Origin of the sequence: Paenibacillus sp. FSL H8-0079, assembly GCF_037991315.1 — a bacterium.
Classification (GTDB): Bacteria; Bacillota; Bacilli; order Paenibacillales; family Paenibacillaceae; genus Paenibacillus.
Genome location: NZ_CP150300.1, coordinates 2882329 through 2939999 on the forward strand (window position 1 = coordinate 2882329; position 57671 = coordinate 2939999).

A 57671-nucleotide genomic window follows, 5' to 3' on the forward strand; every position below is an offset into this window, starting at 1 on the left:
CAAGGTGTCGAACGTACCGATCAGTTCAGCGGATGTAACATCGAAGATTGAACTGCTGGGGAGACCTTTTAGCAAAACACCCTATGCCAATAACGTCTGGGACATGCAACTGTATAATGGCAAAATATATTTGGGTCACGGGAACAGCAGTAATCTGGGCGTAGCGCCGAATTCAGGTCCTATTCCAGTCATTTATTATGATACAGCGAATGCCAAATTCAAGACCCAGTCGGTGACCAACAGCAATCCGGGCATTATGCCATCGACGAAGATGTATGTGGATGAGGAACAGATTGATATCTACCGAGTGCTGAACGACAAGTTATATATTCCTGGCAACGATTCAGATAGTGAGAATTGGGCTTTGGGCAACTTCTATCGTCTGGATGGAGAGGAATGGACCAAATATCGCAATCTTCCGCTCGGTGTACACGTATATGATTTGGCATCCTATCAGGGCAAGATGTTTGCCGCGCTGGGTACGGACTCCAAACCAACCATATTAATCTCTCATAATGAAGGTGAAACTTGGCAGAAATATGCGACCATTAATACGTTTGGCTTCCGGGCGTATACGATGTTCCATCTTAATGGTAAATTATATGCCTCTGGCATGATGTATCCTGCCAATAAAATATGGAATGACAAAACCAATATCCTGGAGATTAATGAACAGCTTCAGAAACGGGACGTTGTCATCTATGGCAACAAAATGCTGCCTGGGCTGACCTATCAAACGGGCACGATTCCTTATAATAAAATAGGCAAAAATGTTAACTTTAATAATAAGTTGCTCTATATAGCCGGAGGCGTGTTCAATGATGGGCAGCTGCTGCCCAAATCGTTGAATGTCATGACAGACATTAATCAGGCTAGACGAGTTAATCTGCCAGATGCCAAGGCGCTTCCTACGGATGTACTGTTACGGGATGGCAAAGTGTATGTGCTTACGTACACCCGCCAAAGTGCCAATCTCTATATCAACCGGGTCTATCAATCGACTGATCTCACAACGTGGAATGAGATTTTGCGCTTTAACCAGGACACGTACGCCAAATCATTCGAAGAGAATGACGGAGATTTCTACTTCGGTCTAGGTACCGATCCGGATGTATTATCGACTTCGTCAGGTAAATTACTTCGTGTAAATCGCGGTGATATCCCCGTGAATGCTAATTAAATTGGAAGGAAGATTATGGATTATATACTATGCTACATCCACATTATTGGTGACCGGGAAAATACCTGAAGATGTAGTAGAATACGGGGCTGACTGCTGCGACAGTGTGTTCTGAGGGAGGCTGCCACAAGGTAGCTTTCTTTTTTTGTTCATAAAGTTAACATGAATGCCTAACTTCGAAAATTTGAAAATAAAATTAAGAAACTATAAAATGGATAGAGAAATAACCTTAAACCAGTCAACTGGATTAACCTGTTACGATATACAAAAGCAAGTCGCATTTCCCGTGAATGCGGAGTTCCATACTTCCAATTGCAAAGGAGCAATAAAAGATGAACGTACCTTCAGCATTATTCAAACCCTTTACCTCGGACAAGCTAACCTTGTCTAATCGAATTGTTATGGCGCCCATGACACGCGGATTTTCACCAGAGGGCGTATCTGGATCAGAGGTTGTTGAATACTACCGTCGCAGAGCAGCTGGCGGAGTGGGGCTTATCATTACGGAAGGTACAGGCATTAATCATCCGTCTTCGATCAGCGGGGCGAGCATTCCATTGTTCCATGGTGAAGATTCACTGCAAGGATGGGCTAATGTCGTGAAAGCAGTACATGAAGCAGGTGGCAAAATCATGCCACAATTGTGGCATGTGGGTACAGCACGTCGTTCCGGCGATCTACCTAATGCAGAAGCGGAGCCGGTAAGTCCGTCAGGCGTTAGCATGGCTGGTGAACCATCACGTGAACCCTTGACGGAAGAGGAGATTCAAGGTCTTGTTCAAGCATTTGCCCAAGCGGCAGCGGATGCACAGCGAATCGGGTTTGACGGCATTGAACTGCACGGAGCGCATGGATACCTGATTGACCAATTCTTCTGGGAGCAGACGAATCGACGGACCGACAAGTATGGTGGTGATTTGGTACAGCGAACCCAATTTGCAGTTGAAGTGATTGAAGCTTGTCGTGCTGCGGTTGGCCCAGATTTCCCAATTGTGCTCCGATTTTCCCAATGGAAGATGGGGAATTATGATGCACGTCTGGTGGAAACGCCAGAACAATTGGAACAATTCCTGGCACCACTCAGTGCTGCTGGCGTAGATATATTCCATTGCTCTACCCGCCGGTTCTGGTTGCCTGAATTTGAAGGTTCCGAGCTGAATCTCGCGGGTTGGACACAAAAAATAACAGGCAAACCAGCTATTTCAGTTGGATCGGTAGGGCTGGAAGCTGAGTTTGTGGACAGAGCAACCGAGAACCAGGGAACAGGGGATGCCCATCTGGATCTATTGAATGAGAAGCTGGAGAATAATGAATTTGACCTGATCGCCTTGGGCCGCGTTCTGCTGAGTGATCCCGAGTGGCCTGTCAAAGTTCGTGAAGATCGCACATCCGAAATCATTCCTTTTACAACGGAAGTGTTGCAAACACTCCAATAATCGAAGACTAGGAACGTTTGGCAAGGGTGAACCAACCCTGAACGACAACGATTTACAACGAAAAATGAAAAAAAAACGAACAAATAGGCCGCCTTCGGGCGGCTTTTTGATCTACCTATACTAATAATTTCAACATATGAAAAATTCACAATAGAAAAGCATATCCGGCACCGCTCTCGCTATTCATTATCCCCATACATCGCACACGCGCTTAGTCACAACACCATTTGGTTCCACATCTCGGGCCCCAAAGCAATCATTTTTTTCGCTGTAACTATATCTGAACAACGATTCAATCTCCAGCACGACTCATTTTGAAAATCATTCACCTTATGATAAGGTTATGCCTGAACCCATGGGTTGCTGTGACGACATTACATAAGGAGGATGAATATCCTTGTACAACTATAGGTACAACTTGAACAATAAATGGAGAAAACCACTGTATATGATGTGTCTTCTGCTGGGGATCGTTCTGCTTTTATCGGCATGTGGCCAAGCTCAGAAACCTTCCTCCGCAACGGACTCGAACATCGATTCGAACACTGGCTCCAATACAGGGCAATCTTCTTCACCTTCAGAGCAGAATACCACTCCACCACAGGAAGAAGTGCAAGAGGAACCGCAAGAAGAAGCCGACCCGGTGCAGGATCAACTCAGTTCATTGACGTTAGAAGAGAAGATTGGACAGATGATACTCGCTGGTGTTCAGGGTACGACTCTGGATGCTCAAGCCAAACAAATGATTATGGATCAGAAGGTAGGGGGCATTATTTTCTATGCCAATAATGTAACGACGCTTGAGGGAACAGCCAAGTTTGTGCAATCCATCAAGGAAACGAATCAGTCCAATCCGGTACCAATCTTCATGAGTGTGGATCAGGAGGGAGGTAAAGTCAGCCGTATGCCCGAGACCGTGGAATCCATTCCTTCCAACAAAAAGATAGGCCAGACGAACGATAGCGCGCTTGCTGAAACGATGGGCGAATTGCTGGCCAGACAAGTCCAGCTTGTGGGTTTTAATGTGGACTTTGCTCCTGTGCTGGATGTGAACAGTAACCCAAAGAACCCGGTGATCGGAGATCGTTCATTCGGCAGCTCGGCAGAACTGGTGTCACGTATGGGGATTGCGGAGATGAAAGGCTTTCGTAGTGAAGGCATTATTCCGGTAGTGAAGCATTTTCCGGGTCATGGGGATACGTCCGTGGATTCCCATCTCGATCTGCCTGTCGTGAACAAAACGGAAAAACAACTGGCTGAGCTTGAATGGATTCCGTTCCAGGCCGCAGTGAAGGAACAAGTGGAGGCGGTCATGGTTGCACACATTTTGTTCCCGAAGCTTGATCCGGATCATCCAGCCTCCTTATCCGATGTCATTATTGGTGAACATCTGCGCGGCAAATTTAAGTATGACGGTGTGGTCATCACAGATGACCTTAGTATGGGAGCGATCGCGAAGAACTTTAAGCTTGACCAAGCGGCCCTAGCAACGGTTAAAGCAGGAAGTGACGTTCTATTGGTAGCTCATAGTTATGAAAGTGCCAAGACGATTTTTGACACACTAATGGGTGCAGTGAAGTCAGGTGAAATCTCTGAATCCCGAATCGATGAAAGTGTATATCGTATCCTGGCATTGAAGCAACAATACAAGTTATCGGATGACCAGAAAGCCTCCGGAGACCTGAAACAATTGAATGCAGATATTTTGGATTGGCGTAAGCAGATCAATGCTCAATAATCAATCCTGTGATATGATTTTGGCAGAGGTGAGACCCAACCATGTATACCATTATGATTATAGAGGACGACCCCAAGATTGCGGGATTATTGAAATCTCATATTGAGCGTTATGGGGACAAGGCCGTTTTGGCGGAGGATTTTGAGACGATTGTACAACAGTTTGAGCAGGTGCAGCCGCATGTGGTGCTTCTGGATATCAATTTACCCAGCTACGATGGTTTCTATTGGTGCCGCCAGATTCGTACGCTGTCTACATGCCCGATTCTATTTATCTCCGCCCGAAGCGGAAAGATGGATCAGGTCATGGCACTGGAGAACGGAGCGGATGATTATATTACGAAGCCGTTTGAACATGAGATTGTTATAGCCAAAATTCGGAGTCAGCTGCGCCGGGTGTATGGGGACTATGCTACACGTGACGAAGAACGCAAGGTGGAGCTGGACGGTTTGGTCGTGTATCTGGAAAGACAGGAGATTCAGCTCGGTGATCTCAAAGTGCAGCTGACGAAGAAGGAAACGATTCTGCTGGAAACACTGCTCCGTCGCAGTCCAAAGCTTGTGAGCAGGGAGACGATCCTAGAGAAGCTGTGGGACGACTCGTTTGTGGATGACAACACACTCAGTGTTAACGTTACCCGGGTACGTAAGCGATTAGCCGAACTTGGTATTACGGATGCACTGGAAACGGTAAGAGGTTCGGGATACCGACTGAACAATAACTGGAAGGCCTCTTCTCTGTCATGAGGTTGTTTATACGAGAACATCTCGCTTTAACTTGCTGGGTTGTCGCCATCTTGTTCACCGTTGTTGCGGTGTTCTGGTATGACGGCTATAACGATTGGATCACGGCTGCTTATGCCGTAGCGTTGGGATTATTTTTGTACATTGGATATTTGGTGTATCGTTATTATTCACATCGCTCTTTTTATGCCCGGATGACACGATCAATGGATTCACTGAAGGAATTTGTACCATTGAACGAAACAAGTCCTTTGTCACTGGCGCTGGAGAAGCTATTGGATTCACAATACGGACAGTATCATGCTCATCTGCATCGGCTGGAACAGCGGCAACAAGAATATCTGACGTTCATGAACCAGTGGGTACACCAGATGAAGACACCATTATCCGTCATTGAGTTGACCGTGGAAGATCAGGAGGATGACGATCCTCGGCTCATCAGCATTCGAGAGGAAGCAGACCAGATGAGACGGGGATTGGAGACTGTGCTGTATGTGGCGCGTTTGGATACCTTTGAACAGGATTTCAGTGTCGAACCCGTGGTACTGAAGAACGCTGGTGAAGAGGCGATCCATGAGCTGAAACGATTCTTCATCCGTAATCACGTTTATCCAGAGATGCATATCGATTCTTCGCTGGTTGTGCAATCCGATGCCAAGTGGATTCGGTTTGTCTTGGTACAGTTACTGTCGAACGCAATCAAGTACTCTGCGGGCAGCAGGCAAAAGATCTATCTGCGTGCGTATGAAGCGGAACGCTCCATCATACTGGAAGTGCAGGATCAAGGCATCGGGATTCCGAAGTCTGATCTGAACCGGGTATTCCAGCCTTTCTTCACCGGGGAGAATGGGCGGCATTTCAAAGAGTCCACAGGCATGGGACTGTATATTGCCAAAGAAGTGCTGACGCGAATGAATCATCGGATAGATCTTGAATCCGTGTACGGCGAAGGAACGACCGTCCGAATCACATTCAACTCCTGAAGTGACAGGTTGAAGATAAGATTGGGACGTGAGGTCTGTTTGTTGAAAAGTGTGAGTGGAGTATGAATCACAGTTTAAGTGTAAGTATAGACGTCTATTGCCTGGTTGGGGCGAAGACGTCTTTTTGCTTTCCATCATGCAACCTTACAACATTGTCATGTGGATGAAAGGTTAAACCATAGGAGAAAGGCCGAAACTTCGATAGACTGTAGTCAGAAGATCACAGGAAAGGCCATCCGCAATACGCATGCAAACAGCATGAATGTAATTTAAATTTTGAATTCATACATCACTAAGGAGTTGTAACCATGGAGATTTGTTCTGTGAAACAGATCAGTAAAATCTACAAAGGCGTCGTATCTTATGAAGCGTTATCAGGTATTGATCTCAGTATTCAGGAAGGTGAGTTTGTTGGCATCATGGGACCATCGGGCAGTGGTAAAACAACCCTACTGAACATGATCTCAACCATTGATCATCCAACATCAGGCGAACTGCGGATTGCAGGGAAGAATCCGTTTGAATTGAATCAGGACGAACTCGCGCTATTCCGGCGCAAAGAGCTTGGATTCGTTTTTCAATCGTTCAATCTGTTAAATACACTGACAGTCAAGGAAAACATTGTACTGCCACTGACTCTTGACGGCGTTTCGCTAGCAGTGATGAACACACGTGTTGAACAACTGGCAAGCAAGCTGGGGATCGAGAGTATTCTGAACAAGCGGACATATGAGATATCAGGAGGACAAGCACAGCGTACGGCCATTGCCAGAGCCCTGATCCATTCGCCCAAGCTGATTCTGGCCGATGAGCCAACAGGTAATCTGGATTCGAAGGCGGCCAGAGATGTGATGGAGATTCTTGAAACACGCAATCAGGAGGATCAAGCTACAATGCTGTTGGTCACCCATGATGCAGTTGCAGCGAGTTATTGCAGTCGGGTCGTCTTTATCAAGGATGGCAAATTGTATAATGAAATTCACTACGGCGATAATCGCGCAGCCTTTTATCAGAAGATTATTAATGTATTATCCCTAATGGGAGGGTCAGGACATGAATTTTCGCCAGTTCGCCATTAATAACGTTGTTCGCAACAAACGAATTTATCTGGCTCATTTTCTGAGCAGTACATTTTCCGTTATGATCTTTTTCATCTACGCACTGCTCCTGTTCCATCCCGATCTGAAAGAAGGGTTAAAGGGATCAAGTGGTACGGTTACGTTGCTTGCCAACCAGGGGTTTATGATTGCAGAGGTCATTATATTCATCTTTTCATTCCTGTTCCTGCTCTACTCTGTTGGTTCATTTCTGAAGACACGCAAGAAGGAATTTGGTATATTCCTGATCATTGGCATGACACGTAAACAAATGAACCGGCTCTTGTTTATGGAGAACATGTGTATCGGATTAGCTTCAATTATTACCGGTATTGGACTCGGGCTTATTTTCGGCAAATTGATTCTGCTCATCTGCGGCTCCATGCTGGCTGTCGAGAACAGTCTTGGATTCTATTTTCCGCTGAAAGGCATTGCCCTGACGGCTGGTGCATTTCTACTGCTGTTCATTATCATTGCGATGTCCTCATCCTTGCTCATACGGAAAGGTTCGCTTATTGACCTTGTGAAATCAGAGGAAAAACCGAAACCGGAACCCAAAGCATCGCGTCTGCTCGCATTGCTATCCGTATTGTTCATTGGCGGAGGGTATGCAGGGGTATTCACTTTTGTATGGGTAAGCTTCTCGTTTCCGTTATTACTCGCAAGTGTCGTGGTTGTTATTGCAGGTACGTACTTTCTGTTCACGCAGCTCAGTGTATACATCATTCGGGCACTGAAGAGAAATCCAAGATTGTTTTTCCGCAAAACCAATCTGCTCTTCTTATCGGAACTTACGTATCGAATGAAAGATAACGCGATTATGTTTTTCATGGTAAGCATCATCTCGGCATCTTCATTTACGGGAATTGGCACCATGCTCGCGATTGCTGACCCGGGGTTATCGTCCATGTCGAATCCGTACGCATTCAGTTATATGAATTCATGGGATACTCCCCAGTCAGAGCGACATATTCGGCAGATTGAAGAAACGTTGATTGATAATCAAGTTCCCTACGTGAAGGGCAGTTATGCTCCTATAGGTGAAAATAATAATGGGAAGATTATCAAACTGAGTGATTATAACCGTCTTGCGAAGGCACTGGGGTATGAAGAACGTACGTTGAAACAGATCGATGAGTCATTTATGACACCAAGCAATTTGGCGATTCGCAAGGCGTACCGTGAACAGGTTGAACAAGGAGTCTCGGGAGGAAAGGTCAATCTGGAGGTTGATAATCAGCGCGTACCTGTCCAGCTATCGACACCTGGTACCGATATTGTGATTCCTTTTCAATATGAAATTTATCTCTACGTCGTAACCGACGAACTGTTTAATAAGATGAGACCTGCGTACAACGAGGAAGTTGGCATGCCTGAAGGTTTCTATTCGAGTCAAACGATACAATTTATCGTGAAAGATTGGATGGGTACACGCAGCTTCGCTCCTGAATTGATCAAATCCATTCAAGATGATCATTCCGACAAAGGTTATTACGAGGTCAGCGCGCTTGTGGTGGATTGGCTTAATTCCAAGCAGACCAATGGCATCATTCTAATTTTGAGCGGCCTAATCGGCATTGTTTTCTTCACCTTTGCAGCAAGTTTCACGTATTTCAGACTCTACGCAGATCTAGAACGGGATGAAGCACAGTATCGCATGATTGGCAAAATGGGACTGAGTCGTCCCGAACTCCGTAAGATCGTAACAAGGCAGCTATTGCTTATGTTCTTCCTGCCACTCTTGGTGGCGCTCATCCATAGTTCGGTTGCCTTTATAGCGTTACAGCAACTAGTTGATTTCTCGGTCTTCGGATACAGCCTGCGTATTTTCTTGGTGTTTGCTTCCATGCAGATTCTGTATTTTGCACTTGTGCGCTGGCGATATCTGCGTCACATGTATTCCAAATTAGTCTAAAATAGCATGGCCCAACAGACACCGGACTTATGGCTCGGTGTCTGTTGACTTTTCTATCCCAGGCACAGTACTATTTCATTAGATACAGAATGTATCATTACATAGTTTTATTAAGTAGTTGAAGAGATGGATTACAGAAAATAGCAGGCTGACGCCTGAGCGGGAGGACATATATGAGCATCACGATGTCTCGTGGACGAGCTTACATTCAACGTTTGAATGATGAGCGGAATGTATGGCTGGACGGAGAACGTATCCAGGTAACTGGGCATCAGGCCTTTCAGGGAACACTTCAAACGATCGAGAGTTTGTTCAATCTGGTGGATGATCCGGAGACAAGAGAGACTGTGGCCTATTGGGACGAACAGACGGGAAGTTACGTGCACCGATCCTTTCTTGTGCCTCGCTCACTTTCTGACGTGAACAGCAGGGCAGATGCTTTTCGTCTTTGGGCCGATCGGACGTATGGAGTGATGAGCCGATTGTCTGATTATGCTCGATCCCGCCTCACGGGCTGGTATGCAACACGACATGAGATGACAGCACATGATCCTGCATTTGCAGGTAAAATATCTGCCTATTTTGAACAAGCCAAACGAAAAGATGCTTTCCTGACGATTGTCCAGCGCGACCCGCAGATTAATCGTTCCTTGCCTGTCGGGGAAGATGAGGATGCCATGCTGCGGATTGTCAGAAGCAATACGGAGGGCGTGGTCATTCGCGGGGCTAAAATGGTGGCAACAGCAGCGCCTTATGCGGATGATATCATTGCGTATCCCGTTCAACGAATTCCAGGCCATCGGCCAGAGCTGGCCCATATGGTAATTGTAGCCGCGGACAGTCCGGGTTTGCACATGATATGCCGGGAATCTTTTGCCGCAAAAGATTCGGATCACTCACATCCGCTGAGTGCGAAGTACGATGAGATGGATGCTGTTTTATTTTTTGACGATGTATTCGTGCCCTGGGAACGTGTATTACTGCATAATAACCCTGAAGCCGTATGGCAGATTCGCTGCAATACAGCCTCGGTTAGTCTGGCCTATCATCAGAGCGTTATTCGATTGCACTCGAAATTGGAGTTCATCACAGCCGTGACCTCAGCCATTGCCAAGGAGATCGGGGTGGACTCCTTCCTGAATGTGCAGGAACAGCTCGGAGAGCTGATCAGTCAGATGCAGACCATCGAGGGACTGATCATTGCTGCTGAAGCACAATCCAAGCCGGATACATTCGGCAACTGGCTGCCCGAATTCAAATATATTGAAACCGCCCGTAATCTGGGCAATCGCTATTACCCCCGCGCGGTGGAGATTTTGAAGACGATTGCTGCGGGTGGTCTGATTCAGATTCCTTCAGGTGCGTTTGAGATGAATGAAATGATGGGCTCCATGATGGGCAAATACCTTGGTGGAGTAACGATGCAAGCCCCGGAGAAGATTCGTCTCTTTCAACTGGCATGGGAGCTGACCGGAAGTCCACTCGGAGCAAGGCATGACCTGTATGAACGCTTCTACGCGGGTGATCCGGTGCGCAACCGGGCGAGCCAATATGTGCAGTATGACAAGGAACGTTTATCGGCGAAAGTTGAACCGTGGCTTCGTTCGGTTAAGGACTGATCTGATGATCTAATACAAATGGTCCGAATGAAGATTGAAAAGCCTGAATGAAGAACGAAAAGCTTGAATGTAGGCTGAAAACAGCCCTTTTTTAGTTAATGCCTTGGCATGAGCCAGGGCTCTATTTCTATTTATTTAGATTATCTTTAGAAATGATTTAGGTTGAATTAAGAGACGTAGTATATAGTAATAATGTAGAGATAGGCATAGAGTATAGGAAATGAGAGGAATAACATGAGATACACCGTATTAATTGCAGATGACGAACCAGAGATTGTGGAACTGCTTCAGCTCTATCTGGAGAAGGACTATAGCATTAAGACTGCAGTGAATGGAGCCGAGGCGCTGCAAACCATACGTTCAACACAGATTGATCTGGTCATACTGGACATCATGATGCCTGTAATGGACGGATTGCAGTTGATCAAACAGATTCGGGCTACACATCACATGCCTGTTCTGTTCTTATCCGCCAAAAGTCAGGATCACGATAAAATCCTGGGACTCGGACTCGGTGCAGATGATTATATAGCGAAGCCATTCAACCCGCTTGAGATTGTCGCCAGGGTAGAGGCGTTGCTCAGAAGGGTCAATCATTTTGATGCAGCTGAGGTTCCCGTAGCTAAAGAACAGAATCTGGTATTAGGCGATCTGACGCTAGATCGCTCCCAATGTATCCTTTTTCGTTCAGGAAGTCCTGTAACATTGACCTCTACAGAGTATAAAATTATGGAATTGTTGCTTGATCAACCTGGCCGAGTGTTCACCCGTAAAAAAATATACGAAGCGGTCTGGGGCGACTATTATGCGCACGAGGACAGCACCATCATGGTACATATCAGCAACATTCGGGAGAAGATCGAGCGTGACTCCAGACAACCGGAATATCTCAAAACGATAAGGGGACTGGGATACAAAATTGAAGCGCCCATGGAAAGCTAGAGAAAAGCGACTGTTGCAGACATCCCTGACACTGGATTTCTTGCTGTTCAACTTCTTTTTGCTGTTACTGGTACTGATCGTGTACCTTATGGTGTCTCTGGATGTCGTGGACTTCCGCATCTCGGACCAAGTGGTTGATCTGGATTTGAATGTCGAAGCCCATGTGTATGTGGCAGAGCTGGAGAACGAATTATACTCCGGTGGAGGTTCGGTGTCGAAAGACAAAGACACAGAGATTCAACGTCTCAAGGATAGCGGTGGCTGGATTGAGATTCTGGATGTGAATCGCACCGTCATTCATCATGTGGGAGACAAGCAAGATGCGTTCAACCAATACAGTGAAGCCGATCTGTATGCTGGATTGGAGAACCGAAGCGACCAGCCGTACTATTACTCCATCACTCCGTTTTCGACAGAAGGAGCAGCAGCCTATGTGTTGCTGAAGATCCCGCGTGATCTGGTCAGCGTAAGAATTAATGATAATCAGTTGATTACCAATCTGAAGCACCCGTTATCTTTTTACATTATGATTGGCATCGGTTTAGTGTTGTCATTGATCTTCGTATATAGCTATTGGGTCGCACGGAGAATCAAAAAGCCACTCAGTATTCTCTCCTCGGGTCTTACGCAGATGATTCAGGGAAATTATAGTACACGGATGTCAATCTCTGCTGAGAGAGAATTTGTCCAGATTGGTGAGACCTTTAACTACATGGCGGACGTCATTGAGAACACCTCTGCCGAGAAACGTTATGCGGAAGAGAGCAAACAGCGACTGATTGTAGACTTATCGCATGATCTGAAGACACCGATAACATCTATACAAGGATATGCGCAGGCATTGGTGGAAGGACGTGGGGAGGACAAGGACAGACAGCAAAGATATCTGGGCTATATCTACAACAAGTCCGTTCAAGTCGCACGCATGATACAAAATATGCTGGAGCTGCTCAAGGTGGATTCACCCGATTTCCGCATGCAGATTGAGAGAAGAGAAATTGGAGAATTCGTGCGCGAGATTATGGCAGATACTTATGGGGAGATTGAACAAAAACAGTTTGTCCTTCATGTACTTGTTCCTGATCAGGAGATCTACGCGAGGTATGATCCGGAGCTGCTATCCAGAGTCATTCAGAATCTGATTACCAATGCCCTGTCCTATAATCCGCTCGGAACAGAACTGCGTGTGGAACTCATTCCGTTGGATACTCATGTGGTGATTGAAGTGGCAGATACAGGAGTGGGCATACCCCAAGAACTGTGGTCAACGATCTTTGATCCGTTTGTACGAGGGGATGAGGCGAGGACAGCGACCGGAGGTACGGGACTTGGATTGTCCATCGCACGGCGTAATACGGAAAAAATGGGTGGACGGCTGATCCTTTCCCGCCGTGGGCGAGAGACCACCGTGTTTACCGTTCAGATTCCAAATTAAATAAGAGAAGAAATGTCCATGTGGAGGGGAATATTTTGTTCAAAGGAAATACGTTTGTCCGGTTCAGTATTGCACTGGCGCTGATATTGGTTAATATCTATTTATTATCACGTGTGAGCTTCATCTTTCAGCCGCTCGTCACCATGATTACGGTTATTACCGTGCCAATGATGTTGTCCGTGTTCTTTTATTATCTGCTAAGGCCGCTTGTGAATTATATGGAGAAAAAGAAAATAAATCGCACGTTAAGTATTTTGCTAATCTATCTGGTTATTGCTATTCTGGGTGTGTTCTTCATCATTGGGTTATGGCCATCGTTACGTGAGCAACTGATCAACCTGGTCGATAACGCACCAAGTCTAATTAATTCATTAAGTGAACAGCTGAGAGAGCTGGAGCAAAATGGTGCCATACAAGCCTTGTTCCCTGAGGGTTCAACACCTTTCTCTCAGATCACGGAGTATATCAACAAAGGATTTAACTTTGTGACCAACTATGTAAGTGGATTTTTCTCACTCGTGTCCAGTTTTGCGATCATCTTGTTTACACTACCGATCCTTTTGTTCTATATGCTGTTACAAGGTGAGAAATTCGGCCGTAAATTGGCACATATCGCTCCAAAACGTTTCCAAAATGACAGTCGTGAAGTCGTGCTTGAGATCGATCAGGCGCTGAGTGGTTTTATTGTAGGAAGAGTCTTGGTGAATCTGGCGCTGGGTGTACTGATGTATATCGGTTTCCTGATCATTGGACTGCCGTACGCATTACTGCTCACGGTAATCGCGGTCATCATGAACTTTGTTCCGTTTATCGGAGCGATTGTGTCGTCCGTGCCTATTGTGATCATGGGTCTCGTGGTATCGCCATCGGTTGCCATCTGGTCTCTGATTATTATTCTCGTCGCTCAGCAGATTCAGGACAACCTGGTTGCACCCTACGTATTTGGTAAAAAGCTCGATATTCACCCGCTAACGACGATTATTCTGGTCTTGGGTGCAGGGGACCTCGGTGGAATTATTGCCATCCTGATTATTATCCCGGTCTATATGATTGTTAAAATTCTTTTGGTTCGAATCTATAACATGTTCTTCAAGGACAAATGGCAGAATGCATAGAATCTAAATTATTCGAAGGAGTGGAGCACATGTCTGAAATTATTGAAAAACAATACAATGAACCTGAATATATCGCACCTCAATCTGTTCAAATGGGTACCATTCACATCTCGAACGATGTGTTGTCCAAGATCGTGGGGATGGCCGCTCAATCAACGGCTGGCGTATCCTCCATGTCCGTTGGACTGACTGAAGGGATTGCCAAGAGCATCAGCGGCAAAAGTCTGCAAAAAGGGATTGATGTGCACGTCAAAGACGATCAGGCCACCATCCAGCTGCGTATCAACATTCAGTATGGTAACAAGATGCACGAGGTCTGCCGTGAACTTCAACATAATGTTCAACAGGCTGTAGAGCAATTGGCAGGTGTTATGGTGAATGAAATTAAAGTACAAGTCGTTGGTGTATCCATGCCGGAAACGGTATAAACGAATCTATGGAATAACGATTATAGATAAACGATTGGCAAAAACAGCACCTTCCCAATTAACAACTTAACTGGGAGGGTGCTGTTTTATGTTTGCGGTAGTAGGTGGGAGCTTCGCCCATCACTTTTTTGAACATTTTGGAGAAAAGCAATTGATCCGTATAGCCCACAGAACGGGCAATATCACCAATGGTAAGACCCGGATCAAGCGTCAGTTCAGCTGCCCTGCGCATCCGGTAATGAACCAGATACGACTGAATACTGCTTCCCATCTGGTCCTTGAAGAGAGAGCACAGGTAGCTGCGCTGCAACCCGACATGGGCTGCGATGGATTGCACGGTAATGGCATTGGCATAGTTCATTTCAATGAAGTCCATCACTTGCGTCACATACGTTTCCTTCGAATAATCCGGCATGGGTTGAAGGTGCTCTGAATTGGCCTGATCAATTAAAATGGAGAAGAACTGATACAGCAAACCAGTCATGCTAATCTCCCAGCCTTTGTGGGTATTGCGGGAATTGACCATTCGATGCAGACAAGATCGCATCTCGTCATCCTCATTGCCCAGCTCAAAGATCGGATGATGCTCCGACAGACAGGCTTGCTGTAAAAAAGATGAACTATTGCTGCCTTGAAAAGCAACCCAGCTGTATTCCCAAGGATCATCCTGATCTGCTTCGTAATGAACAACAGAATGCGGAACGATTAGAAAACCTTGACCTTTGTGCAGGGTATACGTTTTGCCACCGACTTCGAAGGTGCCTTTGCCATTCAAAATATAATGGATTTTGTAATAGTCTCTCATGGCGGGGCCAAAGTGGTGACCTGGTGTACAGGCTTCCGTGCCATAATGAAGGAGCTGAAGCTCCTGAAAATGATTGTTCTTGAACATATACGTAATCAAGGGTATTCACTCCTGTACGATTTCGTCTCATCTTGCATTTTAACATATTATTTAGTGTGAAAGATGAATGATTTAAGATTAGTTTATATAGATAACAATCATTTTTCCATATGTTCAAAGTGAAATGCCATATCGTTTTGCCAGAAAAATGTCTAAGATGAAAAGGAATTCAACAAACCTTACAGGAAAGTGAGAATAACGATGCCCTATACTGCGAGTGAACAACGATATGATGAGATGAAATATGTACGTTCCGGTAAATCTGGAATCAGACTGCCGCAAATTGCGCTGGGTTTATGGCAGAACTTTGGTGGCAACCGTACTTTGGATATTCAGGAAGAGATGATTTTACGTGCCTTCGACCTCGGAATTAACCATTTCGATCTGGCGAATAACTATGGTCCACCTCCAGGATCAGCGGAAGAGAACTTTGGTGTGATTTACAAGAAACATCTGCGTCCTTACCGGGATGAGCTGCTCATCTCGTCCAAGGCAGGCTACCATATGTGGAGTGGGCCTTACGGCGAGTGGGGCTCCCGCAAAAACCTGATTGCCAGTCTGGATCAAAGTCTTGGTCGGATGGGGCTGGACTATATAGACATTTTCTATCATCACCGTCCAGATCCGGACACACCATTGGAAGAAACGATGACGGCGCTGGATCATATCGTGCGCCAAGGTAAAGCACTGTATGTGGGCTTGTCCAATTACAATGCAGAACAGACGCAAGAAGCGGTAACCATTCTCCGTCGTCTGGGTACGCCATGTCTGGTTCATCAGCCAAACTACTCAATGCTGAATCGCTGGATAGAAGACGGTTTGCAGGACGTACTGGATGAGCAGGGCGTCGGTTCCATAGCGTTCTGTCCACTCGGCCGCGGTCAGTTAACGAATAAATATGTCGACAAGATCAAGGAAGAACGCGCCAATCCAACAGGCAATTTGAAAAAAGAAGCTTACACGGACGAACGGATTGCCAAGTTCGATGCACTTCAGGCAGTTGCCGAGCGAAGAGGACAGACGATCTCTCAACTGGCTCTGAACTGGATCTTGCGTGGTAACCGTGTAACCTCCGCACTGATTGGTGCAAGCCGGGTGTCCCAGATCGAAGAAAACGTAGCTGCGCTCAACGCACCGGATCTGACAACGGAAGAACTCAATGAAATTGAGAGCATTTTGGACGGCATGGGTAATTATCCGTGGTAACAGAAAGATTATAGTTAGGTTTAAACTTTCATGAAATAAGGTTCAAATAAATAAAATGGTGCCTCCCAGATGTCCGGGTTGGTGCCGTTTTTTTATATGTCATTTTCTTTATAGGAAAAGATCTATTATAATAGTTAACATTAATTGACCTATGTTTATTTTTTTCAGAATGAACCTAGTTCATAGCACCTGGTCCTAGGATTTAGGGTATAATATATAGAAGATTTACATTTGAACTATGAAGGAGAGGCTCCATTTGAACTTTGAACAGTGGATTTCGCCTGAAAGCTATAACCTGACATCCGAGATGGAGAATCATCCATCAGACCGGATTGCACTTAGATGGCTCAGCGATCATCGAGAATTGGAAGAGATCACGTATGGTGATCTGTTCAAGCAGGCGAATCGTCTTGCTGGGGGTTTGCGTAAACTTGGACTAGAGAAGGGTGATCGGGTGTTGGTCATGGTACCACGCCGTATAATTGCCTATGTTATTTACATTGCTTGTCTGAAACTGGGGATTGCTGTGATTCCTTCTTCCGAGATGTTACGGGCAAAAGATCTGGAATACCGTCTGCGTCACTCTGAGGCGCGGGCTGTTATTGTATGGTCCGAGACGACCTCGGAAGTGGAAAAGATGGACGCCGATCTGCCATCACTGGCACATCGCATCGTAGCATCACCGAATGGTGAAGTTGGCGTACCTGCTGAAGGTTGGGTTAATGTGCACGAGTTAATGCAAAATCAACCTGACGAGATGGCTGCGGTGGAGACTCATCGGGATGATACGGCTATCCTTGCTTATACTTCGGGCACAACAGGTAATCCCAAAGGAGTTGTACATAGCCACGGTTGGGGATATGCCCACCTGCGAATCGCTTCTTCGTTATGGTTGGATATTCAACCTTCAGATACCGTATGGGCAACAGCTGCACCTGGTTGGCAAAAATGGATCTGGAGCCCGTTCTTGTCGGTACTCGGAAGAGGCGCGACAGGACTGGTCTACAATGGATCATTCCAGCCCAAGCGTTACCTGGAACTGATGCAGGAACATCAAATTAATGTCCTTTGCTGTACACCAACGGAATATCGGTTGATGGCCAAAGCGGATGATCTTGGACATTATGACCTGTCCCATCTGCGCAGTGCCGTGTCAGCGGGTGAACCGCTCAATCAGGAAGTCATTGAAATCTTCCAGCGTCACTTCGACCTGACCATTCGAGACGGATATGGACAGACCGAGAGCACATTGTTAATCGGCAGTCTCAAAGACGCGCCGGTACGCATTGGCTCCATGGGTCAGTCGATTACACCTGGGTTGATTGAAATCATTGACGAAGACGGACAACCTGTTCCTGCCGGTGAAGTAGGAGATATCGCGGTGCACAAAGAGATGCCAGCTTTGTTCCGGTCCTATTATCAGGATGAGGGACGGAAGGAAGCGAGTCAGCGTGGCGATTATTTTGTAACAGGAGACCGTGCACGTAAAGACGAAGAAGGATACTTCTGGTTTGAAGGACGCAGTGACGACATCATTATCAGTTCGGGCTACACGATTGGACCATTCGAGGTGGAAGAAGCACTCATGAAACACGCCAGCGTAAAGGAATGCGCCGTGGTTGCGAGTCCGGACGAGATCCGTGGAAATATTGTCAAAGCATTTGTCGTGCTGAGAGACGATTCACTGGCTTCACCGGAATTAATGCGTGAATTGCAACACCACGTCAAGGAAATCACAGCACCTTATAAATATCCACGTAAGATCGAATTTGTTACGGATCTGCCGAAGACAAACTCAGGCAAAATCCGCCGGATCGAGTTACGTGAACAAGAAAAACGAAATAGTTAGAATTGAGCCTGCGTAGTGAAAGAGAAGGAATCGATTCTGAAGAAGCGATAGCGTTCGTACAATATATGAAACAGGAGTGAACACAATCATGAGTCAATTTGAACAAACCTTTGAAAAGTCATTGGAACAATACGCAGAACTGGTTGTCAAAGTCGGCGTGAATATTCAAAAAGGACAGGATCTGCTCGTAACCGCTCCTATCGAAACGCTTGAATTCACACGTTTGATTGTGCAAAAAGCCTATGCGGCTGGTGCCAATTATGTACAAGTGGACTTCGATGACGACAACATTACCCGCAGTCGTTTTGAGCATGGCTCCAATGACAGCTTCGACTACTATCCAGCCTGGAAAGCGGACATGATGGAGAAGTTTGCAGAAGCAGGCGGCGCTACCCTGACGATCAAAGTTCCAGATCCTGAACTGTATAACGGTATTGACTCCGACAACGTATCCCGGGCTACCAAGGCGGCTGCACATGCACGTCGCGGATATGCCAAATACACACGTAACCATGAAATTAGCTGGTGTCTGATCAAGGCACCGACCAAGGCTTGGGCGAACAAAGTGTTTGCCGACATCAAGGAAGAAGACCGAATCAACGTAATGTGGGAAACGATCTTCAAAATGAACCGTGTCGATGGCGGAGACGCCGTACAAAATTGGAGAGAGCATCTGGAAACCTTGAATAACATGAGTGATCTCCTGAACAAGAAGAACTATAAGAGCTTACATTACCGTGCACCAGGTACAGACCTGAAAATTGAACTGGTCCATAATCATATCTGGGGCGGTGGTGGCGGCGAAAATAAACAAGGTGTATACACGGTTGCTAATATGCCGACTGAAGAAGTATTCACCATGCCGAAGCGCAGCGGAGTGAATGGATATGTTAGCAGCACCATGCCTTTGAACCTGAACGGGCAACTGGTAGATCAGATGAGAATCACATTCAAGGATGGACAGGTTGTAGCGTTTACGGCAGCATCCGGTGAAGAGCATCTGAAGAACCTGTTTGCTACCGATGAAGGAGCACGTTATCTGGGTGAAGTAGCACTTGTACCTAATGATTCCCCAATCTCCAACCTGAATCGTATTTTCTACAATACGGGTATTGACGAGAATGCATCCTGCCATTTGGCTGTGGGCAGCGCTTATCCATTCAATATGAAAGATGGTACAACCATGTCCAACGAAGAGTTGCTCAAGCATGAGTGCAATGTGAGTTTGACTCACGTCGATTTCATGATCGGTTCCGCAGAGCTGGATATCGATGGTGAGTTACAGGATGGTACAATCGAGCCGGTATTCCGTAAAGGCAACTGGGCATTTTAATTTCTAATCTGGCTAGTAATAGTATTTAACGAGAAAGTGACTTCAACCTGAAGTCACTTTTTTCGTTTCGTTGTAACATGAGTTACACAGGTCTTACAGGCTTAATAATGATTCCCTACGATGAAACTCGTAGAATAGGAATAATATGTTGGAAAACTGTTCCAAGAGAAGAAAACGAGAGGGGGAAGATTACGGGTATGGATATCACCTATGCTTTCACGGATGAACGTTTCAGGCAAGTTGTGTTGGATCGTTTTTGTGATCAGCGGGGGTTCATTCAGGAAAGTGACGTTCATGAGGTTGAGATATTACAACTTTCCAATCACAATATTAGCAATCTTGATGGAGTCGAGTATTTCAGGGATCTTCAAGAGTTGGATTGTGCCTGTAATCAATTGACCGGTCTGGATCTCACTCAGAATCACGAGCTGAGGACGCTACGTTGCAGAGAGAATCAACTTCTTACGCTAGACCTAAGTTCCAATTCGGAATTGCAGGTACTTGATTGCAGCTTTAATCGACTTCGCAAATTGGATCTTTCTCATAATTCCAAGCTTGTAACGGTGGAGTGTCATTGGAATATGTTGTCGAAGCTTGCTTCGGAGCCCCTTGAGTGGTTAGAGGAACTCAGTTGCAGCTATAACGCTCTTTTCTCACTTGAACTTAAGCAAAATAAGCAACTGCAGCGACTCGATTGCGCCAACAATTACATGTTGGAACTTGATGTAACCCGTTGTCCCAATTTGCTTGAACTTCGTTGTAACCACAACCATATCAAACAGTTGGATCTTCGTTCGAATTTGGTTTTGGAGAGTGTCCGGTGTTTTAACAACCATATTAGCGAGCTGGATATTCGCCATAACGTGCAGCTACGAGAGCTGTACTGTTCCGAGAACAAGTTGGCCGAGTTGGATTATAGTCTTAATCCCAAACTGGAAAGATTGCAGTATGCCGACAATCTAATATTTAAATCCAATCATGAGGTTCCGGGTATGGGGGTCTTTCAGTATGATGGTTCGATGTCCAACTATCAGATGCGATTACTTGTTCAGGACAATGAGCTTGTAGTCACTGCACAGGTTTCAACGAAGACAGAGATGGAAACTTTATCCCCATACATGGCGGAGACTTGGAAACGGTGGGACATGCTTGGTGAGCAGGCGCTTAAAACCATTGCCGAGGCCCATCCGGACGAGGATATCAACGAACTGGTTTTGGCTGATGCAGAATTTCAGGAAGATCAATATTTCCGATTGGGTTATGATGCGGGGGATACACCGGCAGGCCGACTGTACATATATGCGGAGTTCGACGATGAATTTCAAATGTTGGATACGTTGATCTATGAAACGTATTAAAGCCACGAGATCGTGGCTTTTTTGCTGTGTTATTTTGTATGTTATTCAGCGTGCATTTTGTTGAAGCTAACATATTCGTTAATTGGTTTACGGTAACCGCGTGGACGCTGTTTGGCTTCCGACTTTTTGCCGATGGTGATCATCATAACAGGTACATAATGGTCGGGAATATCCAAACTCCGTTGCAGTTCTTCCGAGTCAAAACCAATCATTGGGCAGGTATCCCAACCACGATCCTGAGCGATCAACATCAATTGCATGGCAGACAGGCTGGCATTGCGAATCGCATCCTCACGTTGGAAGAATCTGCCGCGAGATTCGTAAAATTCAGTGACACTTTGGGATTCCTGCTCGTATTGGAACGGAGTGAGTGCACCCAGGTTCAGCAAGCCTTCGTTAATGGTGCGGATATGATGATGTGCGTTGACATCGCCCAGAACGACGATGACTGCAGAAGCTGTTTTTACTTTATATTGCTGGGAAGCTTCATAGACTTTCTCTATCTGTTCCTCGTCTTTAAGCACAAGATAGTGCGTATGCTGCAGGTTGAAGGCAGAAGGTGCAAATTTGTTCAGGGCAAACATCTCTTGTAGTTCCGAATCCGAAATTTCAATTCCTTCTTCAAAAATAACGGCCGATCTACGGTTTTTGACTAGATTCTCAAACTCACTCATGATGGTTTCCCTCGCTTATGTATGATTTATAAACTGACTATAACACACTTAGTTACTTTATGTAAGTATTATTTTAGAATAAGACAAGGTTTGCCTGCCATACGCTAAAATAAAACACTAGAGGTGATTCATGAGAACATTCATTACAAGGTATAAGGGAGGACATAACCCGCATGAATTTCGGGTATATGTGATCCAATCTTCGACGTTAAAACGTTTTGTAGTTATGGAGATTATTCTGGGCTCAATCGTGTACAATGTCGCACTGTATTTGTTCCATAATGCACTACTTGCTGGCGTAGGCTCCTGGGCTGGAACAGAAAGTCTGAAGAGACTGCCACTGGTCTTTAGAAGAATTGCGGGTATATGATGAGGTGTACAAAGAAAGATTGGAGCATAAGAGGGCCAGTTTCGGCCCCATCTTTTGCTTCAGCTATGCTTTAGTCACGCTTCTTTATCTGATCCGATAATTCGCTAAGCTTTGGGTCCCGAACTTACCTTATTTGGCACGTTCCAAATACTGCTCCAGCGTAAGTTTCTGGTTGGTAATCTCACCAGCAATATACACACCCACATAACGTACATGCCATGGCTCATAAGAGTAGCCGGTTAATTTCTCCTGATCTTTACCATAACGGATAATGAATCCGTACTTGTGGGCATTGGCTTTCAGCCATTTGCCTTCTTTGGTGTTGCCGAAGCTTTGCTGCAAATCATAACCGGCCGAAGCGCTGGAGATATCCATGGCTAGACCAGTCTGATGTTCGCTTTGTCCTGGACGAGCACTTGTTTTATTGGCAACAGCTTCACCTTTGATACTGGCATTACGGTCAAAAATCGATTTTTGGGTCGCATAAGAGCGATAGCCAGATACCGCTTTGATATCAATGCCGTCTTTTTTGGCAGCTGCAAATAATTTTTCAATCGCGGTTGCAGCCACTTTACGCATTTGTTTCTTCGGACTGGAACCTGAGAAGCTGAAAGGAATATTAGGTACGACCAAATCTTGAGGTGCATAAGTCGAAGGCAGATTTCTCTTTTTATTGACAAGCACAACCGTACTAGACACATTGGTCACCGTTGCCACATTTTTGATCGTTTTGATCGTACGACCAGGTGCATTATCATGCAGAAATTGAGTGAAGCTGGAGCTTGCTGCAGATGCAACGGGATTCAGGCTTGAAGTAATAGGTAGTGTAGTAAAAGCAGAACCTGCTACAACAGAGCCTACGAGAATTGTAGATATGATGGATTTACGAGTAAAAGATTTCATGATGTGTGTTCCTCCTCGGATTATATGAATCTATATACCGAGTATACTAGAGGATTATATCCATAGGTTCTCCAATTGTTTCCGAGTTGTAAACAAAGTTTGCTATATACGTTGAACCAAAGATATTTACACTGGACACTACGATGACAGAACAACCTTCCGATCGCTGTTATCCCCAGATTTTACGAATTCCCCTTATAGGGGAAAATCCGGGGATAAAGGCGAACGCTTCGCTTCTTCTAGTTGTTTCTGTCCTCTCCGTTTCGTGTAAATGTTAAGTTCAATTTATATAAAATCTTCTTTTTGCAACTCTCGTAGAGGCAGTATACATAAAAAAGCCGTTGCATTAGAGGCAACGGCTTTTGATGTGAAGAGAGATAATGCTAGATTACTTCAAGTATGCTGGAGACTGTATTACAACATGCAGGCGTCGGATCCACCGGAGCTTCCCGCAGTTACTGCACGGGTGTCACGAACGCGAACATTGGCGCTGAGCACACCAGAATCACTGCTTAATTTGAAAGAAGGATAATTTTCTTCCGTATCCAGCTTCATGTGTTGTTCAAGGTTCAGCTGCTGCTTCGGATCAACATAGAACGGAACCAGGTTGGTTTCAATCTGCGCGTCGAGAGCTGCAAGTTCATCAACAATGATAATCGCGATAACTCCGTTACATCCGCAACCTTCCAAGTCATAGATTACTTTGAAATATCCGGCTTGATCATTCAGGCTTTCGGTCAAGCGTTTTGCAGCCAGATCAGTAATTTGAATATACATATGGGTACACTCCTTTATATGTTGGCATGATTGTACAGGTAAAAGAATTCATTCAGCTTTTATTCACATTATACCACTTTGTCAAAAATCAAAGCATTTATTTTCTTGACTGATCAGTCTGGAAAAGGTATTCTTTACTTAATCGATAGGGAGGTGAAGTCGAAATTGGGAAGAGCTAAGGAGTTTGACACGGAAACCGTTCTACGAAAAGCAACGTCTGTATTCGGAGCTTACGGTTATGAAGGTACTTCATTGAGCTTGCTGCTGAGTGAACTGGGCATTGCGCGGCAAAGCTTGTATGACACCTACGGAACCAAACATGATCTATTTGTCTCTGCGCTTAAATTCTATATTCAGCAGAAGACAGAGGCGGGGATCAGACTGCTAAACGAATGCACAAGTGTGAGGCAAGGCGTGACACAGTTGTTCAACGAAGCAGTTAACGTGTTGACAGACAACGAACGTCGGAATGAATGTTTCATCATTAATAGTGCGGTTGAACAGGCACCACTAAATCACGAAATTGCAGCCTTTATTCAGATGACTAACCGAGAAATGGAAGATGTTTTTCAAGCAGCGCTGTTGCGTGGACAGAAGAGTGGCGAGTTGAAGCATGCCGAGGAAGAATTGCCCGGCCTTGCCCGTTTTCTGAATTATTCCCGCCTCTCATTGACCTTTACGGCCAAGAGTGGTGCAAGCGCAGAAGTGCTCCGAGAGCTTGTACGGACGACATTAAAAGTTATGGACTAATGGCATCTCATGAGCAGGAATTCTTATTGGCTTTTTGAAAATGAACGCTAAGGGCGTTTATTTTTTGAATATTATAGACCAATTGGTCTGGAAAGAGAACACCAAACAAACTGTAGGAGGAAGTAAAGCATGATCAATGATAAAAAGTTAACACTTATTACAGGGGCTAATGGAAAGACAGGAAGCCGTGTTGCGGCCATACTTCAAAAGCATCATTATCCGGTGCGTTTGGCAGGAAGGACTAAGCCATCATCTCATGGCTCTGCCGATAACCATGTCTATTTTGATTGGTATGATACCACGACATTTGCTTCGGCACTGAAAAATGTGGATCACGTGTATCTTGTTGTGCCAGCAATGGATATGACCCCAGAAGACGTCATGATGCCATTCATCAAGGAAGCATTGTGGAGCGGCGTTAAGCGATTCGTTTTACTTGGCAGTGCTTCGATCGATGAAGATGGTCCAATATTTGGCAAAGTACATCAGTATTTAAAAGCCCATGCTCCTGAGTGGGCTGTATTGCAGCCTTCCTATTTTATGGAGAACTTTACGGAGGGACCGCATCGGGAGACGGCGAAACAACTCGGGAAAATATACAGTGCTACGGGTGAAGGGAAAATTGGATTTGTTAGTGCAGATGATATCGCGGCAGTTGCGTTCCATGCTCTGACGGATATTGTTCCTCATAATACGGAGCATATCATTACAGGGCCGGAGACGTTGTCCTATGGGCAGGTTTCCGACATCATTAGTCGTATAGTGGGTCAGTCCATCCAACATGAATCTTTGTCCGATGATGAATTGAGGAACAGCATGATTCGTGCGGGAATGTCAGAAGAATACGCTACTGCTCTCGCAGGACTGGATGTGCCTATCCGGGAGGAGGGGAGAGAAGATCAAACGACGGATACGGTGACAAAAATAACGGGGAATAACCCGATTTCATTCGAGCAATTTATTCAAAATCATATAGAAGTATGGAAATAATGGAAGAAATATATTCATATTCAATGAGAAGACGGTGCCTAGTGCCCGTCTTTTTGCATGTCTACCAGCATGTTGACATGGTTGATTCGAATATAGATCTCTCCCTAACAAGGGACACTACGGAACTGCCGTGATTATACGAACACACTTTTGGGGAAATAGATGAGGATGAATGTTAGGGCGTGTCTGAGACACGCCCTAGATAAAGGGGCGAAGAGTGCGGATGATTCAGTTTGAAAATGTATCTAAACAATATCCTGATGGAACTACGGCTTTGCGTCAGGTTAACCTCAACATTAACAAAGGAGAACTGTTCGTCATGATTGGTCCAAGTGGATGTGGCAAAACCACCATGCTCAAAATGATCAATCGCCTGATTGAACGAACAGATGGAACAGTACGCATCAATGAACGCCCAATCGATGAATACAATATTCACGAATTGCGATGGAATATCGGATATGTGCTGCAACAGATTGCATTGTTCCCGCATATGACGATTGCCGAGAATATTGCGGTTGTTCCTGAACTGCGAAAATGGAAGTCAGATCAAATCAAGAAGCGCGTACATACGTTGCTGGACATGGTTGGATTGCACGGAGACACGTACAGTGAGCGTAAACCTGCCGAGTTATCTGGAGGACAGCAACAGAGAATTGGTGTGTTGCGTGCACTCGCTGCTGATCCCGAGATTGTATTGATGGATGAACCGTTCAGTGCACTCGATCCGATGAGCCGCGAGAAATTGCAGGACGATATTCTGGATATCCAGCGTCAGATGAAGAAAACAATTGTGTTTGTTACCCATGATATTCAGGAAGCGATGAAGCTGGGGGATCGCATCTGCATTATGAAGGATGGACAGGTTCTACAGGTAGGCACTCCGGAAGATCTGATCCGGCAGCCAGTTAATGACTTCGTACGCGAGTTTGTGGGGAGTCCAAGTTCCGATATGAGCGAACAGTCTGCATTTGATCTCGAATCCATCATGTCGCCGCTCTCACCTGGTCATGTGCCAAAATCAGCCAAAACTGCCGTTCCCGTATCCATTACGTTGACGGAGCTAGTTGAGATCATGGCTTCCCATGACCATCTGCTGGTTGAACGTAATCGCCAGATTATTGGCGAGATCAGTCGGGCTGATCTGATGAAATATTGGTCTGGTCAGTTACAGGAGCGAGGTGATGGACATGAGTAGATTCACGGAGGTGTTCAGCGAGCGTAAAGGTCAGTTGTTGTCTGCTCTTATTGAACATATTCAGATCTCATTTATCGCGTTGTTCTTTGCTGTCCTAATTGCTATTCCGCTTGGTATCTACTTGACACGAAAGCCAAGAGTTGCTGAACCGATTATCGGGGTTACGGCTGTATTGCAAACCATTCCTTCTCTGGCGCTTCTCGGATTGCTTATCCCGTTATTCGGCATAGGCACACTGCCTGCAATTATTGCACTGGTGGTGTATGCGCTGCTCCCGGTACTTCGCAACACGTACACAGGCATATCCGAAGTCGATCCTTCCATGGTTGAAGCGGCGAATGCGATGGGCATGAATAGTCGACAACGACTGATTAAAGTGGAGCTGCCGCTGGCGATGCCTGTCATTATGGCCGGAATTCGGACCGCGATGGTCCTGATTGTAGGAACGGCGACACTTGCTGCCTTGATCGGCGCAGGAGGCTTGGGTGCATTAATCTTGCTGGGCATTGATCGGAATGATACGGCACTGATCATCCTAGGAGCTATTCCAGCTGCATTGTTGGCCATTTTGTTTGATGTGCTATTGCGTCAGTTCCAGCGCTTGTCATTCAAGAAAACTTTGGTTACCTTGGGTTCGCTTGCTCTGATCGCGATACTTGTGATCACCATTCCCTTTTTTGCGAGGGGAGGACAGAAGGATCTCGTGATTTCCGGGAAACTGGGGGCGGAACCCGAAATTCTGATTAATATGTACAAATTGCTGATTGAAAAAAATACAGATCTGACCGTGGAACTAAAGCCCGGATTGGGCAAAACGCCATTCCTTTTCAATGCACTCAAGTCGGGTGATATTGACATCTATCCCGAATTCACAGGGACAGCCATTTCCGAATTCATGAAGAAAACGGCTGTAAGTACGGATCGAACAGAGGTCTACGAACAAGCTAGAGACGGAATGCTGAGCCAGTTCAACATGGTGCTTCTGAACCCTATGGATTACAACAATACGTATACCTTGGCGGTCCCGCAGAGTACCGCAGATCAATACAATCTCAAGACCATTTCGGATCTCAAACCGATTGAGCAGCAGATCAAGGCGGGATTCACACTGGAATTCTCGGATCGGGAAGACGGATACCTTGGCATACAGAAAAAGTATGGGATTGAATTCCCGAACGTGGCGACAATGGAACCCAAGCTTCGCTATGGTGCTCTTCAGCGGGGCGATATTAATATCGTAGATGCCTACTCCACAGATAGTGAGTTGAGACAATATGAACTCGTTGTGCTGGAGGATGATCAGGAGTTATTCCCACCGTATCAAGGCGCGCCGATGCTTCGTAAAGAAACGGCAGATCAATATCCACAGCTAGTTGAGGTGCTGAATCAGCTTGCTGGCAAAATTACGGATGACGAGATGCGTCAAATGAACTATGACGTGAACGTAGATGGAGCCAATCCTGAGCAGGTGGCAAGAGAATACCTTAAACAAGCTGGATTGCTGTAACTTCAGGCATCCATAAAATAGATGTACCAAGAGGACGAGGAGGAACCATGATGACACAAGAAACCTATGACTTGATTGCGATTGGAACAGGAAGCGCGGCAAGCTCTGTAATTACCCGCTGCGCTGAAGCTGGCTGGAGAGTTGCTGTAATTGATGAACGTGAGTTCGGAGGAACCTGTGCACTTCGCGGCTGTGATCCCAAGAAAGTACTGGCTGGAGCGGCTGAGTTGATTGATTGGAATGAGCGTATGCAAGGGAAAGGGATTCAGGGGCAGGCAACCATCAACTGGACTGAGCTTATGACGTTTAAGCGCACCTTTACCGAGAGCATACCCAGAGCAAGCGAGGATAATTTCAAACAGGCCGGAATGGACACGTTCCATGGTAAAGCTTCATTTGTCGATGAAGACCATATTCAAGTTGGAGAAGAAGTGCTTCATGGCAAACACATCCTGATTGCTACCGGTGCAAGACCTGCGCCACTTCAGATTGAGGGTTCAGAGCATCTCATATATAGTGATGACTTTCTGGATCTGGAACAGCTGCCGGATCGATTAGTTCTGGTAGGCGGTGGATACATTGCATTTGAGTTTGCGCATATTGCGGCCAGAGCCGGGACGGAAGTTCATATCCTGCATCGGAGTGAACAGCCACTGAAATCGTTTGATGCTGAGCTGGTGGAAGCATTGTTGCAAAAATCGAAAGAGATCGGCATTCATGTTCACTTGAACGCGGAGGTGAAGTCCATACGACAGCAAGGGGACGCCTATGTCGTTCATGGCACACGCAATGGTGCAGATCACCAGTGGCAGTGCGGACTTGTCGTGCACGGAGCCGGGCGTATTCCCAATGTGGATGGGCTGGAATTGGAGAAAGGCAACGTCAACTACACCAAAAAGGGGATTACGGTGAACGAGTATTTGCAAAGCGAAAGCAATCCACGCGTGTATGCTGCTGGCGATGTGACTGACACGCAAGGGCTGCCTTTGACCCCGTTAGCAGGTCAGGAATCCCGTGCGGTATCGTTCAATTTGTTGGAGGGAAACCAACACAAACCGAATTATAAAGTCATGCCTTCCATTGTGTTTACTGTCCCTGCACTTGGTTCTGTAGGGATGAGTACGGAAAAAGCCAAGAAAGAGGGCTATGATGTGGAGGTAAATGATATGTCGAAATGGTATACTTACAAGCGAACGCATGAAAAAGTTGCCATGGCCAAAGTAGTGATCGATAAATCAACCGGCCGTATTCTGGGTGCGCATGTGCTAGGCAGCAAAACAGAAGAATTGATTAATCTTTTTGCAATGGCGATTCAGTTCAATCTAACGACCGAGCAGTTAAGCACCATGAATTTTGCATATCCTACTGCTGCATCGGACTTGGGTTCTCTATTGTAGAAGTGATGAGGAACTCCCCTTTGGGCCGGAAGGAAGGATGAGAATAACGATGTCAGCGGATTTTATAGGCCTGCATGAAGGCAAGTGGACCACGGAACCCGTTGCTGCGCGGATGGATGGGGATCGTTTCGTCGTGGAAGCTCAGGAAGGCAGTGACTTCTGGGAGAAAACATTCTATGGATTCTGTCATCGGAATGGACACGCCATGCTTACACCATGGGATGGGACGGAAGCAATCGAAGTATCTTTCGATCTGAGTTCATTTACCGAATTGTATGATCAGGCGGGATTAATGTTATGGTACGGAGAAGATCAATGGATCAAGGCTGGAGTTGAGGTCAATGATGGCGTAGCTCACGTTGGAGCCGTCGTAACGGATACGTATTCCGATTGGTCATTATCTCCTGTGCCAGAGTGGGGTGGACGGATCGTAACGATTAGAGCCTCTTACAGTAATGAGGCAGTTGTCATCCGTGCTCGCACAGACGAGCATGCCTGGCGTACGATTCGGGTTGCACGGTTTGCCCATCCGACGAACAAACAAGCAGGTCCATTTCTGTGTTCACCGAAGCGTGCAGGATTCGAGGTAGCCTTTACCAAGTGGAAATCCACCGCACCCGATGAAGACTTGCACACAGATCCACCGATTACGGATTAAAACAAGTTATGCCAAGCATATCTACCTTAGAAAGTAAAACAACACAAATAAGCAAGTCTTCTATCAGCGGAGGACTTGCTTATTTTCGTGTTTGAACATCGGATTATGAAGTGTACTTGATAGAGTACTCTAGGTACTCATATTCATACTTCAACGTGTGAATCGAGTTCTTTCGCATCTACAGCGAAGGTCCTTGCGAACCTTGTTGAATTTAACGTACGTTTATTTACTCGTGTCCGTATCCAGGGACTGGGTTTCAGTCTCTTTTTCATCCTCATCATCATTGGATTTATTGAACTCCAGCATACGCTCTTCGTAGTCGTCCAGGAACCATAGTGGGTCCATGCTGTCTTCCTCACCGTTGTAATTAATCACGATTTCATCGCCAGCCTTGATATCTGTGTACGCGTAGAAGTCAAAGGTGTGGTTATCAAAATTGATATCATAAGTAGCGTTAGGTTCATAGGAGTGGTTGATCAGACTGCCGTAGCCGAGCAGAATGGCGGTATGATTCGCCCCATATTCGAACACGTAATCTTCCAGAATCGTTTTTTCGACATGCTCATGATCTTCATTTGGGTAAGGCACAACGGGTGCCTGATGGATAAGCGTTCCTTTGGCAATATCAACGGTAGCAAATACCCCGCGGTTAAACTCACCACCATCACCCAACTTGGATTGTTTTACTTCAATCATAATCTTCACCTGATGCTCTTCTAAGAGCTCCGTTCTATTAATAGTAGTAATTCGTTAAGGCAAAATTTTAACCCATACTTTCATATAAGGCAAATTTCCGCCAAAAAGGTGGAATAATTTTTAATATGGCGTTGAGTTGTGCAGGATATAACGCTTATAATATACAAAGGAGCTTTTTGCATAAATCCCCTGAGCGTCTTCCAATCAGCAAGATATAGATCGAAATGATTTTATTCGTCTATATCTTGTACCCGTGAGCGGTAGGATTCGAATTAATGCAAAATGCTGAAGAATTAAGTCTATATAGAAAAGGTGTCATGAATGAGCATATTAAATGTAGAAAAATTAAGTCACGGTTTTGGTGACCGTGCTATCTTTAACGACGTTTCATTCCGCCTCTTGAAGGGCGAACATATTGGTCTGATCGGGGCCAATGGTGAAGGTAAATCCACCTTCATGAACATTATTACAGGCAAGCTTCAGCCGGATGAAGGCAAGGTAGAGTGGTCCAAACGGATGCGTGTTGGTTATCTGGACCAGCATGCTGTATTGAACAAAGGCCAATCGATCCGTGACATACTTCGCGGTGCGTTCCAGTATTTGTTCGACATGGAACAGGAAATGAATGATATGTATGGCAAAATGGGCGATGTGACTCCAGAGGAGCTTGAACAACTTCTTGAAGACGTGGGTACGATTCAGGATACACTGACGAACCAGGATTTCTACATGATCGACGCCAAAGTGGATGAAACCGCACGTGGTCTGGGTCTGACAGATATCGGCCTGGATAAAGACGTCAATGATCTGAGTGGTGGACAGCGTACCAAAGTACTGCTTGCTAAGTTACTGCTGGAAAAACCTGATATTTTGCTGCTCGATGAGCCTACGAACTATCTGGATGAATTGCATATCGAATGGCTGAAACGCTATTTGCAGGAATATGAGAATGCTTTTATTCTGATCTCTCACGATATTCCGTTCTTGAACAGTGTTATCAACTTGATCTATCACATGGAGAACCAGAATCTAACTCGCTATGTGGGCGATTATGATCATTTCCAGGAAGTGCATGAGATGAGAAAACAGCAGCTTGAGTCGGCGTACAAACGCCAACAACAAGAGATTGCTGACCTCAAGGATTTTGTAGCGCGTAACAAAGCAAGTGTAGCTACACGCAATATGGCGATGTCCAGACAGAAGAAGCTCGACAAGATGGATGTCATCGAGATCGCCAAGGAGAAACCGAAACCGCAGTTCAACTTCCGTGATGCAAGAACATCCGGCAAGCTCATTTTCGAAACCAAAGGTCTTGTGATTGGTTACAATGAACCGTTGTCCAGACCACTGGATCTGCGTATGGAACGCGGACAGAAGATTGCCCTTGTTGGTGCGAACGGAATCGGTAAAACAACCCTGATGCGCAGTATTCTGGGTGAAATTCAAGCTCTGGAAGGGACCGTTCAACGCGGTGAACATCTGGAGATTGGTTACTTCCAGCAAGAGATGAAGGATGCCAACTACAATACGTGTATTGAAGAGATCTGGCAGGAGTTCCCTTCCTATACCCAATTCGAGGTGCGTGCTGCACTTGCGAAATGTGGATTGACTACAAAACACATTGAGAGCAAGGTAGCTGTACTAAGTGGTGGCGAGAAAGCTAAAGTGCGTCTCTGTAAGCTGATCAATAACGAAACCAACCTGCTTGTACTTGATGAGCCGACGAACCATTTGGACGTTGATGCCAAGGAAGAGTTGAAACGTGCACTCAAGGCTTACAAAGGCAGTATTCTTCTGATTTCCCATGAACCGGAATTTTATCGTGACGTGGTTACGGAGACGTGGAACTGTGAGTCGTGGACGACGAAAGTATTTTAATAATACTAGAGAGCTTGCGAACAAGCTCGAAGGGTGAAAAAAGGCGCGAATTTTGCTTGCAAAACAGGCAGAACTCGCGCCTTTTCTGTATGGTTTTAACGAAAAATGTTTGAGTGGAATTCATAGTTGACATCTTTAATCAGGCAATAATATAATTCAGGAAAGCGATTACATATACATATTAGAAACCTGTTTCACTGCATAGGGGCAAGGAAGATACGGTATTCCAAATGGGTATCATTGCACTTAGAAGGGAAGACGGGTCTTTTTTTGCTCTCGAATGAAACCGGTTTCATTAAAATAAGGAGGTGGACCTAGCTCGTTACTGACCGCTGGCTGCTGAGGACAGGCCGGACAACAACACTGCGCCTTCAAGAACCATGCTTTCATCTTCCATGCCAAAGGAGAGAATGAACATTGGATAAACTCAGGAAACCCATGATATTCATGTTATCTGCAACACTTGCGCTATCCTCCGGACCGCTGATGCTGCCGAGTAAGGCATATGCCGATCTGAACAGTATACCCGCCACGTTGTTGCAGGACGATTTTACGGATGGGGATTTCACTGCATCACCTGCGTGGAACGTAAGCTCAGGCAATTGGGAAGTGATCGCGGACCCAACAGATGCGTCCAACTCCACGCTTTTCCAGAGCGATACCAATGAAGGCATCATCTCCACCGGAGACTCCATGTCGGACATGACCGTGTCCATGCGCTTTTACACGGGAGCCGGTCAAGGGTATCCGGGAATATTGCCGCGGTTTCAGGATAAGAGCAACTTTTACTATTTTCAAATGCAAGTACCTAACAATAAACTCGTTTTCTCGAAAAGGGTAAACGGGACAGATACACCACTGAAAACGGTAGACTATGCGTTTGCCAAAGATACATGGTACACACTCAAAGTGGTGCTGTCGGGTACCTCCATTCGCGGGTATATCGTTGAAAACGGCTCCGATCGGTTGGTATTTGATCTGATCGATCCTACATACGGGTCAGGTACAGTTGGCATTCGAAATAAGTGGCAGTCGGTCCATGCAGATGACGTGACCATCGCCGAGCAGCCGCCAGGGAACGATATTCAGCTCTCCATTGCCGAGCAGACGGCATCTTCGGTTTCCCTGCAATGGTCTGAAATTTCAGGTGCATCGAGCTATCGCCTCTATCGTTCCACTGCCCCTGAAGGCGGTTATTCCCTGGTAACCAATACGGGAACTTTGGGACACACGGATGAAGGATTAAGTGGGGATACGATGTATTATTACAAGCTTGCTTATGAATACGGAGGCCTCACCGAGTCATTATGGACTGCTCCGCTGGAAGTTCGAACGACAGCCGCAGCACCACAGGCTCCGGGCGAATTAAAGGCCGAAGCACTCAATGCCACGAGTGTGAAGCTATCTTGGCCCGCCGTGGACAAGTCAACTGGCTATCGCGTGGTTCGGGCCGAATCTGGAAGTGACCAGTATGAGCAGGTATACGAAGGGAAGGGGCTTGTTTTCATAGATGAGGGGCTTGAGCCCGGTAACAGCTACAGCTATCGTGTAACAGCCTATAACGCAGCTGGGGAGTCAGCATTCACTGTTGCAGAAGCCACTACGTATTCCATTGACTCTCCTGCAGCGTTTGCTGCCACAGCTGTGACGGATACATCGATCTCTCTGGGGTGGAACGACCTTTCTGGTTCTGATGTAACGTATACAGTGTCCCGTGCAACTAGTGCAACGGGGACATATCAACAGGTGTACAGTGGCAAGGAAAGCAAGTTTAACGATAGTGGTCTGACGATGGGTACGGGATATTTTTACATCATCCAGGCAACCGTGGATGGCGTCGTATCTCCAGCTTCTGCACCGTTGGGTGTTGCCACGATTCGTACAAGCATTACACCAGGGCAACTGTGGCCGGATCTGGACGGTAAGCCGATTGATGCGCATGGGGCAGGCTTTTTCTATGATGAACAGACGGATATGTATTACTGGTATGGTGAATACCACAAGGGCGGCTGGCCAGCGGTTGGTGTGCGCGTGTATTCATCCAAGGATCTGATGAACTGGACAGATGGAGGTATGGCTCTAACGACGCTCCAATCCATGGATGATTTTGACAATGACCCGTTGATTTCCGAATTGTATGCAGGACGCGAAGACAAGGTGGATATCTGGGCAGATATTCGCAAAGGACGGATTATTGAACGACCAAAGGTCATCTACAACGACAAAACGAAGAAATACGTGATGTGGGCCCACATGGACGGCGACAAGGACCCTTATAACGATAATGCAAACTACGGTAAAGCGCGGGCTGGTTACGCGATCAGCGACTCTCCGACAGGGCCTTTCGTGTATCAGAAGAGTTACCGAATGGACAGAACCCCCGAAGGAGAGAAAGATTACTTCCCAAGTGATGTGGGGATGGCTCGTGATATGACACTATTTAAGGACGATGACGGCACTGGCTATCTGATCTACTCCAGTGAGGAAAATTTGACGCTGTATATCTCCAAACTGACTGAAGACTACAGTGACGTAACAGGGTGGCATAAGGAAGGACGAACGGATGACAAAGGCAATCCGGTACGTGATTCCACCTATCAGGCGGAATACGGCGTCGATTACGTGCGTGTGTTCCCTGGAGGGCAACGCGAAGCGCCAGCGATGTTCAAGTATCAGGGTAAATACTATATATTAACCTCCGGAGCTTCCGGATGGGCCCCTAACGAAAACAAAGTGACGGTGGCGGACAATATTTTCGGGCCTTGGTCAACGCAGACCAATCCGTTTGTACGTACGTTGCAAAGTGATCCCGATCCAGGCAAAGCATTTGGCACCCAGACCACATCCGTCATTCCGGTCGATCCGGAAAAAGGCAAATTCATTTACGTAGGGGATACGTGGAACGGTGGCAATTTCTCGAATGACGCTGCAAAATACGTGTTCTTGCCAATTGAGTTTGGAATAGGCTCCGACATTGCGATCAAGTGGTATAACAGCTGGACGCCTGACCTGCTGAATTCGATGGGCAAGGTGGATATCGCTGATCCGCTGCCAGAAGCTGTGGCGCTTGGCAAAGTACCCTCCTTGCCTACGACATTGAATGTGCGCGACGGGGATGAACTGGTGTCAACGCCAGCAGTATGGACGATTGATAATCGGGCCATGACGGCGGAAGATTTTGCTAAGCCTGGACCGCTCACGTTACAGGTAACGACACCGGAATATAACAACAAAAAACAGGCGGTTCGTGTAAACGTCATTCCAGAGAATACACTATATTTTGTGAATAGCGGAGGTTATGAAACGGCTGATTATAGTCTCATGGGTGCTTATATGAAAGGAACGCTTGCCAATCCGGGAACAGCGGATCAGATGTACGCTCCGGCAGAGGGACGTAATTGGGGGTATGTCAGCCCAGATGCACTGGCATCCGGTTCGAATGGTGGGGATATATTCTCGACCGTGCGTTATCTGAACGGTGGCAATGTCAGCAATTCTCCTAAAGGCACGGACTTAACCTATACATTTGATGTGCCGAATGGGACATACGACGTGTACGCCGGATTCAACGATCCGTGGACCAATGCATCGCTCAGAGCAAACTTCCTTATCAATGGCGCTAATACGGGTGCAGTCACTTTTACACCTGCCAGTGTGAGAGCGCACAAAGGCATTAGCGTGTCGGACAACAAGCTGGAACTGACCGTGCGCAACACGGCATCGCAGGACCCGATGATTAGTTGGATTATGATCGTTAAACCAGATGCGGCACCACCTGCCAATGACAGTGCTGGCCTCAATGCTGATGTGTTGGATTCAACGAGCGCAACGCTTCACTGGGATGCTCGTCTTGGTGCAGCAAGCTACAAGCTCTACCGCTCAGACCGTGAACAAGGAGAATATAGCGTGGTCTATAGTGGCAATTTGAGAGAATACAAGGACAGTGAGTTGAACCCCGGCACGGATTACTATTACAAAGTGGAAGCTTTCGATGCTTCGGGGCAATCCGTGAGTGGTTTATCTTCCGCATATCAGGTGCTTACGGAACAGCAGACCGCTGCCGATATAGCTACAGGCATTACGGCACTGGAACAGCCTTCCGCAGGTGCGAAGAAACTGAAGTTACCGGTAGTGCCGAAAGGTTTCACGGTGACGATCGCTTCCAGTTCGGTACCGTCTGTCATTCAAACTGATGGAACGATCGTCCCGCCATCAAAGGAAACAACGGTACTACTTGCGTTGGAAATTACTCGAACTTCTGACGAAAGTAAAGCTCTGACTGAGCCTTTGACGGTGAAGGTGCCCGCATCTGTGCCTTCCTCCGGAGGCAACCCTGGTTCGGGCGGTAATTCAGGTGGTAATCCATCAAATGGTTCTGGCTCAAGCAGCAATGGTGGGCAATCAGGAAGTGGTAGCCCAGGTGGGGAGAATCCTGCATCACAACCTGAGGCACAGAAGGATCGTTCTGTTCTGGAGTTGCAGGGTCAGTCTGACCAGAAGGGTGTAGTGCAGTCGAAAGTGGATGATCCCATGATTAAAGAGGCTTTTAAAGTTGCCCCTGCAACGGATGCGGGTCAGCGCTTGGTCGAACTTCGGCTGAAGCCAGTCTCGGGAGCAAATGCATATGAAGTGTCTCTGCCTGCCTCTGCGTTGTTGGATCAAGGTGAATCACATGTGTTCAACATCGTTACTGAGCTGGGGACGTTGGAGCTTCCTGCAACACTGTTAACCAAGGATGTGGTTGGTGATGGGACTACATCAATCCGATTGATGAGAACGGAGTTACCGCAAACGTTAGCAGGTCGGCTTGGCACGCAGCATGGGGTTCAACTTGAACTCCAACTGGATGGTAAGGCTTGGCCATCAGGAAGCGAATTGGTGCTTCGTCTGCCTTATCAATCATCGCCAAATGCTCAGCAGGATCGGATTGTAGCGTTTGCCATTGACGCGAACGGTGTGGCAACCCCGCTGCCGCAAAGTCATTATGATTCAAATACCGGGGAGATTGTATTTTCCGTAACGTCACTTACAGGGAATTATGCCGTTGTGTCTGTAGAGCAGACATTTGCAGATCTTTCAGAAGTGCAGTGGGCCGAGAAAGCGATGGAGGCATTGGCTGTCCGAGGCGTGATCGGTGCCGAGGTAAGCGGAGATTCCATCCAGTTGCATCCAAAACAGGAGATGACCCGCGGGCAATACGTGCAATGGCTGATGACAGCACTGGGCTTGAATACTGCTTCCGGGAATGCGTTCTCTGATGTAAACGAAAAAGCTTCGTACTATGAAGCAGTTACAGCTGCGCGTTCGCTCGGCATCACCGGTGGTACCGGTGACGGGCGCTTCTTGCCAGAGTCCACGATCACCCGTCAGGAAATGATGACGTTGACAGTGAGAGCTCTTGCAGCGGCTGGAATGGTTGACTCCGAGATAGATGCAACAGATAGTCTCACACGTTTCCGCGATGCTTCCGAGATTCGCTCCTATGCCCGGGATAGCGTGGCATTACTTGTGAATTTGGGCATCGCCAACGGGTACAACGGTGAGGTGAAACCTCTTGCCGAAGCGACCCGAGCTGAATCGGCTACGTTGCTACATGCGATGATGAGCAAACTCGTATGGAATAAGTGATGATACACCAGAATCGCAGCGTGTGAAAAAGAAGGCTTACTTTGTCCTGAAACACAGGTCGGAGTAAGTCTTTTTGCGTTACCCTAACAGAGGTGGATTCGCACATATTGTTCCTTTATCAGCGAAACTGATAAATGTCATAAAATCATTGAAATTGACCCTAAACACCCGGTGTGTTAGGTTTTAGAGAGAAGAAATTAAATTAATGTGATCATTTTAGTCGGAATTAAAATCGAAGCAATGCGCGAGGTGGCAAACAGTGGAACTTCAAGTGACAAACAGCCCTTTTAATCAAGAACAAGTTGAACTGCTTAATCGTATTATTCCTACGTTGACCGATGGACAACGGACATGGTTGAGTGGATATATTGCAGCAATCCAGGCAAGCGTGACAATAACGGCTCCGGCTAACCTGGTACAGGCTGCACCAACTACAGGTATTGCGCCTGTCAGTGCTGCGCCAGTGTCTAGGGAAGTGACCGTGCTCTTCGGTTCACAAACCGGGAATTCCAGTGGCCTATCGAAGAAGCTGGCCAAGAAACTTGAAGAGCAAGGTCTTCAGGTAACGTTATCATCGATGGGAGATTTCAAACCGAACGGACTCAAGAAAATTGAAAATCTCCTTATCATCGTCAGTACCCACGGCGAAGGTGAACCACCGGATAATGCGATTCCGCTGCATGAATTCCTGAACAGCAAACGAGCTCCGAAGCTCGAAGGACTTCGTTACTCGGTGTTGGCTCTCGGAGATACCTCCTATGAGTTCTTTTGTCAGACAGGTAAGGACTTCGATAAACGATTGCAGGAGTTGGGTGGTACAGCTCTTGTACCGCGCGTGGACTGTGATGTTGATTTTGATGAAGCAGCTGCAGAGTGGATGAATGAAGTACTGGCGTCATTAAGCAGCACATCAGCTGCTGCGGGCACAGTAACGACTGAAGCTGTTACTGCTGCGGTGAGCGGCGGGGAATCCGAATATGATCGCACGAATCCATTCAAGAGTGAAGTGTTGGAAAATCTCAATCTGAATGGCAGAGGCTCGGACCGTGAAACACGTCATATTGAGTTATCCTTGGAAGGGTCCAACCTGGATTACGAGCCTGGTGACAGCCTTGGGGTATTTCCTGAGAACCATCCGCGCCTTGTCGATGAATTGATTGCAGCTATGGGATGGAATGCCGATGAGCGCGTGACCGTGAACAAAAACGGCGATCAGGCATCTGTACACGAAGCGTTGCTGCGTTATTTCGAGATTACAGCCGTAACGAAACCAGTTGTGGAACAGCTGGCGAAGCTGAATCCGGGAAGTGGACTTACAGCCCTGCTTGCAGATGATTCCGAATTCCGTACAGTCATGCACAGTTGCGACCTGCTGGATCTGGTTCAGGATTATAATCTGAAAGGCATTCCTGCCGGAGAATTCGTAGCTGCTCTTCGCAAAATTCCGGCACGACTATACTCCATAGCGAGTAGTTCGAAGTCTTTCCCGGACGAAGTTCATCTCACCGTTCGTACGGTACGTTATGAAGCACGTGGCAGAGAGCGTTACGGTGTATGCTCAGTTCATTTGGCTGAGCGAATCGAAGCTGGCGACACTCTGCCTGTATATATACAACATAACCCGAATTTCAAGCTGCCTGAGAACCCGGACACGCCGATCATCATGGTTGGCCCAGGTACAGGTGTAGCGCCGTTCAGATCTTTCCTTGGTGAGCGTGAAGAAACTGGTGCCGAAGGCAAGACATGGCTGTTCTACGGAGATCAGCATTTCGCTACCGACTTCCTGTACCAGACTGAATGGCAGCGCTGGCTCAAAGATGGTGTGCTCACGAAGATGGATGTAGCCTTCTCCCGTGATACCGAACAGAAAGTGTATGTACAACATCGCATGCTGGAACACAGCAAAGAGTTGTACCAGTGGCTCCAGGAAGGTGCAAGCGTATATATCTGTGGTGACGAGAAAAAAATGGCACATGATGTGCATGCTGCGCTTACCACGATTCTTGAACAAGAAGGCGGCTTATCGCCTGAGCAGGCAGCGGAATATCTGACACGGTTGCAACAGGATAAACGTTATCAGCGGGACGTCTATTAATTACCGGTCTAGCCGGATTGCATCATCCCGCAGAGACGAGAGGAGAAAGCAACATGGCTTATAATAACTTACTTAACCCACAGCGCACGAATAGCGATGTGGAAGATATAAAGATCAAAAGTGATTACTTGCGCGGAAGTCTGACCGAAACGTTGGCTGATCGTATCACGGGTGCAATTCCCGAGGACGACAACCGTCTAATGAAACACCACGGCAGCTACATGCAGGATGATCGTGACCTGCGTAACGAGCGTCACAAATCAAAACTGGAGCCTGCATACCAATTCATGTTGCGTGTGCGTGCTTCCGGGGGCATTGTAACGCCAGAGCAATGGTTAATGATGGACAGTGTTGCACATAAATATGCGAACGAGACGATTCGTCTGACCACACGTCAGTCTTTTCAACTGCATGGCGTACTCAAGTGGGATCTCAAGAACACCATTCGCGAAGTGAACGATTCATTGCTAAGCACACTGGCTGCATGTGGTGACGTGAACCGTAACGTGATGTGTAACCCGAATCCGAATCAGTCCGATGTGCATGCAGAAGTGTATGAGTGGGCATGTCAGGTGAGCAATCATCTGGACCCTCGCACGCGGGCCTACCATGAGCTGTGGCTTGATGGAGAGAAAGTGATTGATTCCCAGGATTCTGACGAAGAAGTTGAACCGATCTATGGCAAAGTATATTTGCCACGTAAGTTCAAAATCGGCATTGCTGTACCGCCATCCAATGATGTGGACGTCTTTTCACAGGATCTTGGCTTTATTGCTATTGTGGAGAACGGCAAGCTGCAGGGCTTCAACGTTTCCGTTGGCGGTGGCATGGGGATGTCTCATGGTGACTCCAAAACCTATCCTCAAGTTTCGAAAGTTATTGGGTTCTGTACACCAGAGCAAATGATTGATGTTGCAGAGAAAACAGTCATGATTCAGCGCGATCATGGTGATCGTGCGGTTCGTAAACATGCTCGTTTCAAATATACGCTGGATGACCGTGGTGTGGAGTGGTTTATCGAAGAGTTGACTACCCGTTTGGGTTGGAAGCTGGATGTGGCACGTCCGTATCATTTTGAGACTAATGGAGATCGATATGGTTGGGTAAAAGGCAATAATGGCAGATGGCACTACACGCTGTTCATTCAGAATGGTCGTGTAAAGGATGTTGACGGCTATCCGCTCATGACGGGTCTGCGTGAAATTGCCAAAGTGCATACGGGTGATTTCCGTCTGACGGCGAACCAGAATCTGATTATCGGTAATATCAGCAGCCAGAAGAAGAAAAAGATCGAAGCACTCATTCAACAGTACAACCTGACCGATGGTGCGCATTACTCTGCGCTGCGCAGAAGTTCGATGGCTTGTGTTGCACTTCCGACCTGTGGTCTGGCAATGGCTGAGTCCGAACGTTACTTGCCATCTTTGATCGATAAACTGGAGCCAGTACTGGACGAAGCAGGGCTGAGAGACAAAGAGATTGTCATTCGCATGACCGGCTGCCCGAACGGATGTGCAAGACCGATGCTTGCGGAGATTTCATTTATCGGTAAAGCGCCGGGTAAATACAATATGTATCTCGGAGGCAGCTTCACCGGACATCGATTGAACAAGCTGTACAAAGAAAACATTGGCGAAACCGAGATTCTGGATACGTTGACTCCAATGGTGAACCAATATGCCAAAGAGCGCAATGAAGGTGAACATTTCGGAGACTTTGTCATTCGTGCAGGATATGTTCCTGAAGTGCTGGATGGTCGACAATTTCATGCTTAAATGACCGGGTAAGATGAACGGAAGTTAAGACTGATTTAGGGCGGAAGCATTCCTTACGGAGTGCTTCTTGTTTTCTATAGCGTGCCCAGCTAAGCACGCATCTTCTAGCCGATGAAAATCCGGTCGCGGGAGAGGCCAAGCCCCGTGTAGCTAGGATACTTGCGTATGGAGAAATCTGTGCGTAAAAGCGTATCGACGAAAGTACCTGTCAGAGACAGGGCGAGCGACAGTCCAGGCCGTAACATCAAGTGAATCCTGCCGCGTCGTCAAAAAGGCCTTGCAAGAGGGAAAAGAGGAAGCCGAGTCTCGTGTAGATGGACGAAGGCCAGGGAAGCTGTTTTGAACTTGGAGCGACAGCGAAGAATCCTCCGGCGTAAGGGGAGCGGCATGGTCTGAAAGAGGATGTAGTGAACTGGGGAGACCCTCCCCTGCACGGATTTTTTTTTTATGAATCCGTAAAGTGGTACTCTATAAGCCAGAAGGTGAAGTGAGTGAACAGCAGGAAGGGAGTCCGAGGGGCTCATACTACCTGGGAACGCAGGACAACACAACCTGCGGGAGGGAAGGAGCCCTACTTTGTTCACGTTTCACCAAGAGGTACGAGTTCGTGAATGCCAAAATGGCTAACGACACGCTAGAAAACACTCAACAACTCTTATAGGGGAAACTAGGTCATGAGGCCAAAGCAAATATGCTGCATGCCCATGAAAGATGAACATCGGAAAGCCGTATGAGGGAAAACCTCACGTACGGTTTGATGAGGAGGGGCTGGGTTTTGCCCAGCCTTTTACTCTAGTATGATGGGATTAGAGATAACGGTAGTTGCTACAGAGAGATTTATGAGAGGATAAACTGTGGCTAAACTTCAAACGGAGATGGATAATCACCGGAGTTATTCCCATTTTTTCGTGTGTATTAACTTGTTGAAGTACGCTCAACAAGATATAATGGCATAGTAGAAAGCAGATTACATGTTGAAAGTGAGCGGAAACGATATGGGTCGTAAGTGGAATAATATCAAGGAAAAAAAAGCTTCAAAAGATGCAAACACGAGCCGGGTCTACGCTAAATTCGGCGTTGAGATCTATGTAGCTGCCAAGAAGGGCGAACCGGACCCGGAAGCGAACCGTGCACTGAAAGTCGTGCTGGAACGTGCCAAAACGTATAATGTACCCAAAGCCATCATTGATCGTGCGATGGAAAAAGCAAAAGGCAGCGGGGATGAGAACTATGAAGAGCTGCGTTATGAAGGCTTCGGACCGAATGGTGCGATGGTCATCGTAGATGCACTCACCAACAACGTGAATCGTACAGCGCCGGAAGTGCGCTCTGCGTTTAACAAAAACGCTGGTAACATGGGTGTCAGTGGTTCTGTTGCTTACATGTTTGATTCAACAGCGGTTATCGGTGTAGAGGGCAAGAATTCCGAAGAAGTGCTTGAACTTCTGCTCGAAGCAGATGTAGATGTACGTGATATCGTGGACGAAGACGATGCTGTGATCGTATATGCAGATCCGGATCAATTCCATGCTGTACAAGAAGCATTCAAAGCTGCGGGTGTTACTGAGTTCACAGTAGCCGAGCTGACGATGCTTGCGCAAAACCATATTGAACTTCCAGAGGATGCACAAGCTCAGTTCGAGAAACTGATCGATGCGCTTGAGGACCTTGAAGATGTTCAACAGGTTTACCATAACGTAGAGTTCGTATAAGATAACGAAACGATACGTGGTGTGATTGCATAAAAAGAGTGTCTGACCAATCTACGCGATTGGACGGACACTCTTTTTTTGTTTGTTTACGAGTCAGACTGCAACGTTCCAGTGGACTGATCTGATTTTTCCGATTTACTTCCACCGAACTTGAATAACACAATTCCACCCACAATGACAAGCACACCGAGCAGTTGATTCCACGAAAAAGGAATTTGCTCCAGACCGAGCCATCCCATGGAATCAAACAATAGAGCAAAGCTCAGTTGGGACGTCAGCACGATCGAGATGGCATATGTGGGGCCAAGTAGTTTCATCCCTTGCACCAGACAGAAGACTACGCCAACGCCGATGGCTCCGCTGAGCCAGTACCAAGGTTGCATATGCTGAAAGCTGAATGTATTTTTACCTTCCACTAGCAGAGAGATGAGGAATGAGGCAATGAATCCGGTGAACAACACCATCGTTGTGGTAGACCATGAACCGGTGCGTTCATTGACTTTGCTATTAAAAATCGTTTGCAAACTGACAAGTGCACCTGCCAGCAACGCAAGTGAAATCCCTGTAATTAACATGGTTGTCGAACTCCTTATTCATAAATATTGTGACCTGCTATTTCACGCAGACCCGCCCGATCCTTGATCATAATCAATCCTTGATGTCGTTCAATTAATCCGTCTGCACAGAGCTTCTGGATGACTCGGTTCAGATGTCGGTAACTGGTGCCGATCAGATTCGCAATGTCGGTCAGATTGAACGCGTCCAGCTCTTCATGAACGACGTTGCCCGCTTCTTCTGTCGAGATGGAGAGCAGGTAGCTGACTAGACGAACCTCAACGGGATACATCAGATTGAAATTGGAAAAGTTCGAGTCAATGTAGAATTTGTGTGAGATGATTTTCAGTAAAAATTTAAGCAAGGGTGCATAATCGCTGGCAAGCTCAGCGAGCCATTGATAATGAATGCGAAGCATCACCACAGGCGATACGGCCTGAACCGTATTGACAATATCGCTTTCACGGACATACTCTATGTCCCCGACGACTTCGAGCGGTGTCTTGAAGCAAAGCACTAGCGTTTTATCCTGAGCCGAGGTGGTGAAAATCTTGATTTTACCCTCGACCAGTACGTACAAATATTCGGAAGCTTCTCCTTCACGACAGATCAGTTCACACTTCTCGAAGTGGCATAACGTCATATGTGGACGTAGGGGCTCGTGAAATACCGTTTCGAGTTGATATCGCTTCAGATAGTGCATTAATTGTTGCTCGTTATGGATCTCTTCCACGCTGTTGTTCACCCCCGACTATATGTTCCAATCATTCTCAAAAACTATAGTTTCATAATGATAACACCAGCCACCATTAAGGCAATGCCCAGAAATTGCGGCAGTTTCATTTTTTGTTTCACCACGCCAAACCATCCGTTACTATCCACCAGAAAAGTCAGGAACAGCTGAGCGATCAGTAGGGCCGAGATCGTGAACGTAACCCCGATTTGCTGAATGGCCGTTACTTCGCTGAAAATAATGACCGCGCCAAAAGCGCCTCCAGCCAGATACATAGGTTTTACTTGTTTGAGTCCTTGAAGGTTGGTGTCACGAACGAACAACAGGATGAGCGCCGCTAGTATGAATCCCGTCAGTTGTGTAATCGTAGCGGCTTGCCATGTGCCCATGTCGGTGCTAATCCGAGTATTGGCAACCCCTTGTAGTGTGATACAAGCACCACCCAGTAATGCAAAAATAATTCCTCTCATATGTACTCTCCTTATTCAATCACTTCGACTTCTATTTAATGATAAACTCACCCCGAACGCCAAGGACAAATGTCCTGAGCTCTGAAGTCACAGCATTTAGAGTACAATAAAGAACTCGGAAAATCCAGATGGGGCATGAAGAGATACGCGGCATATATGCTCAGGCGGGTAGAAAGGGGCGGTAAAACAGGGGAAATGGAGGAATAGGGTGTCTACGATTCGTTACTTTTGAAAATCGGAAAATATTCGCTACATAGAGTGTGTCAGGTTCGTTAGCTATCCAAGAAATGAAACGAGAATCTGCCGACTTGACCCCGGAGCGTAGAAAGTATGCAAAGCTCCGAGGTACGCGGGGCAATGAGATTAGAACGAATCAGTTAGATCCTCTCCGTACAAACCAATCATAATATTAGATCACAGTGTACAAAGGCTTCTCGCCCACAAAACGAACTGACAATTCAGGAAGACGTTCTGCCAAACTATGTGCCAAAAGCTTCATTCCCGAAGCCTCGCTCTCGGCATGTCCGATCATGATCAGTGCCTTGGACTTGCCCTGTTGCACGGCATCACGGATATATTCCGGTGTCTCCCATTCGAATCCTTCTCCAGCGATGATGAGATCCAATTGGCTATTCTGAATCAGGGGAATCGTCACATGACCATTGCCACGAAAACCTACCAATACCGCTGCGCGTCTACAGACTATTTCTGCATTGCCTGCAACGCGTACATACTCGATCCCAAGGCAACTTTTCACATGGTGAGCAATAGCTTCAACGGTACTTCCTTCCAGAAAAGAAAGGATGTCTGCTTCCGGTAGTCGTTGCTCCACATAAGAGGACCACTCCAATGCCTGAATCAATCCTTCGGTAATGCCATCCGGTTGAAACCGGTGGATGATATCATGACAGCGATAGATGGAAATGTCTGCTTCGTCGATCAATTTCCTTTTGTCCACATATACCGAATCATTTGCAAGCCAATCTGTATGACTGTGATGGTTATAAAACGGAGATTCATGCGCAATGATCAAGTTAGCACCGTGCTGTATGGCTTGTTCAATAACATAATGTGTGGGCATAAAAGCAATGATAATACCTGTGACCTTTCGATCAAGTGAGCCCGTAATCAGCTGATCCACCGTGTTTTCCGGCAATTCAATGTTTTCTGTGAGATGAAGTACAATGTCTTGAACAGTAAGGTCCATAGGGGGCATTCCTCCAATGACAGGATATAAAGGTAGTGTACCATGTTGACGTCTGAAATCTACTGCCTTCCAGATTATAGGGGTCATTTTTACTGTTTGTGGTTAATACTAGAACATACAGTTTACAGTCAGTTATGATAACAACGGAGGAATGTATTGGATGTGTACGGATGTTGGATTCATATAGTTTTCTCAAACAAGAATAAGTATACTTACATAGAGTCTTTGTTTGCGTTAAATGGAGCTGATTCCAACGAAACCAGTTTCTATTCATTTGCAACAACAGAACAGATTGTGAAAGGGGATAACTACGATGACATCAACAAATATTATGGAACGTCTGAAGAGCGAGACAGCTCATTATCATAGACAAGTAGAACAGAACCCTTATGCGAAAGCCATTATGAATCAAACTGTGACTATAGAAGAATATAGAACATATTTAGAGAAATTTTATGGATTCCTGAAACCGCTGGAAGATCAAGCTGTACAGCAGCCTTTCTGGGGGAGTACAGGATTGGATATCGAGATTAGAGGCAAGGCTGGACTGTTGGAAAAAGATTTACGAAATCTGGGTGCAAGTGAAGAGGAAATCAGCCAACTTCCGCTCTGTGAAGAACTGCCGGATATTTCAACACCTGCGCGTTTGTTCGGATATCTGTATGTAATTGAGGGGTCCACGAACGGTGGACAGATTATGACCAAACGTTTGTCGCAGTTCCTGCCCATTGAGGCTGATCGTGGTTTGGAATATTTCAATGCTTACGGCTCAGAGACAAGAACAAGATGGAGCGAGTTTATGGGTTTGCTGCAGCAGTCCATCAGTACTCCAGAAGATCATGACAACATGGTACACAGTGCATCAGAGACATTCCGACTGTTAGATCAATGGATTAATACGTAGGGCGGACTTTTTTTTCATATTTTAAAAGGTATCTATATAAGTTGAAGTAATCATTAATTCAACTGATATGAACGAAAATGTCAAAGGCGCCTTAAGAAACTCCTTTCACAGCTCCGTTTTGAAGCAAAGTTAAGGGCTCAGCCCCGAAGGTGAAAACGGCTCGTTGACGTTGAGCAATCTGATATTCGTGGATTGGTTACCACATGTAATCCCTACGTCGCGCAGAAGCTGCCGGATAAACTTAAATCGCGAGTTCGGAGCCAAGAGCTCTTATCGCAAGTTGAACGCCGTGGATTCTTCTGCTACGTGTTTTCCTTTCACCTTCAAGGCTCAACCCTCCACATGAAAAACCGTTTCCTTTTTAAACGAGGTTTTAAGAAAGAGGGCACTACGTCGTTTGATTTGCAACGCGCTGCTGGGTTTCGATCTGAGAAGCAATTGCCCAAACAAATCCGCTGAGTTCTCTTGCAATTGCGGTAATGACTTTATTCTTGTTCATGCCCCGGGAAAGGAGCTTTCGATATTTTTCGTGTAAACGAACCTGAGCGTGCCAAGCCATGGCACACACTTCAGCGTTCTGACCCTGTTGTCGCTGCAGCAATTTCCCTTTCAAGGCAGGCTGATACCGATAGCTCCAGGCAGCCTCAACAGCAGCTCGGCGTACATGCCGATTGCCTGCTTTTGTTGTGGCTCCTCGACGCGTCGTTTGCCCGGTGGAGTACTCGCTGGGAACGAGTCCGGTGTAACTCATAAACGAACTCCCTTTTGGAAACCGAAGAAAACTACCGACTTCTGCCACCAGCGTGATCGCTGTGATTAGAGCCACGCCGCGCAAAACTTGTAAAGCGGTAATGAGGGAAGCCCGTGGGCCACTCTGAGCTTCTTGAGCCATGTATTTTTCCAAGCGTTCTAGGCGTAGCATCTCTTCTTGAATCGTATGAATGTATTCCTGAAGAACTGTCTGCTGAACGGCATTAGGAAGACGCAGCACCTTTAACCAGGACCAATATTTCACCGACCAGCGACGAACCCCTTCGGGTCCAGGAATACTATGGCGAAGAAGGAACTTCGTTAAACGATGTTTAGCGCGAAGCAGATTTTCCTTACTATCTTCCCGGGCACGAACTAAATCGCGCAAGGCTTCATCCGCTTCGGTGGGAACGTAGACAGCCTGTAGCTCACCTGAACGAAGAAGTTGTGCGAGCTTTAAAGCATCCCGCCGATCCGTTTTCACCCGGTCGCCTGGACGAGAAGGGATAAGCGACGGAGCAATCACCGAACAGGAAATGCCCATCTTTGTAAGCAACCGATACAATGCGTAGCCGGTAGGACCTGCTTCATAACAAATTTCAAGTGAGCTACCATCCTGAGTCAAGGTCTGAATAAACTTACGAACCGCTTTTTCTGTATGGGGGAACATCCCGATAAAATAAGCAGGCTCACGGCCCTCGTTCGCGACAGCAACGGCAATTTTTTCTTTAGATACGTCTAAACCCACATATTTTGTGACAGACTTCATTGTATAGCTCTCCTTTGCAATGTGGCTCTGTTTTTAGGCAGTCCAGTTTGGATTTGGTTTCTTTACTGGGACAGTATTGCCAAGATAACCCACGGTTTTGCATAAAGGGGAGCTCATTTTCGTTCATAATAACTTATATAACATCATGAGAGGAGATTTTCCTGGCTATGGCCGAACCGAAGTCCAAGAAAGAACAAAATTTATTGAACCGCACATTGCTTCAACAGGGAACATACACGAATGATCCGATAGACCTGAATAACTGTGATAAAGAACCGATTCATATCCCCGGCTTTATTCAACCTCATGGTGTACTTTTGGCCATCAATACCAGTCATACGCCAACCATTGTTCAGTGTAGCCAAAATACGGAGGACCAACTGGGTATTGCCTATGAAGACGTTTTGGGCATGCCTTTGGAAAATCTGATCGGCGAGCATGATGTACGCAAACTGTTGGGTAGCAGCTTCAATGCAGCTGTAACCTCTGATTTGCATTACATGGATCTGACCATTAAAGTATCCGGTGAGGACCGGATATTTTCATCTGTTCTTCATGAAAGTGAAGGGCTGCTCATTCTGGAGATTGAGCCTTTTTATGATAAAGAAAACATGGAAACTACCGACTTTGAGTGGATATCCCGATTCTTTGGTCGGATCAAAAGTACAGACAGTCGCGTGGAAGCAAGTCAGATTGCGGCTGAACAGGTGAAGGAAATGCTCGGTTATGACCGAGTCATGATCTATGAGTTTGACGAGCAATGGAATGGTAAAGTTATTGCTGAAGCACGTGAACAAGAACTCGAACCATTCCTTGGGCACCACTATCCGGCTTCGGATATTCCAAAACAGGCTCGGGAATTGTATCTTCGCAATTGGTTGCGAACCATTGTGAATGTCAATTATACACCCGTAGAGATTGTGCCTACGCTCCAACCGCTCACAGGCAAACCGCTAAATTTGAGTCTTTCGGTCCTGCGCAGCGTATCTCCTCTTCATATCGAATATTTGCATAATATGGGTGTAGGTGCGACCGTTACGATCTCTCTTATTCATAACAATCAACTGTGGGGACTCATCACATGCCATCATTATTCGGCCAGATATGTACCCCATCGCGTACGGAATCTGTGCAATTTTCTGGGTGCGTTCTTCTCGAATGAATTGTTCCAGCGTCAGCAACTCGATGATTATCAAGCAGAGATCCAATCACGTGAAGCCGCTTCACGAATGGCCAATATATTTATCGGTAACACAAGTCCTGCCCGAGTACTTGAGGAATTACAGGGAGAAGAAGAGACGGTGTTAAATCTGATGGGTGCTGCCGGAGCAGCAATCTGTTACCAGGACAAGTTGTTGTTGTATGGTGAAACGCCAAACAGCGGACAGATTCGTGAACTGGCAGGTTGGCTTGCAGGAAAGTCCGAGGATTACAGTTATCATACGTCGAAACTGAGTTTGGAGTATGAGACGTCCAAAGCTTATCAGGATAAGGCTTCAGGGGTTATTTATGTTGCCATTTCGCCTGGACAGCATAACTACATGCTCTGGTTCCGACCTGAGGTCGTCCAGGTTGTCGATTGGGCGGGTGACCCCGCGAAGGCAGTGCTCAAGACGGATGATGGCATGCGGTTATCTCCGCGTAAATCATTCGAGAAATGGCGTGAGGTTGTAAAATCAACTTCGTATCCATGGACATCCAAAGAGCTGAGCGTGTTACCTTTACTCAAAACCATTGTACGTCGGCAGACAGAGAACCAGTTGGTTCAGGCCGAAGAACAGGCGCTGCAGAATGCTCGTATTTTGCGACAAAATGAACAGCGTTATTTGCAGTTAATGGATTACTCGCCCGTGGCATTCTTTACTTTGACTGACGGTCAGATTATCTACTGTAATACGAAGTCTGCTGAGCTGCTCGGGTTCGAGAGTGCCAAAAGCCTGACGGGCAAGGACTTCAGAGAGTTTGTACCGGATAAAACAAGAGTCACGTTGCAACAGAATTTTGAGGAATTAAAGCACAATAACACAAGTTTGATCACCAGCCAGTCGTATTTTACCACAGCGGCAGGTACCTCATTGTTGCTTGAAATTACACTTGCTTCTGTTACGCATGCGGGCAAGCCATCTGTGATGGTCCTACTGCACAGTGGAACGTCCCACCATGAACAGGACAATTACACCGAAACGACGAGCCAGCTGCAGAGTTATCTGACGACAGATCCGTTAACGGATATGCCGATTCAGACGGTGTTCAAGTCACAGCTTCAGACTGACTGGGATGACTGTTTACAGGAAAAATGCAGTCTGGGACTACTCATTATAGATATTGATGATTTCCGTTCGTATAATGCAGCATATGGCCTTCAAGGAGGCGACCTGTGTCTGCAATGGATCGGTGAGGTGCTTACCGTGGTTAGCGAACAGCATGAAGCGCAGATCTCTCGTCTTCGCGGAGGTACATTTATGCTGAAATTGAAGAGCACAACGTCACAATATTCAGCCAAACTTGCGGAAGAGATCAGACAACATGTGCTGGCTCTACAGATTCAAAGGGAATCATCCGGTCCGAGTGGAGTCGTCACTGTTAGTGTCGGTGGTGCAGTACTGGTACCAGATGAGAATTCCAATGCATCCGAACTGATCGAAAAAGCGAGTCGAGCATTGGCCCAAGCGAAAAGTGAAGGGAAGAATCGGGCGATCGTTGTCTGATTTTAGGGTATGTACCCTTACTGCTGAAAGGAATACACCTGTATTATCAAAGTCTTATAGAGTTGAACCAAAAAGAGGGCAGAAATGCTCTCTTTTTTTGGTTCCAGGAATGTCTTAATTTCGTCACCGCAGACACAGGACAAGTGTTATAATGTTCCCTATGGATACACTTGTTCGTATTCTGTCTTGGAGGAGGGTGAGACAACGTTCTATGAAAGACAATTCAAGACAACTGGAATTTATGGAGATAGATCTGAGTGAAGAACCTGAAACAGCAGCAGTTCCGGTTCCTGATCGTTCAACCATTATGCAGTCTGCACATGATACGATGCAGCATCGTGGAGGCATATTGTCCTCAGAGAAACGTTTTGTGGAGGAAGCAAAGCAGTGGGTAGCGATGGAGGGGGATGTATGCCCGTGGGTTCCCTTTATGAGTTACTGGCCAACGTATGGCGTGATGAACGAAGCCCAACGCAAGTGGTATATGTTTTGGAGGAAAGAAGTACGTCAGGGGAGATACCCGGATACCGATCTGTCCTATCTATTTGTTCATATCTACGAGTTAATAAACGGCATTGGCTGGCAGAATCCTCAGGATGGTTATGATCAATTGAAGCAGCTATGGGTGAACTACCGTGAACGGCTGCCCCAATTAAATATATATATGCAAGAGTGGATGGTCGATTATGTGCTGGTCCATCAGATGGAGGTGTCATTATCCGAGGTCATGGTCCTTTCGGGTGGATATCTGCCAGCAGAGATGCTGGATAGGGAGCTGCAACGTATTTTACAGGAAAAAGTATCGGATATCTCGCTGAATATGCTGCAAAGATATTATGATTACGATATTACACTCAGTAAGTTCTACAGAGATGGCGGCAAAGAAGTGATGGAGCAGTACATCCCGCGGGTCATGGCCTTGGTTGATTCGTACCTGGAACGTACGCGACAAGTTGGACTGTTGCCTGAATGTAATCCTAACGATGAACGCACGATGGAGCGTATTTTGTTTCGCAAAGCAGTCTATGATGATTCGATCTGTGGAAGATCGGTAGCGTTCAGATATATGCCCATAGGTGAACAGGCTGATTTTGTGCAGATGGTTACGCGGATCTATCGATGTACTGAAAATAAACTTCGTGAACGGCTCGGATTCAGAGGCCGATTGCGAGGACAGACTCTTGAACCCGAACTTGCGAATCTGATTGAACGTTACCTGGACAAAGCATATGCGACCGAGCAGGCTGAGGCTATGGAGCAACCGGTGATTCGTATTGATACGGAGAAATTGGCATCGTTACAGCAGGAAAGTGAGTACGTACGATTGGCACTTACGATTGAGGATGATTCCACTTTTGAAGATAAGGACGTAAACAGCACAACGATCGAAATAAATCTGGCAAGTTTACCAGAGGATTCTAAAGAGCCAGTTCCATTCGTTGATGATACAGCATCGTCTGAAGCATCAGGAAAATCAGTTTTGTTGCAGTGGGACGAGTCTGCTGAGGCTGATCTGGATGAAGAATGGCTGCTCTTTGCCAAGGAACTCTCCCCTCAGCAGGTGCAAACGATTCATGTTCTACTTGGTGCAAGTCCAGATACGGAGCTGATGCGTCTGGCTGAGCAATATGGAACGATGCCTACGCTTCTGCTGGATGAAATTAATGATGTGGCTATGGAAACGATCGGTGATCTTCTGATTGATGGTGATCGGATTGTTCCTGATTATATAGATGTGTTCGAACATGTGAAGAGGTGATACGCAGTGACAGAACTTAAAATACCGAAGCGGCTGACCACCGCACTTGTAAATTCATTGACAGCTGGTGTTGTCCCGCGAATTGGACTGGAGCAGATTGCCGTTGGCCGGAAACAGGAAGTGGAAGCCATCTTGCGGGATATGGACAATATCGCTGAGGGCGGCGCAGCTTTTAAACTCATTACGGGTCGTTACGGCAGCGGAAAAAGCTTTCTTTTGCAAATGATTCGTAATTATGCGATGGATCGGGATTTCGTTGTGGCAGATGCGGATCTGTCACCTGAGCGACGACTGGTGGGTACCAAAGGTCAGGGACTTGCTACATACCGCGAACTGATGACTCGTCTGTCTACACGCACACGCCCGGATGGGGGAGCGTTGGAGCCGATTTTGCAAAAATGGATCGCAGGGTTGCAACAATCCACGATGCAGAGTCAGAACTTGCGACCGGATGATCCCGCTCTGCCGTTGGAAGTAGAGAAGCAGATCTATGCGGTGACGGGGGAGATGCAGAATCTGGTTCACGGATTTGATTTTGCCAAGGTGCTGGCATCTTATTGGAATGGGTACAAGCTGGCTGATGATGATCGCAAACAGGCGGCGCTTCGCTGGCTTCGAGGAGAATTTGCAACCAAAACGGAAGCGAAAAAAGAACTGGCTGTTGGGGTCATTATCGACGATGACAACTGGTATGACTACTTCAAATTATGGTCTGAATTCACAGCGCGCATTGGGTACAAAGGATTGTTGTTGTTCATTGATGAAGCGGTGAATCTGTACAAAATTACAAACAGCATCTCCCGTCAAAGCAACTATGAGAAATTGCTGACCATGTTCAATGATACCATGCAGGGCAAAGCGGAGCACCTGGGCATATTTGTGGGCGGTACGCCGCAATTTGTGGAGGATGAACGACGCGGACTATACAGCTATGAAGCGCTTCGCTCCAGGCTTATTGATGGTCGTTATGCAACCAAAGCGTACGCGAATTATACAGGCCCGATCCTGAAACTGGCGATGTTATCGCATGAAGAGATTCTGATTTTGCTTCAGAAGCTGCGACAGATTCATGCCCTACATTTTGGATACAGTACGAGTCTAACGGATGAACAATTGGTTGATTTTATGCAAACGGCGGTGAACCGACTGGGTGCGGATGAATTGCTGACCACACGTGAAGTGGTACGCGACTTTATGGATGTATTGCATACGCTCCACCAGAATCCTGAAGTGACTTATACTCAATTACTTGGTGAACGGGCTGCCAAACCCCAGGAAACGGGTAAAGGGGCAGATGCTTCCGCAAATGCAGATGATCTGGACGATTTCCTGGCGGAGTTTGAATTATGAGTGATAATCCATTTTACCGGCTTGCGCCATTCGTTCAGGAATTTATTTATAAAAAAAGATGGGAATCGCTTCGGCCTGCCCAGATTGAAGCCTGCAATATTTGCTTTCATACCCCGCATCATATGCTGATTGCGGCAGGAACGGCCTCCGGCAAGACGGAGGCGGCTTTTTTTCCTGCATTGACCGAGCTGTATGAACGGCCTTCCAAATCGGTTGGCATTTTGTACATTGGACCTCTGAAAGCCCTGATTAATGACCAATTCGAACGTCTTAAGGATCTGCTATCCGAAGGAAATATTCCGGTTTGGCATTGGCACGGGGACGTACCTCAGGCAGAGAAAACAAAACTGATGAAGAACCCCTCCGGTGTGCTTCAGATAACGCCAGAATCGCTGGAAGGTCTGCTCATGAATCGACCGAATGCGATCCCGGCGCTGTTTCATGACCTACGTTATATCATCATCGATGAGGTACATGCCTTTATGGGAGCAGATCGGGGCATTCAAGTACTCAGCGAACTTGCCAGAATCGAGCGTATGGCTGGCTGTGCACCGCGAAGAGTGGGCTTGTCCGCTACACTTAGTGACTATGATGCGGCTACATCTTGGCTGGCTGCGGGAACGAAGCAGGGTGTCGATGTAGTCTCTTCCCCAGGTGGTCGCAAGCTGCGATTGCGGGTGGAACATTTCTCTTTTCCTGATGCACAGGATGAAGAGCAAGCGGAGCAGCTACATAATGCACGCAAAGCCTACTATGACTTCATCTATGAGAGCACACATCGCAAAAAAGCGCTGATCTTCACCAACAGCCGTACCGATGCAGAAGTCACCATTCTTGAGATGCGGCGGGTCGCGGCTCGCAGGCAGGAACGTGATGTATTCCATGTGCATCATGGGAGCATCTCCGCCATGCTGAGAGAGGAGACGGAAGCTGCCCTTCGCACCGGATCGGGGCCAGCTGTTGCTGCGGCAACAGTTACGCTCGAACTGGGCATCGATCTGGGCGAGCTGGAACGTGTGGTTCAGCTCGGTGCACCCTATAGCGCGTCCAGCTTTGTACAGCGTCTGGGACGTTCGGGGAGACGAGAGGATATGGCATCGGAGATGCTTTTTGTATGTCCGGAGGAAGAGGATGAGGAAGCGCAATTGCCTGCACGTATGCCATGGACTTTGATGCGTGCGATTGCTGTTATTGAACTATATGTAAAAACGAAATGGGTCGAACCTCTTGAAGCTCGCAAAATGCCCATAGGTGTACTCTATCATCAGACGATGAGCATGCTGAAAAGTATGGGGGAGGCGGAGCCAAGAGATCTTGCGGAAGCCATCCTTTCGCTGGCCCCATTTGCGTTGATTAGACCTGATCAATATCAGGTATTCCTGAATTACCTCATCGATACAGATCATCTGCAATGGACAGAGGAGCGAACGTTGATCATCGGTCTGACCGGTGAGAAAATCGTGAATAATTATCGCTTCTACGCAGTCTTCAAGGACGATGAGGAACATAAAGTACTGAACGGATCTGAAGAGATTGGTTCGATTACAACTGTGCCCCCACCTGGCTATTGCTTCTCGCTCGCAGGCAAACTGTGGAAAGTGGAAGAGGTCGATCACAAGCACAAGGCTGTGTATGTGAAGTCTGCCAAAGGTAAAGTAGATACGTTATGGCTTGGTGCGGGAGGAGATATTCATACGTCGGTGGTACAGAAAATGCGTGAAGTGTTATCCGACTCGACCATCTATCCCTACCTGTCACCGCAAGCCGTCAATCGACTGGAACGGGCACGCCGACTCGCTCGTGAAAGCGGTCTGCTGAAGCAGGTCGTCATTCCGGCAGGGGGAGATTCGATGTATGTTCTTCCTTGGGTGGGAAGTAAATCGTTCCGTACATTGGAACGACTGATGAAGCATAACCTGTCCAAGAAACTTGCCTTGCGTTCGGTTGTGCCTATGGAGCCCTATTATTTTGTGGTGTCGGGCAAGGTCGATGAACGAACATTGTTAGCCGAGATTATGAGTGAGTGTCGGACGGCTGAAGACGCATCTGCGTTACTTGCTGAAGACGAAGCACCTTATCTGGGCAAGTATGATGAATTCGTCGCGCCGCCTTTGATCCGTGAGGCTTTTGCCGTAGATGGGCTGGATTTGGATGGATTGAAGGCAGGTTTACAGCAA

The 57671-nt window shown here is 46.7% G+C and carries 44 protein-coding genes (2 of these 44 only partly in view); 33 read left to right on the top strand and 11 right to left on the bottom strand.

Going from position 1 to position 57671, the window contains the following annotated elements; genetic code table 11:
• From MHI06_RS13065 to MHI06_RS13120, 12 genes are all read left to right on the top strand, one after another.
• Nucleotides 1-1180 carry the 3' portion of a hypothetical protein gene (locus tag MHI06_RS13065; protein WP_340401746.1) on the top strand. 134 nt of this gene lie to the left of the window's left edge, so only the last 1180 of its 1314 coding nucleotides appear in the window; its start codon lies beyond the left edge, outside the window; the stop codon is at nt 1178-1180.
• A 332-nt stretch (nt 1181-1512) separates the two neighbouring features.
• Complete coding sequence (locus tag MHI06_RS13070; RefSeq protein WP_340401747.1) at nt 1513-2616, top strand: NADH:flavin oxidoreductase; 1104 nt, start codon at nt 1513-1515, stop codon at nt 2614-2616.
• Nucleotides 2617-3013: 397 nt separating this feature from the next.
• Nucleotides 3014-4354, top strand: coding sequence for a beta-N-acetylhexosaminidase (gene nagZ, locus MHI06_RS13075; protein ID WP_340401748.1), 1341 nt, complete (start codon nt 3014-3016; stop codon nt 4352-4354).
• A gap of 41 nt (nt 4355-4395) precedes the next feature.
• Nucleotides 4396-5100, top strand: a complete 705-nt coding sequence (locus tag MHI06_RS13080) for a response regulator transcription factor (protein WP_340401749.1) — start codon at nt 4396-4398, stop codon at nt 5098-5100.
• Nucleotides 5097-6080: a sensor histidine kinase gene (locus MHI06_RS13085; protein ID WP_340401750.1), complete on the top strand. Its 984-nt coding sequence runs from the start codon at nt 5097-5099 to the stop codon at nt 6078-6080. The genes MHI06_RS13080 and MHI06_RS13085 overlap by 4 nt, the downstream gene beginning before the upstream one ends.
• 308 nt (nt 6081-6388) lie before the next feature.
• On the top strand, nt 6389-7159 hold the full coding sequence (locus MHI06_RS13090; protein WP_340401751.1) for an ABC transporter ATP-binding protein: 771 nt from the start codon (nt 6389-6391) through the stop codon (nt 7157-7159).
• Nucleotides 7134-9092 (top strand): ABC transporter permease, encoded by a 1959-nt coding sequence (locus MHI06_RS13095; RefSeq protein ID WP_340401752.1) that lies wholly within the window; start codon nt 7134-7136, stop codon nt 9090-9092. Before MHI06_RS13090 ends, MHI06_RS13095 begins: the two co-directional genes overlap by 26 nt.
• Nucleotides 9093-9265: 173 nt before the next feature.
• On the top strand, nt 9266-10711 hold the full coding sequence (locus MHI06_RS13100; RefSeq protein WP_340401753.1) for a 4-hydroxyphenylacetate 3-hydroxylase N-terminal domain-containing protein: 1446 nt from the start codon (nt 9266-9268) through the stop codon (nt 10709-10711).
• Between the two features lie 234 nt (nt 10712-10945).
• On the top strand, nt 10946-11653 hold the full coding sequence (locus MHI06_RS13105; RefSeq protein ID WP_169481743.1) for a response regulator transcription factor: 708 nt from the start codon (nt 10946-10948) through the stop codon (nt 11651-11653).
• Nucleotides 11631-13088 (top strand): HAMP domain-containing sensor histidine kinase, encoded by a 1458-nt coding sequence (locus tag MHI06_RS13110; RefSeq protein ID WP_340401754.1) that lies wholly within the window; start codon nt 11631-11633, stop codon nt 13086-13088. The genes MHI06_RS13105 and MHI06_RS13110 overlap by 23 nt, the downstream gene beginning before the upstream one ends.
• 35 nt (nt 13089-13123) lie before the next feature.
• Nucleotides 13124-14203 carry an AI-2E family transporter gene (locus MHI06_RS13115; RefSeq protein WP_340016901.1) on the top strand — a complete coding sequence of 360 codons (1080 nt, stop codon included), beginning with the start codon at nt 13124-13126 and terminating at the stop codon, nt 14201-14203.
• 29 nt (nt 14204-14232) lie between these two features.
• A complete protein-coding gene (locus MHI06_RS13120; protein ID WP_082762737.1) occupies nt 14233-14631 on the top strand; it encodes an Asp23/Gls24 family envelope stress response protein in 399 nt (132 codons plus the stop codon).
• Between the two features lie 58 nt (nt 14632-14689).
• On the opposite strand, the gene MHI06_RS13125 is transcribed toward MHI06_RS13120, so the two are convergent.
• On the bottom strand, nt 14690-15535 hold the full coding sequence (locus tag MHI06_RS13125; protein WP_340401755.1) for an AraC family transcriptional regulator: 846 nt from the start codon (nt 15533-15535) through the stop codon (nt 14690-14692).
• A gap of 201 nt (nt 15536-15736) precedes the next feature.
• On the opposite strand from MHI06_RS13125, the gene MHI06_RS13130 reads away from it, so the two are divergent.
• From MHI06_RS13130 to MHI06_RS13145, 4 genes are all read left to right on the top strand, one after another.
• Nucleotides 15737-16741, top strand: coding sequence for an aldo/keto reductase (locus MHI06_RS13130; RefSeq protein WP_340401756.1), 1005 nt, complete (start codon nt 15737-15739; stop codon nt 16739-16741).
• 307 nt (nt 16742-17048) lie between these two features.
• Nucleotides 17049-18590 carry an acyl--CoA ligase gene (locus MHI06_RS13135; RefSeq protein WP_340402107.1) on the top strand — a complete coding sequence of 514 codons (1542 nt, stop codon included), beginning with the start codon at nt 17049-17051 and terminating at the stop codon, nt 18588-18590.
• An 88-nt stretch (nt 18591-18678) separates the two neighbouring features.
• Nucleotides 18679-19923, top strand: coding sequence for an aminopeptidase (locus MHI06_RS13140; RefSeq protein ID WP_340401757.1), 1245 nt, complete (start codon nt 18679-18681; stop codon nt 19921-19923).
• 197 nt (nt 19924-20120) lie between these two features.
• The gene (locus tag MHI06_RS13145) at nt 20121-21281 is read left to right on the top strand and encodes a leucine-rich repeat domain-containing protein (protein WP_340401758.1); all 1161 of its coding nucleotides are present in this window, start codon (nt 20121-20123) and stop codon (nt 21279-21281) included.
• Between the two features lie 41 nt (nt 21282-21322).
• On the opposite strand, the gene MHI06_RS13150 is transcribed toward MHI06_RS13145, so the two are convergent.
• Nucleotides 21323-21955, bottom strand: coding sequence for a nitroreductase family protein (locus MHI06_RS13150; protein ID WP_340401759.1), 633 nt, complete (start codon nt 21953-21955; stop codon nt 21323-21325).
• Nucleotides 21956-22085: 130 nt separating this feature from the next.
• On the opposite strand from MHI06_RS13150, the gene MHI06_RS13155 reads away from it, so the two are divergent.
• Nucleotides 22086-22325, top strand: a complete 240-nt coding sequence (locus MHI06_RS13155; protein ID WP_340401760.1) for a hypothetical protein — start codon at nt 22086-22088, stop codon at nt 22323-22325.
• Between the two features lie 129 nt (nt 22326-22454).
• On the opposite strand, the gene MHI06_RS13160 is transcribed toward MHI06_RS13155, so the two are convergent.
• The gene (locus MHI06_RS13160; protein WP_076330915.1) at nt 22455-23228 is read right to left on the bottom strand and encodes a M15 family metallopeptidase; all 774 of its coding nucleotides are present in this window, start codon (nt 23226-23228) and stop codon (nt 22455-22457) included.
• 414 nt (nt 23229-23642) lie between these two features.
• Entirely contained in the window at nt 23643-24005 is a 363-nt protein-coding gene (locus tag MHI06_RS13165; RefSeq protein ID WP_340401761.1) for an iron-sulfur cluster biosynthesis family protein, read from the bottom strand.
• Between the two features lie 165 nt (nt 24006-24170).
• On the opposite strand from MHI06_RS13165, the gene MHI06_RS13170 reads away from it, so the two are divergent.
• The 6 genes from MHI06_RS13170 (at nt 24171) to MHI06_RS13195 (ending at nt 30505) form a co-directional block, all read left to right on the top strand.
• Nucleotides 24171-24755, top strand: a complete 585-nt coding sequence (locus MHI06_RS13170) for a TetR/AcrR family transcriptional regulator (RefSeq protein WP_340401762.1) — start codon at nt 24171-24173, stop codon at nt 24753-24755.
• Between the two features lie 129 nt (nt 24756-24884).
• Nucleotides 24885-25745 carry an ergot alkaloid biosynthesis protein gene (locus tag MHI06_RS13175; RefSeq protein WP_340401763.1) on the top strand — a complete coding sequence of 287 codons (861 nt, stop codon included), beginning with the start codon at nt 24885-24887 and terminating at the stop codon, nt 25743-25745.
• 223 nt (nt 25746-25968) lie between these two features.
• Nucleotides 25969-26943, top strand: a complete 975-nt coding sequence (locus tag MHI06_RS13180; protein ID WP_340401764.1) for an ABC transporter ATP-binding protein — start codon at nt 25969-25971, stop codon at nt 26941-26943.
• Nucleotides 26936-28450 carry an osmoprotectant update ABC transporter permease/substrate-binding subunit OpuFB gene (gene opuFB / locus MHI06_RS13185; protein WP_340401765.1) on the top strand — a complete coding sequence of 505 codons (1515 nt, stop codon included), beginning with the start codon at nt 26936-26938 and terminating at the stop codon, nt 28448-28450. The genes MHI06_RS13180 and opuFB overlap by 8 nt, the downstream gene beginning before the upstream one ends.
• 50 nt (nt 28451-28500) lie before the next feature.
• A complete protein-coding gene (locus MHI06_RS13190; protein ID WP_340402108.1) occupies nt 28501-29847 on the top strand; it encodes an NAD(P)/FAD-dependent oxidoreductase in 1347 nt (448 codons plus the stop codon).
• Nucleotides 29848-29896: 49 nt separating this feature from the next.
• Nucleotides 29897-30505 carry a DUF1349 domain-containing protein gene (locus MHI06_RS13195; protein WP_340401766.1) on the top strand — a complete coding sequence of 203 codons (609 nt, stop codon included), beginning with the start codon at nt 29897-29899 and terminating at the stop codon, nt 30503-30505.
• A gap of 222 nt (nt 30506-30727) precedes the next feature.
• Here MHI06_RS13195 and MHI06_RS13200 read toward each other — a convergent pair whose 3' ends face one another.
• Complete coding sequence (locus tag MHI06_RS13200) at nt 30728-31201, bottom strand: SET domain-containing protein (protein WP_340401767.1); 474 nt, start codon at nt 31199-31201, stop codon at nt 30728-30730.
• 321 nt (nt 31202-31522) lie between these two features.
• On the opposite strand from MHI06_RS13200, the gene MHI06_RS13205 reads away from it, so the two are divergent.
• The 4 genes from MHI06_RS13205 (at nt 31523) to cysI (ending at nt 42577) form a co-directional block, all read left to right on the top strand.
• Entirely contained in the window at nt 31523-33079 is a 1557-nt protein-coding gene (locus MHI06_RS13205) for an ABC-F family ATP-binding cassette domain-containing protein (RefSeq protein ID WP_169481759.1), read from the top strand.
• 417 nt (nt 33080-33496) lie between these two features.
• Nucleotides 33497-38707: an S-layer homology domain-containing protein gene (locus MHI06_RS13210; RefSeq protein WP_340401768.1), complete on the top strand. Its 5211-nt coding sequence runs from the start codon at nt 33497-33499 to the stop codon at nt 38705-38707.
• Nucleotides 38708-38966: 259 nt separating this feature from the next.
• The gene (locus MHI06_RS13215; RefSeq protein ID WP_340401769.1) at nt 38967-40802 is read left to right on the top strand and encodes an assimilatory sulfite reductase (NADPH) flavoprotein subunit; all 1836 of its coding nucleotides are present in this window, start codon (nt 38967-38969) and stop codon (nt 40800-40802) included.
• Nucleotides 40803-40855: 53 nt separating this feature from the next.
• On the top strand, nt 40856-42577 hold the full coding sequence (gene cysI / locus MHI06_RS13220; RefSeq protein ID WP_340401770.1) for an assimilatory sulfite reductase (NADPH) hemoprotein subunit: 1722 nt from the start codon (nt 40856-40858) through the stop codon (nt 42575-42577).
• A gap of 104 nt (nt 42578-42681) precedes the next feature.
• Here the strand turns inward: cysI and MHI06_RS13225 are convergent, their stop codons facing one another.
• Nucleotides 42682-42822, bottom strand: a complete 141-nt coding sequence (locus MHI06_RS13225; RefSeq protein ID WP_340398421.1) for a hypothetical protein — start codon at nt 42820-42822, stop codon at nt 42682-42684.
• Between the two features lie 750 nt (nt 42823-43572).
• Here MHI06_RS13225 and MHI06_RS13230 point away from each other — a divergent pair.
• Nucleotides 43573-44289: a YebC/PmpR family DNA-binding transcriptional regulator gene (locus MHI06_RS13230; protein ID WP_169481804.1), complete on the top strand. Its 717-nt coding sequence runs from the start codon at nt 43573-43575 to the stop codon at nt 44287-44289.
• An 86-nt stretch (nt 44290-44375) separates the two neighbouring features.
• Here the strand turns inward: MHI06_RS13230 and MHI06_RS13235 are convergent, their stop codons facing one another.
• The 4 genes from MHI06_RS13235 to MHI06_RS13250 form a co-directional block, all read right to left on the bottom strand.
• Nucleotides 44376-44864, bottom strand: a complete 489-nt coding sequence (locus MHI06_RS13235; protein WP_169481763.1) for a DMT family transporter — start codon at nt 44862-44864, stop codon at nt 44376-44378.
• 14 nt (nt 44865-44878) lie between these two features.
• Entirely contained in the window at nt 44879-45577 is a 699-nt protein-coding gene (locus MHI06_RS13240) for a cyclic nucleotide-binding domain-containing protein (RefSeq protein WP_169481764.1), read from the bottom strand.
• Nucleotides 45578-45621: 44 nt separating this feature from the next.
• The gene (locus MHI06_RS13245) at nt 45622-46047 is read right to left on the bottom strand and encodes a DMT family transporter (protein WP_169481765.1); all 426 of its coding nucleotides are present in this window, start codon (nt 46045-46047) and stop codon (nt 45622-45624) included.
• Nucleotides 46048-46456: 409 nt separating this feature from the next.
• Nucleotides 46457-47254, bottom strand: coding sequence for a Nif3-like dinuclear metal center hexameric protein (locus MHI06_RS13250; protein ID WP_340401771.1), 798 nt, complete (start codon nt 47252-47254; stop codon nt 46457-46459).
• 313 nt (nt 47255-47567) lie between these two features.
• Here MHI06_RS13250 and MHI06_RS13255 point away from each other — a divergent pair, with 313 nt between their 5' ends.
• A complete protein-coding gene (locus MHI06_RS13255) occupies nt 47568-48158 on the top strand; it encodes a biliverdin-producing heme oxygenase (protein WP_340401772.1) in 591 nt (196 codons plus the stop codon).
• Between the two features lie 388 nt (nt 48159-48546).
• Here MHI06_RS13255 and MHI06_RS13260 read toward each other — a convergent pair whose 3' ends face one another.
• On the bottom strand, nt 48547-49677 hold the full coding sequence (locus MHI06_RS13260) for an IS110 family transposase (RefSeq protein ID WP_340401698.1): 1131 nt from the start codon (nt 49675-49677) through the stop codon (nt 48547-48549).
• 167 nt (nt 49678-49844) lie between these two features.
• Between MHI06_RS13260 and MHI06_RS13265 the strand changes: the two genes are divergently transcribed.
• The 4 genes from MHI06_RS13265 to MHI06_RS13280 form a co-directional block, all read left to right on the top strand.
• Nucleotides 49845-52385, top strand: a complete 2541-nt coding sequence (locus MHI06_RS13265; protein ID WP_340401773.1) for a diguanylate cyclase — start codon at nt 49845-49847, stop codon at nt 52383-52385.
• 196 nt (nt 52386-52581) lie between these two features.
• Nucleotides 52582-54144 carry a TerB N-terminal domain-containing protein gene (locus MHI06_RS13270; protein ID WP_340401774.1) on the top strand — a complete coding sequence of 521 codons (1563 nt, stop codon included), beginning with the start codon at nt 52582-52584 and terminating at the stop codon, nt 54142-54144.
• A gap of 6 nt (nt 54145-54150) precedes the next feature.
• Nucleotides 54151-55494: an ATP-binding protein gene (locus tag MHI06_RS13275; protein ID WP_340401775.1), complete on the top strand. Its 1344-nt coding sequence runs from the start codon at nt 54151-54153 to the stop codon at nt 55492-55494.
• Nucleotides 55491-57671: the 5' portion of a DEAD/DEAH box helicase gene (locus MHI06_RS13280; protein ID WP_340401776.1), read on the top strand. 33 nt of this gene lie beyond the right edge of the window; only the first 2181 of its 2214 coding nucleotides appear in the window; it begins with the start codon at nt 55491-55493; the stop codon falls past the right edge of the window. Before MHI06_RS13275 ends, MHI06_RS13280 begins: the two co-directional genes overlap by 4 nt.

Excerpts from the sequence above, each read along its gene's own strand:
- MHI06_RS13070 (WP_340401747.1), top strand. The coding sequence starts at position 1,513 with ATGAACGTACCTTCAGCATTATTCAAACCCTTTACCTCGGACAAGCTA.
- MHI06_RS13080 (WP_340401749.1), top strand. The coding sequence starts at position 4,396 with ATGTATACCATTATGATTATAGAGGACGACCCCAAGATTGCGGGATTA.
- MHI06_RS13085 (WP_340401750.1), top strand. The coding sequence starts at position 5,097 with ATGAGGTTGTTTATACGAGAACATCTCGCTTTAACTTGCTGGGTTGTC.
- MHI06_RS13090 (WP_340401751.1), top strand. The coding sequence starts at position 6,389 with ATGGAGATTTGTTCTGTGAAACAGATCAGTAAAATCTACAAAGGCGTC.
- MHI06_RS13095 (WP_340401752.1), top strand. The coding sequence starts at position 7,134 with ATGAATTTTCGCCAGTTCGCCATTAATAACGTTGTTCGCAACAAACGA.
- MHI06_RS13100 (WP_340401753.1), top strand. The coding sequence starts at position 9,266 with ATGAGCATCACGATGTCTCGTGGACGAGCTTACATTCAACGTTTGAAT.
- MHI06_RS13105 (WP_169481743.1), top strand. The coding sequence starts at position 10,946 with ATGAGATACACCGTATTAATTGCAGATGACGAACCAGAGATTGTGGAA.
- MHI06_RS13120 (WP_082762737.1), top strand. The coding sequence starts at position 14,233 with ATGTCTGAAATTATTGAAAAACAATACAATGAACCTGAATATATCGCA.
- MHI06_RS13130 (WP_340401756.1), top strand. The coding sequence starts at position 15,737 with ATGCCCTATACTGCGAGTGAACAACGATATGATGAGATGAAATATGTA.
- MHI06_RS13135 (WP_340402107.1), top strand. The coding sequence starts at position 17,049 with ATGGAGAATCATCCATCAGACCGGATTGCACTTAGATGGCTCAGCGAT.
- MHI06_RS13140 (WP_340401757.1), top strand. The coding sequence starts at position 18,679 with ATGAGTCAATTTGAACAAACCTTTGAAAAGTCATTGGAACAATACGCA.
- MHI06_RS13145 (WP_340401758.1), top strand. The coding sequence starts at position 20,121 with ATGGATATCACCTATGCTTTCACGGATGAACGTTTCAGGCAAGTTGTG.
- MHI06_RS13150 (WP_340401759.1), bottom strand. The coding sequence starts at position 21,955 with ATGAGTGAGTTTGAGAATCTAGTCAAAAACCGTAGATCGGCCGTTATT.
- MHI06_RS13155 (WP_340401760.1), top strand. The coding sequence starts at position 22,086 with ATGAGAACATTCATTACAAGGTATAAGGGAGGACATAACCCGCATGAA.
- MHI06_RS13160 (WP_076330915.1), bottom strand. The coding sequence starts at position 23,228 with ATGAAATCTTTTACTCGTAAATCCATCATATCTACAATTCTCGTAGGC.
- MHI06_RS13165 (WP_340401761.1), bottom strand. The coding sequence starts at position 24,005 with ATGTATATTCAAATTACTGATCTGGCTGCAAAACGCTTGACCGAAAGC.
- MHI06_RS13175 (WP_340401763.1), top strand. The coding sequence starts at position 24,885 with ATGATCAATGATAAAAAGTTAACACTTATTACAGGGGCTAATGGAAAG.
- MHI06_RS13180 (WP_340401764.1), top strand. The coding sequence starts at position 25,969 with ATGATTCAGTTTGAAAATGTATCTAAACAATATCCTGATGGAACTACG.
- opuFB (WP_340401765.1), top strand. The coding sequence starts at position 26,936 with ATGAGTAGATTCACGGAGGTGTTCAGCGAGCGTAAAGGTCAGTTGTTG.
- MHI06_RS13190 (WP_340402108.1), top strand. The coding sequence starts at position 28,501 with ATGACACAAGAAACCTATGACTTGATTGCGATTGGAACAGGAAGCGCG.
- MHI06_RS13195 (WP_340401766.1), top strand. The coding sequence starts at position 29,897 with ATGTCAGCGGATTTTATAGGCCTGCATGAAGGCAAGTGGACCACGGAA.
- MHI06_RS13200 (WP_340401767.1), bottom strand. The coding sequence starts at position 31,201 with ATGATTGAAGTAAAACAATCCAAGTTGGGTGATGGTGGTGAGTTTAAC.
- MHI06_RS13205 (WP_169481759.1), top strand. The coding sequence starts at position 31,523 with ATGAGCATATTAAATGTAGAAAAATTAAGTCACGGTTTTGGTGACCGT.
- cysI (WP_340401770.1), top strand. The coding sequence starts at position 40,856 with ATGGCTTATAATAACTTACTTAACCCACAGCGCACGAATAGCGATGTG.
- MHI06_RS13225 (WP_340398421.1), bottom strand. The coding sequence starts at position 42,822 with ATGTTACGGCCTGGACTGTCGCTCGCCCTGTCTCTGACAGGTACTTTC.
- MHI06_RS13230 (WP_169481804.1), top strand. The coding sequence starts at position 43,573 with ATGGGTCGTAAGTGGAATAATATCAAGGAAAAAAAAGCTTCAAAAGAT.
- MHI06_RS13235 (WP_169481763.1), bottom strand. The coding sequence starts at position 44,864 with ATGTTAATTACAGGGATTTCACTTGCGTTGCTGGCAGGTGCACTTGTC.
- MHI06_RS13245 (WP_169481765.1), bottom strand. The coding sequence starts at position 46,047 with ATGAGAGGAATTATTTTTGCATTACTGGGTGGTGCTTGTATCACACTA.
- MHI06_RS13250 (WP_340401771.1), bottom strand. The coding sequence starts at position 47,254 with ATGGACCTTACTGTTCAAGACATTGTACTTCATCTCACAGAAAACATT.
- MHI06_RS13255 (WP_340401772.1), top strand. The coding sequence starts at position 47,568 with ATGACATCAACAAATATTATGGAACGTCTGAAGAGCGAGACAGCTCAT.
- MHI06_RS13260 (WP_340401698.1), bottom strand. The coding sequence starts at position 49,677 with ATGAAGTCTGTCACAAAATATGTGGGTTTAGACGTATCTAAAGAAAAA.
- MHI06_RS13265 (WP_340401773.1), top strand. The coding sequence starts at position 49,845 with ATGGCCGAACCGAAGTCCAAGAAAGAACAAAATTTATTGAACCGCACA.